General features: G+C 65.4%; 52 protein-coding genes, 2 pseudogenes and 1 riboswitch (2 of these 55 cut by a window edge). Of the genes and pseudogenes, 40 read left to right on the top strand and 14 right to left on the bottom strand.

Annotated features, from left to right (window positions below; translation table 11 throughout):
- Together cgtA and proB are read left to right on the top strand one after the other, a co-directional pair.
- On the top strand, positions 1-690 hold the 3' portion of the coding sequence (cgtA, locus tag KKQ75_RS01105; protein ID WP_213359064.1) for an Obg family GTPase CgtA. It extends 480 nt beyond the left edge of the window; the window shows 690 of its 1,170 coding nt (coding positions 481-1,170); its start codon lies off the left edge, out of view; it ends in the stop codon at positions 688-690.
- Between the two features lie 55 nt (positions 691-745).
- Positions 746-1,894 carry a glutamate 5-kinase gene (gene proB / locus KKQ75_RS01110; protein ID WP_250130959.1) on the top strand — a complete coding sequence of 383 codons (1,149 nt, stop codon included), beginning with the start codon at positions 746-748 and terminating at the stop codon, positions 1,892-1,894.
- Between the two features lie 76 nt (positions 1,895-1,970).
- On the opposite strand, the gene KKQ75_RS01115 is transcribed toward proB, so the two are convergent.
- Both KKQ75_RS01115 and KKQ75_RS01120 read right to left on the bottom strand, forming a co-directional pair.
- A complete protein-coding gene (locus tag KKQ75_RS01115) occupies positions 1,971-2,510 on the bottom strand; it encodes a CNP1-like family protein (RefSeq protein ID WP_213359067.1) in 540 nt (179 codons plus the stop codon).
- A complete protein-coding gene (locus KKQ75_RS01120) occupies positions 2,507-3,169 on the bottom strand; it encodes an RNA pyrophosphohydrolase (protein ID WP_213359069.1) in 663 nt (220 codons plus the stop codon). The genes KKQ75_RS01115 and KKQ75_RS01120 overlap by 4 nt, the downstream gene beginning before the upstream one ends.
- A gap of 134 nt (positions 3,170-3,303) precedes the next feature.
- Here KKQ75_RS01120 and KKQ75_RS01125 point away from each other — a divergent pair, with 134 nt between their 5' ends.
- Both KKQ75_RS01125 and KKQ75_RS01130 read left to right on the top strand, forming a co-directional pair.
- Positions 3,304-5,049 (top strand): proline--tRNA ligase, encoded by a 1,746-nt coding sequence (locus tag KKQ75_RS01125; RefSeq protein ID WP_213359071.1) that lies wholly within the window; start codon positions 3,304-3,306, stop codon positions 5,047-5,049.
- Positions 5,050-5,063: 14 nt separating this feature from the next.
- Positions 5,064-5,696 (top strand): lytic transglycosylase domain-containing protein, encoded by a 633-nt coding sequence (locus tag KKQ75_RS01130; protein WP_213359073.1) that lies wholly within the window; start codon positions 5,064-5,066, stop codon positions 5,694-5,696.
- Positions 5,697-5,792: 96 nt separating this feature from the next.
- On the opposite strand, the gene KKQ75_RS01135 is transcribed toward KKQ75_RS01130, so the two are convergent.
- Both KKQ75_RS01135 and argH read right to left on the bottom strand, forming a co-directional pair.
- Positions 5,793-6,065, bottom strand: coding sequence for a hypothetical protein (locus KKQ75_RS01135; RefSeq protein WP_213359082.1), 273 nt, complete (start codon positions 6,063-6,065; stop codon positions 5,793-5,795).
- On the bottom strand, positions 6,062-7,516 hold the full coding sequence (gene argH / locus KKQ75_RS01140) for an argininosuccinate lyase (protein WP_213359084.1): 1,455 nt from the start codon (positions 7,514-7,516) through the stop codon (positions 6,062-6,064). The genes KKQ75_RS01135 and argH overlap by 4 nt, the downstream gene beginning before the upstream one ends.
- Positions 7,517-7,823: 307 nt before the next feature.
- Between argH and hemC the strand changes: the two genes are divergently transcribed.
- From hemC to KKQ75_RS01160, 4 genes are read left to right on the top strand one after another with little or no spacing between them, the layout of a single operon-like run.
- Positions 7,824-8,774, top strand: coding sequence for a hydroxymethylbilane synthase (gene hemC / locus KKQ75_RS01145; protein WP_213359086.1), 951 nt, complete (start codon positions 7,824-7,826; stop codon positions 8,772-8,774).
- Between the two features lie 5 nt (positions 8,775-8,779).
- Entirely contained in the window at positions 8,780-9,616 is an 837-nt protein-coding gene (locus tag KKQ75_RS01150; protein ID WP_213359094.1) for a uroporphyrinogen-III synthase, read from the top strand.
- Positions 9,617-9,648: 32 nt separating this feature from the next.
- Positions 9,649-10,707, top strand: coding sequence for a uroporphyrinogen-III C-methyltransferase (locus KKQ75_RS01155; RefSeq protein ID WP_213359097.1), 1,059 nt, complete (start codon positions 9,649-9,651; stop codon positions 10,705-10,707).
- Positions 10,708-10,711: 4 nt separating this feature from the next.
- On the top strand, positions 10,712-12,025 hold the full coding sequence (locus KKQ75_RS01160) for a heme biosynthesis HemY N-terminal domain-containing protein (protein ID WP_213359100.1): 1,314 nt from the start codon (positions 10,712-10,714) through the stop codon (positions 12,023-12,025).
- A gap of 210 nt (positions 12,026-12,235) precedes the next feature.
- Here KKQ75_RS01160 and KKQ75_RS01165 read toward each other — a convergent pair whose 3' ends face one another.
- Positions 12,236-15,286: an Rne/Rng family ribonuclease gene (locus KKQ75_RS01165; RefSeq protein WP_213359109.1), complete on the bottom strand. Its 3,051-nt coding sequence runs from the start codon at positions 15,284-15,286 to the stop codon at positions 12,236-12,238.
- Between the two features lie 653 nt (positions 15,287-15,939).
- Between KKQ75_RS01165 and KKQ75_RS01170 the strand changes: the two genes are divergently transcribed.
- The 16 genes and pseudogenes from KKQ75_RS01170 to KKQ75_RS01240 all read left to right on the top strand — a co-directional run bounded on the left by KKQ75_RS01170 (position 15,940) and on the right by KKQ75_RS01240 (position 30,638).
- On the top strand, positions 15,940-16,956 hold the full coding sequence (locus KKQ75_RS01170; RefSeq protein ID WP_250130960.1) for an RluA family pseudouridine synthase: 1,017 nt from the start codon (positions 15,940-15,942) through the stop codon (positions 16,954-16,956).
- A gap of 79 nt (positions 16,957-17,035) precedes the next feature.
- The gene (locus KKQ75_RS01175) at positions 17,036-17,710 is read left to right on the top strand and encodes an HAD family hydrolase (protein WP_213359120.1); all 675 of its coding nucleotides are present in this window, start codon (positions 17,036-17,038) and stop codon (positions 17,708-17,710) included.
- An 18-nt stretch (positions 17,711-17,728) separates the two neighbouring features.
- Positions 17,729-18,118, top strand: coding sequence for a Rieske (2Fe-2S) protein (locus KKQ75_RS01180; RefSeq protein WP_213359123.1), 390 nt, complete (start codon positions 17,729-17,731; stop codon positions 18,116-18,118).
- A gap of 89 nt (positions 18,119-18,207) precedes the next feature.
- The gene (locus KKQ75_RS01185) at positions 18,208-19,179 is read left to right on the top strand and encodes a S49 family peptidase (protein WP_213359127.1); all 972 of its coding nucleotides are present in this window, start codon (positions 18,208-18,210) and stop codon (positions 19,177-19,179) included.
- 162 nt (positions 19,180-19,341) lie between these two features.
- Positions 19,342-20,589 carry an OmpA family protein gene (locus tag KKQ75_RS01190; protein WP_213359129.1) on the top strand — a complete coding sequence of 416 codons (1,248 nt, stop codon included), beginning with the start codon at positions 19,342-19,344 and terminating at the stop codon, positions 20,587-20,589.
- Positions 20,590-20,682: 93 nt separating this feature from the next.
- Positions 20,683-21,510: a prolipoprotein diacylglyceryl transferase gene (lgt, locus tag KKQ75_RS01195; protein WP_213359131.1), complete on the top strand. Its 828-nt coding sequence runs from the start codon at positions 20,683-20,685 to the stop codon at positions 21,508-21,510.
- A 31-nt stretch (positions 21,511-21,541) separates the two neighbouring features.
- Positions 21,542-22,339, top strand: coding sequence for an enoyl-CoA hydratase/isomerase family protein (locus tag KKQ75_RS01200; protein ID WP_213359133.1), 798 nt, complete (start codon positions 21,542-21,544; stop codon positions 22,337-22,339).
- A gap of 201 nt (positions 22,340-22,540) precedes the next feature.
- The gene (locus KKQ75_RS01205) at positions 22,541-24,832 is read left to right on the top strand and encodes a heavy metal translocating P-type ATPase (RefSeq protein WP_213359143.1); all 2,292 of its coding nucleotides are present in this window, start codon (positions 22,541-22,543) and stop codon (positions 24,830-24,832) included.
- 24 nt (positions 24,833-24,856) lie between these two features.
- Positions 24,857-24,994 carry a cbb3-type cytochrome oxidase assembly protein CcoS gene (gene ccoS / locus KKQ75_RS01210; protein WP_091816006.1) on the top strand — a complete coding sequence of 46 codons (138 nt, stop codon included), beginning with the start codon at positions 24,857-24,859 and terminating at the stop codon, positions 24,992-24,994.
- 66 nt (positions 24,995-25,060) lie between these two features.
- Positions 25,061-26,500 (top strand): cytochrome-c oxidase, cbb3-type subunit I, encoded by a 1,440-nt coding sequence (ccoN, locus tag KKQ75_RS01215; protein WP_213359145.1) that lies wholly within the window; start codon positions 25,061-25,063, stop codon positions 26,498-26,500.
- Between the two features lie 15 nt (positions 26,501-26,515).
- Positions 26,516-27,142, top strand: a pseudogene (ccoO, locus tag KKQ75_RS13010) (cytochrome-c oxidase, cbb3-type subunit II); the annotation flags it as partial.
- A 153-nt stretch (positions 27,143-27,295) separates the two neighbouring features.
- A complete protein-coding gene (locus tag KKQ75_RS13015; RefSeq protein WP_250131101.1) occupies positions 27,296-27,607 on the top strand; it encodes an OmpA family protein in 312 nt (103 codons plus the stop codon).
- Between the two features lie 30 nt (positions 27,608-27,637).
- The gene (locus tag KKQ75_RS01225; RefSeq protein WP_213359150.1) at positions 27,638-27,814 is read left to right on the top strand and encodes a cbb3-type cytochrome oxidase subunit 3; all 177 of its coding nucleotides are present in this window, start codon (positions 27,638-27,640) and stop codon (positions 27,812-27,814) included.
- Entirely contained in the window at positions 27,811-28,716 is a 906-nt protein-coding gene (gene ccoP / locus KKQ75_RS01230) for a cytochrome-c oxidase, cbb3-type subunit III (protein WP_213359158.1), read from the top strand. Before KKQ75_RS01225 ends, ccoP begins: the two co-directional genes overlap by 4 nt.
- A 147-nt stretch (positions 28,717-28,863) precedes the next feature.
- The gene (ccoG, locus tag KKQ75_RS01235; protein ID WP_434087715.1) at positions 28,864-30,333 is read left to right on the top strand and encodes a cytochrome c oxidase accessory protein CcoG; all 1,470 of its coding nucleotides are present in this window, start codon (positions 28,864-28,866) and stop codon (positions 30,331-30,333) included.
- Between the two features lie 17 nt (positions 30,334-30,350).
- Positions 30,351-30,638 carry a nitrogen fixation protein FixH gene (locus tag KKQ75_RS01240; RefSeq protein WP_213359167.1) on the top strand — a complete coding sequence of 96 codons (288 nt, stop codon included), beginning with the start codon at positions 30,351-30,353 and terminating at the stop codon, positions 30,636-30,638.
- A gap of 99 nt (positions 30,639-30,737) precedes the next feature.
- On the opposite strand, the gene fnr is transcribed toward KKQ75_RS01240, so the two are convergent.
- Positions 30,738-31,466 (bottom strand): fumarate/nitrate reduction transcriptional regulator Fnr, encoded by a 729-nt coding sequence (gene fnr / locus KKQ75_RS01245; protein ID WP_213359170.1) that lies wholly within the window; start codon positions 31,464-31,466, stop codon positions 30,738-30,740.
- Positions 31,467-31,689: 223 nt separating this feature from the next.
- Here fnr and hemN point away from each other — a divergent pair, with 223 nt between their 5' ends.
- Positions 31,690-33,087, top strand: coding sequence for an oxygen-independent coproporphyrinogen III oxidase (gene hemN, locus KKQ75_RS01250; RefSeq protein ID WP_213359180.1), 1,398 nt, complete (start codon positions 31,690-31,692; stop codon positions 33,085-33,087).
- A 93-nt stretch (positions 33,088-33,180) separates the two neighbouring features.
- Complete coding sequence (locus KKQ75_RS01255; RefSeq protein ID WP_213359183.1) at positions 33,181-33,867, top strand: sulfite exporter TauE/SafE family protein; 687 nt, start codon at positions 33,181-33,183, stop codon at positions 33,865-33,867.
- A gap of 3 nt (positions 33,868-33,870) precedes the next feature.
- Here the strand turns inward: KKQ75_RS01255 and KKQ75_RS01260 are convergent, their stop codons facing one another.
- From KKQ75_RS01260 to KKQ75_RS01270, 3 genes are all read right to left on the bottom strand, one after another.
- Positions 33,871-34,695: a sulfite exporter TauE/SafE family protein gene (locus tag KKQ75_RS01260; RefSeq protein ID WP_213359186.1), complete on the bottom strand. Its 825-nt coding sequence runs from the start codon at positions 34,693-34,695 to the stop codon at positions 33,871-33,873.
- Between the two features lie 344 nt (positions 34,696-35,039).
- The gene (locus tag KKQ75_RS01265; protein WP_213359189.1) at positions 35,040-35,372 is read right to left on the bottom strand and encodes a cell division protein ZapA; all 333 of its coding nucleotides are present in this window, start codon (positions 35,370-35,372) and stop codon (positions 35,040-35,042) included.
- Positions 35,369-35,677, bottom strand: a complete 309-nt coding sequence (locus KKQ75_RS01270; RefSeq protein WP_213359199.1) for a DUF904 domain-containing protein — start codon at positions 35,675-35,677, stop codon at positions 35,369-35,371. Before KKQ75_RS01270 ends, KKQ75_RS01265 begins: the two co-directional genes overlap by 4 nt.
- A 130-nt stretch (positions 35,678-35,807) precedes the next feature.
- Positions 35,808-36,047, top strand: a riboswitch (cobalamin riboswitch).
- Positions 36,048-36,222: 175 nt separating this feature from the next.
- On the opposite strand from KKQ75_RS01270, the gene KKQ75_RS01275 reads away from it, so the two are divergent.
- From KKQ75_RS01275 to cobT, 8 genes are all read left to right on the top strand, one after another.
- Positions 36,223-36,813, top strand: a complete 591-nt coding sequence (locus KKQ75_RS01275) for a bifunctional adenosylcobinamide kinase/adenosylcobinamide-phosphate guanylyltransferase (protein WP_213359205.1) — start codon at positions 36,223-36,225, stop codon at positions 36,811-36,813.
- Positions 36,814-36,824: 11 nt separating this feature from the next.
- Positions 36,825-37,394, top strand: coding sequence for a cob(I)yrinic acid a,c-diamide adenosyltransferase (gene cobO, locus KKQ75_RS01280; RefSeq protein ID WP_213359209.1), 570 nt, complete (start codon positions 36,825-36,827; stop codon positions 37,392-37,394).
- A gap of 144 nt (positions 37,395-37,538) precedes the next feature.
- Positions 37,539-38,213, top strand: a complete 675-nt coding sequence (gene bluB / locus KKQ75_RS01285; protein WP_250131102.1) for a 5,6-dimethylbenzimidazole synthase — start codon at positions 37,539-37,541, stop codon at positions 38,211-38,213.
- A gap of 18 nt (positions 38,214-38,231) precedes the next feature.
- Positions 38,232-39,281, top strand: coding sequence for a biotin synthase BioB (gene bioB / locus KKQ75_RS01290; RefSeq protein WP_213359215.1), 1,050 nt, complete (start codon positions 38,232-38,234; stop codon positions 39,279-39,281).
- 58 nt (positions 39,282-39,339) lie between these two features.
- Positions 39,340-40,323: an adenosylcobinamide-phosphate synthase CbiB gene (cbiB, locus tag KKQ75_RS01295; RefSeq protein WP_213359218.1), complete on the top strand. Its 984-nt coding sequence runs from the start codon at positions 39,340-39,342 to the stop codon at positions 40,321-40,323.
- Entirely contained in the window at positions 40,320-41,462 is a 1,143-nt protein-coding gene (locus KKQ75_RS01300) for an aminotransferase class I/II-fold pyridoxal phosphate-dependent enzyme (protein WP_250130961.1), read from the top strand. The genes cbiB and KKQ75_RS01300 overlap by 4 nt, the downstream gene beginning before the upstream one ends.
- Before the next feature lie 110 nt (positions 41,463-41,572).
- Positions 41,573-43,084 carry a cobyric acid synthase gene (locus KKQ75_RS01305; protein WP_213362622.1) on the top strand — a complete coding sequence of 504 codons (1,512 nt, stop codon included), beginning with the start codon at positions 41,573-41,575 and terminating at the stop codon, positions 43,082-43,084.
- 30 nt (positions 43,085-43,114) lie between these two features.
- Positions 43,115-44,155, top strand: coding sequence for a nicotinate-nucleotide--dimethylbenzimidazole phosphoribosyltransferase (gene cobT, locus KKQ75_RS01310; protein ID WP_213359225.1), 1,041 nt, complete (start codon positions 43,115-43,117; stop codon positions 44,153-44,155).
- A 22-nt stretch (positions 44,156-44,177) separates the two neighbouring features.
- Here cobT and KKQ75_RS01315 read toward each other — a convergent pair whose 3' ends face one another.
- The 4 genes from KKQ75_RS01315 to nth form a co-directional block, all read right to left on the bottom strand.
- On the bottom strand, positions 44,178-44,774 hold the full coding sequence (locus KKQ75_RS01315) for a chromate transporter (RefSeq protein WP_213359227.1): 597 nt from the start codon (positions 44,772-44,774) through the stop codon (positions 44,178-44,180).
- Positions 44,771-45,364, bottom strand: a complete 594-nt coding sequence (locus tag KKQ75_RS01320; RefSeq protein ID WP_213359230.1) for a chromate transporter — start codon at positions 45,362-45,364, stop codon at positions 44,771-44,773. The genes KKQ75_RS01315 and KKQ75_RS01320 overlap by 4 nt, the downstream gene beginning before the upstream one ends.
- Positions 45,365-45,470: 106 nt before the next feature.
- Positions 45,471-46,046, bottom strand: a complete 576-nt coding sequence (locus KKQ75_RS01325) for a hypothetical protein (protein ID WP_213359233.1) — start codon at positions 46,044-46,046, stop codon at positions 45,471-45,473.
- A 73-nt stretch (positions 46,047-46,119) separates the two neighbouring features.
- Positions 46,120-46,782, bottom strand: coding sequence for an endonuclease III (gene nth / locus KKQ75_RS01330; protein WP_213359236.1), 663 nt, complete (start codon positions 46,780-46,782; stop codon positions 46,120-46,122).
- A gap of 133 nt (positions 46,783-46,915) precedes the next feature.
- Here nth and KKQ75_RS01335 point away from each other — a divergent pair, with 133 nt between their 5' ends.
- Entirely contained in the window at positions 46,916-48,103 is a 1,188-nt protein-coding gene (locus tag KKQ75_RS01335; RefSeq protein WP_213359239.1) for a PLP-dependent aminotransferase family protein, read from the top strand.
- Positions 48,104-48,158: 55 nt separating this feature from the next.
- Entirely contained in the window at positions 48,159-50,972 is a 2,814-nt protein-coding gene (gene ppc, locus KKQ75_RS01340) for a phosphoenolpyruvate carboxylase (RefSeq protein ID WP_213359249.1), read from the top strand.
- A 21-nt stretch (positions 50,973-50,993) separates the two neighbouring features.
- Here the strand turns inward: ppc and KKQ75_RS01345 are convergent, their stop codons facing one another.
- A complete protein-coding gene (locus KKQ75_RS01345; protein ID WP_213359253.1) occupies positions 50,994-51,554 on the bottom strand; it encodes a redoxin domain-containing protein in 561 nt (186 codons plus the stop codon).
- A 132-nt stretch (positions 51,555-51,686) separates the two neighbouring features.
- On the opposite strand from KKQ75_RS01345, the gene KKQ75_RS01350 reads away from it, so the two are divergent.
- The 4 genes and pseudogenes from KKQ75_RS01350 to KKQ75_RS01365 all read left to right on the top strand — a co-directional run.
- Entirely contained in the window at positions 51,687-53,231 is a 1,545-nt protein-coding gene (locus tag KKQ75_RS01350; RefSeq protein WP_213359256.1) for a type I restriction-modification system subunit M, read from the top strand.
- A complete protein-coding gene (locus KKQ75_RS01355) occupies positions 53,221-54,552 on the top strand; it encodes a restriction endonuclease subunit S (protein ID WP_213359270.1) in 1,332 nt (443 codons plus the stop codon). Before KKQ75_RS01350 ends, KKQ75_RS01355 begins: the two co-directional genes overlap by 11 nt.
- Positions 54,553-54,887: 335 nt before the next feature.
- Positions 54,888-55,961, top strand: a complete 1,074-nt coding sequence (locus KKQ75_RS01360; protein WP_213359273.1) for a Fic family protein — start codon at positions 54,888-54,890, stop codon at positions 55,959-55,961.
- 37 nt (positions 55,962-55,998) lie between these two features.
- Positions 55,999-56,252: pseudogene (locus tag KKQ75_RS01365) on the top strand (type I restriction endonuclease subunit R) (its annotated part continues 1,897 nt past the right edge of the window); the annotation flags it as partial.

Raw genomic sequence — 56,252 nt, forward strand, 5'->3', positions numbered from 1 at the left:
GACGTGGGCCTGCTGGGCATGCCCAACGCGGGCAAGTCCACCTTCATCGCGGCCGTGTCCAATGCGCGGCCCAAGATTGCCGACTATCCCTTCACCACGCTGCACCCCAACCTGGGCGTGGTGCGTGTCGGGCCGGAGCAGAGCTTTGTCGTGGCCGATGTGCCGGGCCTGATCGAGGGCGCCGCCGAAGGCGCCGGCCTGGGCCACCAGTTCCTGCGCCATCTGCAGCGCACGCGTCTGCTGCTGCATGTGGTCGACATGGCTCCGTTCGACGAAGCCGTCGATCCGGTGGAGCAGGCCCGGGCCATCGTGGCCGAGCTGAAGAAATACGATGCCGACCTGTATGCCAAGCCGCGCTGGCTGGTGCTGAACAAGCTCGACATGGTGCCGCAAGACGAGCGCGCGGCGCGCGTGAAGGATTTCGTCAAGCGTTTCAAGTGGAAGGGGCCGGTGTTCGAGATTTCCGCGCTGACACGCGAAGGTTGCGAAACGCTGATCCGCGAGATCTACCAGCACATCCATCGTGCGCAGGTGGCCGAGCAGCCGCCGGCCGAGGTGGATCCGCGCTTTGTCGAGTTGCCGGATGATTTCGATCCGCGTTTCGCCGAGCTGCCGGACGAGGCGGCGGAACAAAAACCCGCCAAGCGACCGGCCGCACGCCGTCCCCGCCGCAAGCCCGAGGCAAAATAATGCCCATGTGGCCGCGCCGGCGGTCGCTCCTGTTCCCATTGCCGTCCTTTTTCCCATGCCCACTGACCAGACCCTGAGCCATCCCGCAGCGATGCTGCAGCACGCCCGCCGCATTGTGGTCAAGGTGGGGTCCAGCCTGGTCACCAACGAAGGACGCGGCCTGGACGAGCAGGCCATCGGCGAGTGGTGCCGGCAACTGGCCGCGCTGCGCGCCGACGGCCGCGAAGTGATCATGGTATCCAGCGGCGCGGTGGCAGAAGGCATGAAGCGGCTGGGCTGGCACACGCGCCCGCGCGAGCTGAACGAACTGCAGGCGGCGGCAGCAGTCGGCCAGATGGGCCTGGCGCAGATGTACGAAACCAAGCTGCGCGAGAATGGCCTGGCCTCCGCGCAGGTGCTGCTCACGCATGCCGACCTGGCCGACCGTGAGCGCTATCTCAATGGCCGCTCCACGCTGGTCACGCTGCTCGAACTGGGTGTGCTGCCGGTGATCAACGAGAATGACACGGTGGTCAACGACGAGATCAAGTTCGGTGACAACGACACGCTGGGCGCTTTGGTGGCCAACCTGGTGGAGGCCGACCTGCTGGTGATCCTGACCGACCAGAAGGGCCTGTTCAGCGCTGATCCGCGCAAGCATCCGGATGCCACGCTGGTGGCGGTGGGGCAGGCCGGCGACCCCGCGCTGGAAGCCATGGCAGGCGGTGCCGGCAGTTCCGTCGGCACTGGCGGCATGCTGACCAAGATCCTCGCGGCCAAGCGTGCGGCCGGTTCGGGCGCCAGTACCGTGATTGCCTGGGGGCGCGAACCCGATGCGCTGCTGCGCCTGGTGCAGGGCGAAGTGGTGGGCACCGTGCTGGTGGCGCCGACGCAGAAGCTGCAGGCGCGCAAGCAGTGGATGAAGGACCACCTCAAGCTGCATGGTTCGGTGATGGTGGATGCCGGCGCCGCTGCCATGCTGCAGCAGGGTGGCAAGAGCCTGCTGCCCATCGGCATGACCGAGGTGCAGGGCGAGTTCCGTCGCGGCGAGGTGATTGCGGTGCGCAATCCCGAAGGCGTGGAAATCGCGCGGGGTCTGGCCAACTATTCCAGCTACGAGGCGCGCCAGCTGTGTCGCAAGCCGTCCAGCCAGTTCGAGGCGCTGCTCGGCTACACCGCCGAACCGGAAATGGTGCACCGCGACAATATGGTGCTGAGCCGCTGAGCCGCTGAGCCGCTGAGCCGCTGAGCCGCTGAGCCGCTGAGCCGCTGAGCCGCTGAGCCGCGGCCCGGCGGTTCGTTTACATGCCGGCCGGGTCCATCCACGCCGCCTTGCCGCGTTTGATCATGCGGCGGGCCTCCTTGGTGGAGATCGGCGGGGCGTAGCTTTCGCAGATGCCGTTGCGCGCCAGATTCTTGGCGTGGCGCGAGCGGGCGTCATGCAGGTCCGACCATTCCGTCTTCACTTCCTGCCAGCCGGGTGGCGTGGCGCCGAAGTCGTAGCGTGCATAGGTCTTGACTTCATAGGTGCGGCAGCGAATGCCCTGATAGTAGGCCGAGCGGGCCCCCTCGCTGCTTTGCAGCAGCATCACGTAGCGCACCACGCCATCCGGCGCCAGTTCCACGCTGTCCAGGTCGACGCCCACCTTGAGCGTCGAATAACCCGGTTGCTCTACCGTCACCAGATTGCGCGTACTCAGCGCGGGTGCCGGCGGCACGGGCGCCTCTTTCCAGGGGCCGACTTCCTCTTCGCCGGCATACTGGGCCAGCGCGCTGCCACCCGCAAGAGCGGCGGACAGGCCCAGCAGCAGGACAGAAACGGGGCGGAACAGGCGGATCATGAGGGATTCTTTCGCGAAGGCGTGCCGGCGGCCGGCACGCAGGGTGGTTGCGGATCGAAACTGGCATCCGGCGGCAGATCGAAACCTGGCGTTGCATCCTGCGGAGCTTGCAGCCGGCCGTCCGGACGCTGCGCCTGACGGTCGCGCTGCTTGTAGCTGGAGCGCAGGTAGCGGTTGCGCTGGTCGTTGCGCGGCAGAAAGCGCGCCAGCTCGGTCAGCGCCATCTCGTAGACGCCGCGCTTGAACTCCACCACCACGTCCAGCGGCACCCAGTAGTCATTCCAGCGCCAGGCGTCGAATTCGGGGTGGTCGGTGGCGCGCAGGTCGAGCTCCCAGTCGCCTGCCATCAGTTGCAGCAGGTACCAGATCTGCTTCTGGCCCTTGTAGTGGCCGCGCGCTTCGCGGCGGATATAGCGGTCGGGCACTTCATAGCGCAACCAGTCTCGGGTGCGGGCAACAATGCGCACGTGGTGCGGGAAGAGTCCGACTTCTTCCCGCAGCTCGCGGAACATGGCCTGTTCGGGCGATTCCCCGCGATCTATGCCGCCTTGGGGGAACTGCCAGCTGTGGGTGCGGATGCGCTTCCCCCAGAACACCTGATTCTTACGGTTGAGCAAGATGATGCCGACGTTGGGACGGAACCCTTCCCGGTCGAGCATGATCAACTCCAATTCTTTAATTGGACTCATTATGCACGGCTGCCCGCCGTTATCAACGAGAATAACACCTATAGCCCCGCCCGCAGCTTCAGCATTGCGGCGTGGCACTGTGTTGTCAGAACCATTGCAATTCCATGAAAGCTTCCCAGTTCCTCATCTCCACCCTCCGCGATGCTCCTGCTGATGCCGAAGTCGTCAGCCACAAGCTCATGATGCGCGCCGGCTTCATCAAGAAGCTGGGTGCAGGCGTCTATACCTACATGCCCATGGGCCTGCGCGTGATCCGCAAGGTGGAGGCCATCGTGCGCGAGGAAATGAACCGCGCCGGCGCCATCGAGTGCACCATGCCGGTGGTGCAGCCGGGCGAGCTGTGGCGCGAAACCGGCCGTTTCGACAAGATGGGCGACGAGCTGCTGCGCTTCAAGGACCGTCACGACAACGACTTCGTGATCCAGCCCACCAGCGAGGAGGTGGTGACCGACATCGCGCGCCAGGATTTCCGCAGCTACAAGCAGTTGCCCAAGAACCTGTACCAGATCCAGACCAAGTTCCGCGACGAACGCCGTCCGCGTTTCGGCCTGATGCGCGGCCGCGAGTTCATCATGAAGGACGCCTACAGCTTCGACAAGGATGCCGAGGGTGCCAAGGCCAGCTACCAGAACATGGCGCAGGCCTACCGCCGCATCTTCGACCGCTTCGGCCTGAACTACCGTGCCGTGGCGGCCGACAGCGGTGCCATCGGCGGCGACCTGAGCGAGGAATTCCAGGTCATCGCCGCGACCGGCGAGGACGCGATCGTCTACTGCCCCGAGAGCGATTACGCGGCCAACATCGAGAAGGCCGAAGCCCTGGCACCCACCCAGGCGCGTCCCGCGGCGAGCCAGGCGATGCAGGTCACGCCCACGCCGGGCAAGAGCACCTGCGCCGATGTGGCCGAGCTGCTGGGTGTGCCGCTGCAGACCACCGTGAAGTCGCTGGTGCTGGCAACCGACGAACTGGACGACGATGGCAACGTGAAGGGCAGCCAGATCTGGCTGCTGCTGGTGCGTGGCGACCATGACATGAACGAAGTCAAGGTCGGCAAGGTGCCGGGCCTGAACCAGGGCTTCCGCTTCGCCACCGAAGACGAGATCGTGGAGCATTTCGGCACCAAGCCGGGCTATCTGGGTCCGATCAACACGCGCAAGCCGGTGAACCTGGTGGTGGACCGCGACGTGGCCGTGATGGCCGACTGGATCTGCGGCGCCAACGAGGTGGATGCCCACATCACCGGCGTGAACTGGGGGCGCGACCTGCCCGAACCGGCCGTGGTGGCCGACATCCGCAACATTGTCGAAGGCGATCTGTCGCCCTGCGGCAAGGGCAGGCTGGCGATCGAGCGCGGCATCGAGATCGGCCATGTGTTCTATCTGGGCACCAAGTACAGCAAAGCCATGAACGCCACCTTCCTCGACGTGAATGGCAAGACGCAGCACTTCGAGATGGGCTGCTACGGCATCGGCGTGACGCGCCTGCCGGCCGCCGCCATCGAACAGAACCACGATGAGCGCGGCATGATCTGGCCAGAGTCGATTGCGCCGTTCACCGTGGTGATCTGCCCCATCGGCATGGACCGCAGCGAAGCCGTGAAGGCCGAGGCGACCAGGCTGTACGACAGCCTGCTGGCCGCCGGTGTCGACGTGATTCTGGATGACCGCGGCGAGCGCCCGGGCGTGATGTTTGCCGACTGGGAGCTGATCGGCGTGCCGCACCGCGTGGTGCTGTCCGACCGCGGTATCCAGGCGGGCGAGTGCGAGTACCAGTTCCGTCGCGATGCCGAAGCGCAGAAGCTGCCGCTGGCGGGGATTGACGCAGGGCTGCTGGAGAAACTGGGGCGCTGAACAGGTTGTTTCCGATGAATGCACGGCGCCGCCAATGGCTGAAGCAGGCCACGCGCTGGAGCCTTGGGGGCCTGGCGCTGGCAGGCGGCGGCCTGCCGCTTGCCGCCCTGGCAGGAGCGCAAAAGGAGGAGCATCTCGCCGACTCGGTGCGCACCGCACTGAGCGCCGCCGTGCAGGCCTCGGCGCCGCCCGCGCCGGTTTTCGGCGATCGCAAGTCCGAGATGGAGTATCAGGCCTGGCTCGCCGCCATGAAGCGTCGGCTGGGCGCGCGCATGATCGACGATTTCACCCGCCACGAGTTCCTGCAGACGGTCTGGTACGAATCCGCCCGCGCCGGGCTGGAGGTGTCGCTGGTGCTGGGCCTGATCCAGGTCGAAAGCAACTTCCGCAAGTTCGCCATCTCGGCCGTCGGAGCACGCGGACTGATGCAGGTGATGCCCTTCTGGGCGCGCGTGATCGGCGATGGCGACGCCAGCAAGCTGTTTCACCAGCAGACCAACCTGCGCTTCGGCTGCGTCATCCTGCGCTACTACCTGCAGCGCGAGAACGGCAACCTCTTCTACGCGCTGGGCCGCTACAACGGTTCGCGCGGGCAGGCAAAGTATCCCAATGCCGTACTTGGGGCGCAGCGCAACTGGCTACTGTAAAGCGCAGGCAGACTGCAACCGGGAGCGGAGCCATGGCGGCGGGCAGCAGCAGGCACCCAGAGCCGCTGGCTCGCCCCTCAAGCCGCGCATCCCGGTTCAGCGGATGCGCCGCACCCAGATGACATTCACGGTGACCAGGCCGGCCAGGACGGCATACAGGCTGGTCATGTTCCCCCATTGATCGCGGCCGAGCATGATCAGCAGCGGTATGGCAATCATGACGACAGTGGTCAGTATCATGCGGCGGCCAATGGCGCGCGCGTATTCCGGCGGGCGCTGTTTCAGCCCCCGGATGCCTTGCAGCATCTGCCAGACGGCCGACACCGTCAGCGCCAGCACCAGGCCCAGCAGGATTTCGGTCTGCGTCATGCCTGATCCGCCTGCAGACGCGCCTGGTGGCGGGTGATTTGCGCCTGCACCTGGGCCGGAGCGGTACCGCCCAGCGTGTTGCGGGCGTTGAGCGAGGCTTCCAGCGTCAGGGCACTGTCGAACACATCCTGCTCCACGTCGCGATTGAAACCCTGCAGCGTTTCCAGCGGCAGTTCGGCCAGATCCACGCCCTGGTCCTGCGCCGTCTTGACGGCATGGGCCACCACTTCGTGCGCGTCGCGGAAGGGCAGGCCCTTCTTCACCAGATAGTCGGCCAGGTCGGTGGCGGTGGCATAGCCCTTGCTCGCAGCCGCGCGCATGGCGGCGGCATTGACGGTGATGCCGCCTTCCTTGGCGCCGGTCTGGGCATTGGTCTGCCCGCCGATCATCTCGGCAAAGATGCGCAGGGTGTCGCGCACGGTATCGACCGTGTCGAACAGCGGCTCCTTGTCTTCCTGGTTGTCCTTGTTGTAGGCCAGCGGCTGGCCCTTCATCAGGGTGATCAGGCCCATCAGGTGGCCGACCACGCGGCCGGTCTTGCCACGCGCCAGTTCCGGCACGTCCGGGTTCTTCTTCTGCGGCATGATGGACGAGCCGGTGGTGAAGCGGTCGGCAATGCGGATGAAGCCGAAGTTCTGGCTCATCCACAGGATCAGCTCCTCGCTCAGGCGCGAGACGTGCACCATGATGAGCGAGGCCGCTGCGGTGAATTCGATGGCGAAGTCGCGGTCGCTCACGGCATCCAGACTGTTATGGCAGACGCCTTCCATGCCCAGCGTCTGCGCCACGCGCTCGCGATCGAGCGGGTAGGTGGTACCGGCCAGCGCGGCGCTGCCCAGCGGCAGGCGGTTCACGCGCTTGCGCACATCGGCCAGACGCTCTTCGTCACGGGCAAACATTTCCACATAGGCCAGCAGGTGATGCGCAAAGCTCACCGGCTGCGCCACCTGCAGGTGGGTGAAGCCGGGCAGGATCACGTCCACGTTCTTCTCGGCTACGGCCAACAGCGCGGATTGCACCTCGCGCAGCAGGCCGCTGATCAGGTCGATCTCGGCGCGCAGCCACAGGCGGATGTCGGTGGCGACCTGGTCATTGCGGCTGCGGCCGGTGTGCAGGCGCTTGCCGGCGTCGCCCACCAGTTGCGTCAGGCGCGCTTCCAGATTCAGGTGCACGTCTTCCAGTTCCAGCTTCCATTCGAAGGTGCCGGCCTCGATCTCGCTGCGGATCTGCGCCATGCCGCGCTGGATGGCGGCGTAGTCCTCGTCCTGGATGATGCCCTGGGCGGCCAGCATCTCGGCATGCGCCAGGCTGCCCTGCATGTCGGCCTGCCACAGGCGCTTGTCGAAGAATACGCTGGCGGTATAGCGTTGCACCAGCTCGCTCATCGGTTCGCTGAACAGGGCGGACCAGGCCTGGGACTTGGTATCGAGTTGGTTGTGGGAGCTGGACATGGTGGAAGCTGGAATGGAAGGCCGGGACAGGATGCGCCATGCACTACAAAAGGCACTTGAAAGCATGGTGCAGCAAGGCGGCGGGCGGCCAGCAAAGCGCGCGCATGATGCGCGCCTGCTTCAGCGTCAATTCGCGCCCCGACAGATAAAACCTTGATTGTAGCGAAGGCCCTTGCCGCACGCAGCATCGGGCCGGGGCTGCAGACGAGGCGGGTGGCGCCCGGGGCGGGGCAACCGTGCTAGCATGTGCGCCATTCTCTGTATGCGCTGTCCTCTGCGGCATTGCGCCGTCCTGCTGCTGTCTGTCATGTCCATCGAGTCCACCCAAGCCCCCCTGCAACTCACCATCGCCACCCGCGAAAGCCGTCTGGCCCTCTGGCAGGCGGAGCACGTCAAGGCCTTGCTGGAGGCGCAGGGGCACAGTGTCACGCTGTTGGGCATGACCACCCAGGGTGACCAGATTCTGGATCGCAGCCTGAGCAAGGTGGGAGGCAAGGGCCTGTTCGTGAAAGAGCTGGAAGTGGCCCTCGAAGAAGGCCGCGCCGACATCGCCGTGCACTCGCTCAAGGACGTGCCCATGGATTTGCCGGCCGGCTTCGAGCTGGTCTGCGTGATGGAGCGCGAGGATCCGCGCGATGCCTTCGTGTCGCCGCGCTACGAGAGCCTGTCCGCGATTCCGCATGGCGGCGTGGTGGGCACCTCCAGCCTGCGCCGCACCGTGCTGCTGCGCGCCGCACGCCCCGACCTGCGCATCGAGCCGCTGCGCGGCAACCTCGACACGCGCCTGCGCAAGCTGGATGAAGGCCAGTACGACGGCATCGTGCTGGCAGCAGCCGGCCTCAAGCGTCTGGAACTGGAACAGCGCATCCGCCATGTGATGGAGCCGCAGCAGATGCTGCCCGCAGCCGGGCAGGGTGCCCTGGGCATCGAGATCCGCTCCGGCCGGCCGGAGCTGGTGGCCGCGTTGCAGCCGCTGGTGCATATGCCGACCTGGCTGCGCGTAAGCGCCGAGCGCGCCGTGAGCCGCGCCATGGGCGGCAGCTGCTCCATGCCGCTGGCCGCCTATGCCACGCTGCAGGGCGATCTGCTGCAGATCGACGCTGCCTGGGGCGATGACCAAGCCGCAGGGGCGGTGTCGCTGGTACGCGCCACGGCCAGTGCCCCGGTGGCCACGCTGGCCGAAGCCACGGCCCTGGGCGAACAGGTGGCCCGCGAGCTGATCGCGCAGGGCGCACGACCGGCGACTGCGGCGCACTGAGAGCCATGTCCGGGGCGCCCATCGTCATCATCACCCGGCCCGAGCCGCAGGCGAGCGAATGGGCGCAGGCCCTGCAGCAGGATCTGGGCCCGCGCGCACAGGTGCTGGTGCTGCCGCTGATCGAGATTGCGGGTGTGGAGCATCCCGCCTACCGCGAACGGCTGCAGGTGGCCTGGGAACAGCTGCCCGAAACCGCCGCCGCCTTCTTCGTGAGTGTGCCTGCGGTCGAGCATTTCTTTGCAGCCGTACCGGATGCGGCCGCACGCTGGAATGCCCTGCAGGTGCGTGCCTGGGCCCCCGGTCGCGGCACCTTGCACGCGCTGCTGGCGGCCGGTGTGAGCCCGGAGCGGATCGACAGTCCGCCCCAGGACGCTGCCCAGTTCGATTCCGAAACCCTCTGGCCCCTGATCCAGCCGCAGCTGGCCGCTGCGCGCGCGGCCGGCCAATGCGTGCTGCGCGTGCGTGGCACCGATGATCCACAGCCCGATGCCATGCATCCCGACTACGGCTCCGGGCGCGACTGGATGGGTGAACAGCTGGTGCAGGCCGGGATCAGGGTGCGTACGGTTGTTGCATATCAGCGACAGGCTCCGCGCTGGACCGACGCGCAACGCGAGGCGGTGCGCCAGCTGGCCGACGCGCGCCATCTGTGGCTCTGGAGCAGTTCCCAGGCGCTGCAGAACCTGCAAAAGCTGCTGCCGCAGCAGGATTGGAGCCGTGCCTGCGCTCTGGCTACCCATCCGCGCATCGCCGGCAAGGCCGCCGCGGCCGGCTATCAAAGTGTTCTCCAGACCCGTCCTACACTGCATGACGTAAGCCAATCGATACAATCGTGGCTATGACTGCTTCCCCCGAGACAACGTCCCCGGCTTCCGTGACTGCGACTCCGGCGGCTCCTGCCGCGCCGAATCCCCCCCGTCAGGCGGGCATGTCGGCGCTGGCGCGCGTGGTGCTGGTGCTGGCCCTGCTGCTTGCATTGGCGGCCGCGGCGGCTGCGGGCGTCGCCTGGCGTCAGGTCTATCTGCTGCAGAAACAGGTAGCGAAGCAGGTGGCCGATGTGGGGCTGCAGTCGCGCGATACTGGCACCCTGGCCCGCCTGGCCAGCGAGCAGAGCCGCGAAGCCAGTGCCAAGGTGGCGCTGCTGGATGCGCGCGTGGTGCAGCTCGATGCCCAGCGCGCCCAGGTGGAAAGCGTGCTGCAGGGCCTGTCGCGCGCCAAGGACGACAACCTGCTGGTGGATGTGGACTCTGTGGTGCAGATGGGGCTGCAGCAGACCCAGCTGACCGGCAGCGTGCAGCCCCTGCTGGCGGCGCTGGTGAGCTCCGAAAAACGCCTGGAGCATGCCACGCAGCCGCGCCTGGTTGCATTGCAGTTGGCCATGGCTCAGGACATTGAGCAACTGCGCAAGACCAGCGTAAGCGACGTCGCCATGTTGGCCACGCGCATCGACAACGTCTTGCGCCAGATCGACAGCCTGCCCCTGCAGAGCGACATGGTGCCGCTGCCCACGGCAAGCGGCAAGGCGCACGTGGCTAAACGCCTGCCCGCGGATGCTCCCTGGTGGCAGCAATGGTGGGGCAGCGTGTCCGACACGGCGCTGGGGCTGGTGCGCGTGCGCTCCATCGCCAGCCGCGATGCCGCGCTGCTGCCTCCCGACCAAGGGTTTCTGGTGCGCGAGAACCTCAAGCTGCGCCTGCTCAATGCCCGCATGGCGCTGATGTCGCGCCAGTCCGATCTGGCGCGGGGGGATGTGGAGCAGGTGCTGCAACAGTTGCAGGGCCAGTTCCAGGCCGATTCGCCATTGGTCGAGTCGGCGCGCAAGCAGTTGCAGGAAGTGCACAGCAACATCCATTCCGCCGAATTGCCGCAGATCCGCGGCACGCTTGAAGCGCTGAGCGCCGCCAACGCCGCTGCCAGCGTCGCAGGAAACTGAGACCATGCGCGCATTACTCTGGCTGCTGGTCCTGTTTGTCCTGGCAACCCTGCTGGCTCTGCTGGCGGGCAACAACCAGGCGGTTCTGACCCTCTACTGGTCGCCCACGCGGGCGATCGACATCTCGCTGAACATGGCAATCCTGCTGCTGCTGGGCCTGTTCCTGCTGGGCCATGCGGTGATGCGCGGCATCTCGAGTCTGATCCAGCTGCCCAAGGATGCACGCCGCTGGCGCATCCAGCAGAAGGAACGTGCGCTGCACGGGCACCTGCTCGATGCCATGTCGCATTACCTGGCGGGACGCTTTTCGCGCGCGCGCCAGGCCGGCGAGCGCGCCTTGCGCCAGGAAGAAAGCCTGAACGGCCAGCAGGCCGATCCGCGCGACAACGTCCCGGCCGCACAGCGCCTGCCCTACAGCACGCAGCTGCGCGCCCTGACGCACTTCATCATGGCCGAAAGCAGCCAGGCCATGCAGGATGGTGCCCAGCGCGACCAGCATTATGCGCAGGCACTGCAGGCCGCCCAGGACACCCGCACCGATATCGGCGTGGAAACGCGCGAAGGCATCCAGTTGCGCGCCACGCGCTGGGCCATCGAGGACCGCCAGCCCGCCGTGGCGCTGGAGCGGCTCGACGCCCTGCCGCAGGGCACCGGACGCCGCGTACTGGCGTTGCGCCATCGCCTGAAGGCGGCACGCCAGCTGGGCAACACCGATCTGGCGCTGGATACGGCGCGCACGCTGGCCCGCCACAAGGCCTTCACGCCCGAAGCTGGCCGGGTGCTGGTGGGCCGTCTGATTGTGGACCAGCTCAGGTCTGCCTTCGACCTGGACCAGTTGCAGCGCATCTGGATGCGTCTGGACCGTGAGGAGCGTGCCTGGCCGGAAGTGGCTCTGGCGGGGGCGCGCCAGCTGGTGAGCAACGGCGGCACGGCGGCGCAGGCACGGGCCTGGCTGTTGCCCGTGTGGGAGCGTGTGGCCGCGGGAGAAGAAACCCTGACGTCTACCCAGCGCAGTGCCATCGTCGCCGCGCTGGAGCCGGGGCTGGAAGACATCGACGGCGACTGGCTGCAGCGCATCGAGGCGGCCTACCAGCGCTACCCCAACCGTGCCGACATGCAGTACCTGATGGGCATGGCCTGCATGAAGCGCCAGCTCTGGGGCAAGGCGCAGCAGTTCCTGAGCCAGGCCACCCACGGTCTGCAGGACGAGCCCGAACTGCGCCGCAATGCCTGGCGCGCGCTGGCCGAACTGGCCGAAGAGCGCAGCGATGCCGCGGCTGCGCAGCAAGCCTGGAAGCAGGCGGCGCTGGTGCGCTGAGAGCGGCACCCGCAGCACGCCGCCTCATAGGGGCATATGCGCGCAAGCTCCCAGGCGCGCGACCTAGTCGCTACTGTCCGTGATGGGGGAGAGGTCTGTGTCTGTCACGATGGCACTCTGCCTCCCGGACCCGAAACGCAAAAAAGCCGCATCAGCGGCTTTTTTTTGCAGCGGTGCGCCAGTTCCTGTGGCCAGGTCCAGGCGCCCTGATCAGGCCTGCGTATCGCTCGCAGTCTGCTGGCTGGCTTCGGCCTCGAACGGCAGCACCATGCCGGCCAGATCGCGGCGCGTTTCCACCAGAATCAGCGGGCCTTCGTCCAGCACCACCAGCGGCGGACGCTCGCGCGGCACGTGGATCGGCTTGGGCTCGGCGGCGATGGCAGCCTGCACAGCGGCTACCTTGTCGGCATCGGAGCCCACCCACTGCAGGCCGGCGTCGGTTGCAATGCGGTGCAGCTCGGCTTCGGGCAGCGTGAATGCCTGCACCTTGGGCATGCCGGTGGCTGCTACAGCCTCCTGCGGAGCCGGTACAGCGACCGCTTCGGCGGCTACTGCCGTGCTCTCGGCAGCCGGTGCACCCGTTTCGGCGGGCGCAGCCGGCGCATCGACCGCAGCAGGAGCGGGGAGGGCGTCCAGCACAGCCGGTGCCGGCAAGGCTGCGGCATCAAGCGCTGGAGCATCAGTAGCCTGGGCGTCTTCTGCAAGGCCTGCGGCCAGACCCGGAACCGGGGCATTGGCATTGGCAGCGAAGTAGCTGCGCGGGCTGGTGTCGGCGGCGGGAGTCTCCGAGTCAGACAGAACACCGTTTTCGGCGCTGGCCAGCTCGTTGTTTTCGCCATTCTGGCCGGAACGATCGCCGCCGCGGCGACGGTCACGGCCATAGCGGTCGCGCGAACGGCGTTCGCGGCGCTCCCTCACTTCGCCTTCACCGGCTGCAGGCGCCTGGGCTCCGTTGGTGTCGTTCACGGAGTCGGCAGCGCTGTCGGCCGCCATGGCAGCGCCGCTCACGGCACTGGCTGCCGCTGCGACCAGTGCCACTTCGCTTGCGCTGCTTTCCTCGCCGCCCAGTTCGGTCGGCAGGGCTGTCTGGCGCGGTGCACGGCGCTCGCCGCTGCGCTCGCCACGCTCACCGCTGCGTTCACGGCGCTGGCGGTTGCCGCGGCCGTCCTGGCGGTTGTCGGTGCCGGCTTCGCTGCTGCCTTCGCGCTGCTCGCTGCGGTTGTCGTTGCGCTGCTCGGTGCTGCGGGATTCGCTGCCGCGGCCTTCGGAAGCAGGGCGACCTTCGCCACGGTTGCGGCGTTGCTCGCCGCTGCGACCATCGCCGGATTTCTCGCCGCGGCTGCCACGCTCGCCCGAGCGCTCGGAGCGTTCCCCACGCTCACCGCCGCTGCGGTTGCCATTGCGGCTGCCGCCACGCGCGCCACGGCTGCCGCCACGGCGGTTGTCATCCCGTGCCGGAGCTGCGGGCTCGGGTGCCGGAGCAACCGGGGCCACGGGCTCGGCAGCCGGCTCTTCGGCAAAGCCGAACCAGCGCTTGATCTTCAGCCACAGGGCGGCCAGGCCGGTCGCGGGCTCGGCCGCCGGCTGGGCCGGTGCCGCGGCCGCAGGGGCTGCAACCGGTTCCACCACTTCGGGCTTGGGCGGTGCCACCGGCGCCGGACCATCGGGCAGCACGCCCTTGAGCACCGGCGTCTGGCGATTCGTCGGCTCCTGCGAGCGGCGCGTGACGGCGGTCGGATCCTCGACTTCCTCGGCCAGCGTGTAGCTGGCGTCCATGTTGTCCAGGCGGGCGTCGTCGTGCTTGAGGCGCTCGAGCTTGTAGTGCGGGGTTTCCAGGCTCTTGTTCGGCACCAGCATCACGTGCACGCGTTGCTTGAGCTCGATCTTGGCAATCTCGGGGCGCTTCTCGTTCAGCAGGAAGGAAGCCACTTCGACTGGCACCTGGGCATGCACGGCGGCCGTGCTGTCCTTCATTGCCTCTTCCTGGATGATGCGCAGGATCTGCAGCGCGCTGGATTCGGTGTCGCGCACGTGGCCGGAGCCGCCGCAGCGCGGGCAGGGGATGGACGCGCCTTCGCTCAGCGCCGGGCGCAGGCGCTGGCGGCTCATTTCCATCAGGCCGAACTTGCTGATGGTGCCGAACTGCACGCGCGCACGGTCCTGGCGCAGCGCTTCGCGCAGGCGGTTTTCCACCTCGCGACGGTTCTTCTGCTCGTCCATGTCGATGAAGTCGATCACGATCAGGCCGCCCAGGTCGCGCAGGCGCATCTGGCGCGCCACTTCGTCGGCGGCTTCCAGGTTGGTGCGGGTGGCGGTTTCCTCGATGTCGCTGCCCTTGATGGCACGCGCCGAGTTGACGTCGATGGAGACCAGTGCTTCGGTGTGGTCGATCACGATGGCGCCGCCGCTGGGCAGCGTCACGATGCGGGCGTAGGCCGATTCGATCTGGTGCTCGATCTGGAATCGGCTGAACAGCGGTGCGTCATCGCGGTAGCGCTTGACCTTGCCGGCATGCTCCGGCATCACGTGGTTCATGAACTGGCTGGCCTGCTCGTAGATGTCGTCGGCATCGATCAGGATGTCGCCGATCTCCGGGCTGAAGTAGTCGCGCAGGGCGCGCACCACCAGATTGGATTCCTGGTAGATCAGGAAGGCGCCCTTGCCGGCCTGGGCGGCGCCGTCGATGGCATCCCACAGCTTGAGCAGGTAGTTCAGGTCCCACTGCAGTTCGGGCGCGGAGCGGCCGATGCCGGCCGTGCGGGCGATGATGCTCATGCCCTTCGGGTAGTCGAGCTGGTCCATCGCCTCCTTCAGCTCGGCGCGGTCCTCGCCCTCGATACGGCGGCTCACGCCACCGCCGCGCGGGTTGTTGGGCATCAGCACCACGTAGCGGCCGGCCAGCGAGATGAAGGTGGTCAGGGCCGCGCCCTTGTTGCCGCGCTCTTCCTTCTCGACCTGGACCAGCAGTTCCTGGCCTTCCTTGATCACGTCGTTGATGCGGGCCTGGCTGACCGGCACGCCTTCGGCGAAGTACTGGCGGGAGATTTCCTTGAACGGCAGGAAGCCGTGGCGCTCTTCGCCGTAGTCGACGAAGCAGGCCTCGAGCGAAGGCTCGACGCGCGTGACGACGGCCTTGTAGATGTTGCCCTTGCGTTGTTCGCGGCCTTCGATCTCGATCTCGTAGTCGAGCAGCTTCTGGCCGTCGACAATCGCCAGGCGGCGTTCTTCGGTCTGGGTACCGTTGATCAGCATCCGTTTCATGATGCGTTTCCTTCCTGAACCCGCACGGGTTCATTGACTCTGTTGACACTGCGGGCCGGCCGCGCACAGGCGCGGACACAGCCCAGGAATGCCTGAGCGGACGCTGAAACGAAGGGAATTGCCGGAAACTGCCGGATCAGACCGCCGGAAGGGCGGACTGGAGGGCAAAGGGCGCGCGGAAGAATGCAGCAAGAGGCCGCCGTCCCGCTGGCGCCGCAACAGCAGGCAGCCAGCCACTATCGGCACGCAGCGCTGCCACATGCAGCGGCCGGGTGCCGGGAACAGGGAGGGAGGGGGAGGTGCGAGCAGGCAGCAGGCTGCCGCGGCCGCGTCGCTGCCCACGGGGCAGCTTGACGGACAGGCCGGCAGTCAGCATCAGCAGAGCCAGAAAGACACCTTGCACTTGCATTCGATCCATCTGCCTGAGTGGCAACAAACAGCGCACCATTCAGGCAGTCATGTATTCCATATTCGGGGTTTCGAGCGTCAGCCTTGACTGGAGCCGTCGGGGGCCACCGGGGGCGCTTGGGGCCGGCCGGTTTGCCTGCGGAACGGGGCCAGTGGCATGGACTTTCTGTGCAGCGGGGCAGCGGACGCCTTGCTTGTGCCTTAAACTTATTCAAATCAAGCAGTTGCAATTAACCAACTACACAGTGAAAAACATTATAGGGTCGAAAGCCGCGCTTTCACAGGGGGGCGCGGCAAAGGCCGTGAAATATCTGGAGGTGGACGAGGAATCCGCCGGCCAGCGCCTGGACAATTTCCTGATCCGCCAGCTCAAGGGGGTGCCCAAGACCTATGTCTACCGCATCATCCGCAGCGGCGAGGTGCGTGTGAACAAGGGGCGTGCCAGCGCCGACAGCCGCGTGCAGCCGGGCGATGTGGTGCGCGTGCCTCCGGTGCGCCTGCCCGAGCGCACGCAGGATGGCCAGGCGCAGGCCGCCACCCCGGCGCGCGAATTCCCGGCCCTGCTCGAGGATGACTGGCTGATCGCCGTCAACAAGCCCGCCGGCGTGGCCGTGCATGGCGGCAGCGGCGTGAGTTTCGGCGTGATCGAGCAGTTGCGCCGTGCCCGGCCACAGGCGCGCTTTCTGGAACTGGTCCACCGGCTGGACCGCGAAACCAGCGGCATTCTGCTGATTGCCAAGAAGCGCTCGGCCTTGACTACGCTGCAGGACCAGTTCCGCCAGCGCGAAACCGGCAAGACCTATCTGGCGCTGGTGCTGGGTGACTGGCCGGCCAACAGGAAGGTAATCGACACGCCGCTGCGCAAATTCCTGCTGCCGGCTGCCGGCAATGCCGAGGGCGAACGCCGCGTGCGCACCACCACCAAGGACGATCCGGAAGGCATGAAGGCCGTCACCCTGGTCAAGGTGGCGCAGCGCGTGCCGCATCCGCTGGGCGACATGACGCTGCTGGAAGTCACCATCAAGACCGGCCGCACGCACCAGATCCGCGTGCACCTGGCATCCAGTGGCCATCCGATTGCCGGTGACGAGAAATATGGCGACTTTGCGCGCAACAAGGCACTGGAAAAGGCCGGCCTCAAGCGCATGTTCCTGCATGCCTGGCGCTTGCGCTTCACCCATCCCTCCACCGGCGAGACGGTGGCGCTGGAGCAGCCGCTGGAGCCGGCGCTGCAGCAGTTCGTCGGCAACCCCGTGGCCTAGCCCGCCAATCGACGACAATGGCGGCAGAAGGTCGGGGCTGTCGCCCTGATCGCCACAGATTTATCCGGAAATTCACGCCATGGCGCACCGATTCGACCTGATTTGCTTTGATTGGGACGGCACCCTGTACGACTCCACCGCCAGCATCACCATGGCCCTGCAACAGGCGGTGGTGGATGTGGGTGGCGAACGCCCCACGCGCGAGCAGGCGCGCTACGTGATCGGGCTCGGCCTGCAGGATGCGCTGGCCAAAGTGGCGCCCGACGTGCCACCCTCGCAGTACCGCGCCCTGAGCGACCGCTACCGCCACCACTACCTGCAGCACATGACTGACATCACCCTGTTCGAAGGCATCGAAGGCGTGCTGGCAGACCTGCGCAGCCGGGGCCATCTGCTGGCCGTGGCCACCGGCAAGAGCAGGCGCGGGCTGGATGATGCGCTCTCCGTCGTGGCGCTGTCCGACATGTTCGATGCCACGCGCACGGCCGACCAGACGGCAGGCAAGCCCCATCCGCTCATGCTGTACGAGCTGATGGACGAGCTGGAAGTGAAGCCCGAGCACACGCTGATGATCGGCGACACCTCGCACGATCTGGAACTGGCGCACAATGCCGGCTGCGCCTGCGTGGCCGTGAGCTACGGGGCGCACAGCGTGGCCGGCCTGCAGCAGTGGTCGCCGCTGTACATGGCGCATTCGGTGCGGGACCTGGGGCGCTGGCTGCAGAACGAGGTCCACGCCCCTCCGCGTGCCTGACGCACGGGGGCTTCGCTTATGTCCCGGTCTGTCAACGCCATTGCCCTGTGTCCGTCCGCTGCACTGGTGGATGGCGCGCTGGCCGTACCGTTCGACGTGCTGCACCGCGGAGCGCCGTGTCGCGCCTTTGCCGTGCGCCACGAGGGGCAGGTGGCCGCCTTTCTCAACCGGTGCACCCACGTCGCCATGGAGCTCGACTGGATGCCCAACCGTGTGTTCGATGCCTCCGGCGAATGGCTGATCTGCGCCAGCCACGGTGCCATTTTCCATCCGCAATCGGGCGAATGCCTGGGCGGCCCGTGCAATGGCGGCCTGGTGCGCATTGCCCTGCTGGAACAGGAGGGGCAGGTCTGGTGGTTGCCCGATGCACACACTGTTGCACCTGAAGCCCCTGATGGAGAAGGCTGATCCGCAGGAGCCGGCCCCGGCAGCTTCTACAATCAGGGCTTTCCTGGCGAGCCGCTGCCCTGCGGCAGCGAACCTACTGACCCTGCATCATGCCCGATACCTCTGACGACCTCATCCCCGCAACCCCGCGCAAGCCGGACTGGGAGCGTGCCATGCTGGAAAAGGTGGCCATGGCCTCCATCCGCGAGCAGCAGGCGAACCGGCGCTGGAAGACCTTTGTGCGTATGGCCTGGCTGCTGTTCTTTGCCGTGCTGGCCTGGATGTTCTTCCAGCGTGGCGCGCCGGATGCCGCCAAAATGACCTCGCCGCATACCGCCGTGATCGAGATCCGCGGCGACATTGCCGACGGAGCGGACAGCAGCGCCGCCAACATCGTGCCTGCCGTCAAGCGTGCCTTCGAGGATGCGGGCTCCCGGGCCGTGGTGCTGTCCATCAACTCTGGCGGCGGCAGTCCGGTGCAGGCCGGCATCATCAATGACGAACTGATCCGCATGAAGGCGCACTACAAGAAGCCGCTGTATGCGGTGGTGGGCGACAGCTGTGCCTCCGGTGCCTACTACATCGCCGTGGCGGCCGACCAGATCTTCGTGGACAAGGCCAGCCTGATCGGCAGCGTGGGCGTGCTGATGGACGGCTTCGGCTTTACCGGCACCATGGAAAAGCTCGGCGTGGAGCGCCGCCTGATCGCAGCCGGCAGCAACAAGGGCTTCATGGACCCCTTCAGCCCCATGAGCGAAACCCAGCGCGCGCACGCGCAGACCATGCTCGACCAGATCCACCAGCAGTTCATCCAGGTGGTGCGCAATGGTCGCGGCACGCGCCTGAAGGAAACGCCCGAAATGTTCAGCGGCCTGGTGTGGACGGGCCAGCAGGCGATCCAGATGGGCCTGGCCGACAAGCTCGGCGGTACCGACTACGTGGCGCGTGAAATCGTCAAGCAGGAGCGCCTGGTGGATTACACACAGCGCGAAAACGTGGCCGAGAAGCTGGCCAAGCGCTTTGGCGCGGCCGTGGGCGAAGGCGCCATGCGCTCCATGCAGGCGGCGCCGCTGCTGCGATAAGTGGCCAACTGCCGTTAACTATTTATCTTTTTCATACAAATTTGTGTCAATAACTGTCATGGTGCATGGTTAAACTGGCCCGAGCCGCATTCCTGCAGGGGTGGGGCTCGCACCGTTCCGCCCGGCGGACCGGCCTGAAAACCAACCCTCGAGGGAGGCACCATGTCTATTGATCTGTCGGCGCTGCTGCAGGAGCAGGTGGGTGGCGCGTTAAGCAATTTCGCAAGCAGCCAGCTGGGCGAGTCGCCCAGCATGGCTTCCAAGGCGGTGGCACTGATCCTGCCGGCACTGCTGGGCAAGCTGTCCGGCCAGACGGGCGATGCCAGCCGCATGACCCAGCTGTTCAATCTGGTCACGGGTCCGCAAGTCGATTCGAGTCTGACCCAGGTCGAGCCGTCGCTGATCGACAAGGGTCGCCAGTGGCTCTCCCTGCTGTTCGGCGACAGTGCGGGCCTGACCAATCTGCTGGCGGGCCGCACCGGCATGTCCACGGACAATACCGGCACCCTGATGGCCGCGGCGCTGCCGATGCTGCTCGGCGTGCTGCGCTCGCAGGTGCAATCGAGCAAGCTCACTCAGCCGCAGTTCGTCAGCCTGCTGTCCGGCCAGCGCAGCCTGCTGGATCGCGTGCTGGGTTCCGAACTGGCCACCGCGCTCGGCCTGGGTGCTGTTGCCACGGCTCCGGCGGCGGTCGAGGCGCGCCCCGCTGCCGCCCCGGTCACCCCTCCGCCTGCCCGTGCCGTCACGCCGGCCCCCGCCAGCGGTGGCTGGATGAAGTGGCTGTGGCTGGCTCTTGCGGCCCTGGCTGCGCTGCTGCTGCTCAAGTTCTGCGGCCAGAAGCCGGCCGAAACCGCGGTTCCGGCCAGTGGTGCCAGCGCCGAGTCGGTAGTGGTGGTCCCGGTCGAACCGGCCTCGGTGCCGGCCTCCGAACCGGCCGTGGTGGTGCCGATGGCTTCCGAGCCAGCCATGCCGGCAGCGTCCGGTACCGCGATGGCCCCTGCGCCTGACATGACTGCTTCCGCTGCTGCGACTGCCGCTGCTGCCGCCAGCGCCGTGGCCAGCGATCTGGCCGCCGATGCCAGTGCCGTGAAGTACGAGAACGAGGTGCTCTCGTTCTACTTCGCCACCGGCAAGACCGACGTGGACAAGATGGCGGCCGATGCCGTATCTGCCGACATCGTCGCCTTGGGCAAGGAAGGCAAGACCCTGGTGGTGAGCGGCTACAACGACCCGCGCGGCAACAAGGCGAAGAACGAGGAACTGTCCAAGAACCGCGCCAAGGCCGTCAAGGCCTACCTGATGGAGCAGGGCGTGCCCGAGGGCAAGATCGAGCTGCGCAAGCCGGTGCAGACCGATGGCCAGAGCGGCAGCCTGGCCGAGGATCGCCGAGTGGACGTGAAGGCGGAATAAGCCTCGCGCCCGCTAACCGGTACCCCGCTGCGGCGGGGTTTCCTTTTGTATGCGCCCGGCGAAACGCCATAGGCAACTGCTACCATACACGCCATGCTCATGTACCCCCATATTGATCCCGTCGCCGTGCAGATCGGGCCTTTCGCCGTGCACTGGTACGGGCTGACCTACCTGGCCGCCTTCGGCCTGTTCCTGCTGCTGGGCATGCGCCGCCTGCGCCACCAGCCCTTTGCCAGCGTGCAGGGCGCCGGCGCCTGGAGCCGCAAGGACGTCGAAGACATCCTGTTCCTCGGCGTGATGGGCGTCATCATCGGTGGGCGCCTGGGCTACTGCCTGTTCTACAAGCCCGAGTACTACCTGGCCAACCCGCTGGAGATCTTCAAGGTCTGGCAGGGCGGCATGAGTTTCCATGGCGGCCTGCTGGGCGTGATTGCCTCCATGACCTGGTTCGCCCGCTCGCGCCAAAAGCCCTGGCTGCAGGTGGCGGATTTCGTGGCGCCCTGCGTGCCTACCGGCCTGGCCGCGGGCCGCGTCGGCAACTTCATCAATGGCGAGCTCTGGGGCCGCCTGGCCGATCCCACGCTGCCTTGGGCCATGGTGTTCCCCCACAGTGGCACCATGCTGCCGCGCCATCCCTCGCAGATCTACCAGTTCCTCCTGGAAGGCCTGCTGCTGTTCGTGCTGCTCTGGTTCTACGCACGCAAGGAGCGCAAGCCGGGGCAGGTGGCTGCCATGTTCCTGCTGGGCTATGGCGTGTTCCGCTTCATCGCCGAGTACTTCCGTGAGCCGGACGATTTCCTCGGCCTGCTGGGCCTGGGCCTGAGCATGGGGCAGTGGCTGTGCATTCCGATGATTCTGGGCGGCATCGCGTTGTGGGCCTGGTCGCAACAGCGCTACAGCCGGGCGCCCGCCACCCGTTGAGATTCAAGAACAATAAAGCAAGAGTAAAGCCATGGCCGAGGTTCTGTGCCTGATTGACGAAACCCCGGGCGCCCGTCACGCCTCCGTCACCCTGCGCCATGCGGGCAAGTTCAACGCCATGTCGCGTGGCATGTGGGAGCAGTTGCAGCAGGTCTTCATCCAGTTGCAGCGCGAGGCTCATGCCGCCGATCCGCTGCGCTGTGTGGTGGTGCAGGGCGCCGAAGGGCACTTCTGCTCCGGCGGTGATATTTCCGAATACAGCGATTTCCGTTTCGAGACGGACAGCCTGCGCCACTTCCATGAGGAGCAGGTCTGGGGCGGTCTGTCGGCCGTGCTGGCCTGCGATGCCCCGGTGATTGCCGCCATCGAGGGCAACTGCATGGGGGCCGGCGTCGAGATTGCCAGTTGCTGCGACATCCGCGTGGCCACGCGCCAGAGCCGCTACGGCGCGCCTATCGCCAAGCTGGGCTTTCCGATGGCGCCGCGCGAGGCCGCGCTGGTAGCCGGCGTGCTCGGCCCCACGCTGGCCCGCTCCATGCTGCTGGAGGCGGCGGTCTATCAGGCACCCGACATGGTCACGCACGGCTATCTCACGCGTGTGGTGGAAAATCCGGCCGAATTGCGCCAGGACGTCCAGCAGACCGTCGCCCGCATCCTGCAGCTGTCCCCTTCGGCGGCGCGCCTGCACAAGCAGATGATGCGCGAATGGCTGCAGGCGCAGGAGGACATGCTGCTGCGCCAGTGCAGCACCGCCTACGACTATGCCGACAGCGAGGAACACCGCGAGGGCATCGGCGCCTTCCTGGAAAAGCGTCCCGCCCGATTCTGAGAGGGCGCCGGCATCGGTAGCCGGCCTTGCCTGGGCCAGGGCACCGTGCACCGGAAAGCACACACTTGAATGCGCGACCGGGGTAATGTGTAAATCTGCACACGAGGCTGGCACAGCTTCGTACAATGGCGCTGCATTTGAAAGTTGTACACCATCCCTGGTTCCGGCGGCATTGCAGCAGGGCAGGGGTGGCAGAGGATTATGTCTACCGTTGCACTGCCTGCTTCAGCCTCACAGATCGAGCTGCTCGACGACCCCGATGAGTGGGGCGTGTTCAGCCGCCGCTGTGCCAATCAGGCCGACGCATGGGAATCCAGCGTCGCCATCGAAGGCATGCACTGCGCCGCCTGCGCGCTCACGGTAGAAGACGCGCTCAAGGCCGTGCCTGGCGTGAAAGACGTGCAGGTCAGCCCCGGCAGCCACCGTGCCCGCGTCACCTGGCTGCCCGAACAGGTCAAGCCCTCGCAGTGGATGCAGGCGCTGCAGGGTACCGGCTACCGCGCCGTGCCCGCCAACGATGCCTTCGCCAGCCAGCGCCGCCGCCAGGAGGCACGCCAGACCGTCTGGCAGTGGGGCGTTGCCGGCGTGGTGATGATGCAGGTCATGATGTATGCATGGCCGGAATACGTCAGCAACGACATCGCGCCCGAGGCGCGCCATCTGCTGCGCTGGGGTTCCTGGATCCTGTCCGTGCTGGTGGTGCTGTTCTCCTGCCGGCCATTCTTCCGCAATGCCCTGAACGACATCCGCCACCGCCGCATCAGCATGGACATGCCGGTGGCCCTGGGCATGCTGATCACCTTCATCGTCAGCACCCTGGGCACCTTCGAGCCCGACGGCATGTTCGGCAACGAAGTCTATTTCGACTCGCTCACCATGTTCGTGTTCTTCCTGCTGACCGGACGCTGGCTGGAATGGCGCATGCGCGACCGCACCGCCGGTGCGCTCGAGGCGCTGATGAACCGCCTGCCCGACAGCGTGGAGCGCCGCAACAAGAAGGGCGTGTTCGAGCGCGTCACGCTGCGCCGCCTCAAGGTGGGTGACCTGGTGCGCGTGCTGCCCGGTGAATCCTTTCCAGGCGATGGCACGGTGGTCGATGGCCGCACCATGGTGGACGAGGCCCTGCTGACGGGCGAGTCGCGCCCGCTGGCACGCGAAACCGGTGCCCAGGTGATTGCCGGCAGCCACAACATCCAGTCGCCGGTCGAGATGCGCATCGACAAGCTGGGCGCCAACACGCGCTATGCCCAGATCGTCGAGATGATGGAGAACGCCTCGGTCGACAAGCCGCGTCTGGCCCAGTTCGCCGACCGTTTCGCCAAGCCTTTCCTGATCATCGTGCTGCTCGCCGCCGGCCTGGCGGCTGCCTGGTGGTGGCGCGAGGATCCTGCCCATGCGGTGATGATTGCCGTGGCGGTGCTGATCGTGACCTGCCCGTGCGCGCTGTCGCTGGCCACGCCCGCAGCAATGCTGGCGGCTGCCGGCGGGCTGGCGCGCCGCGGCGTGCTGGTGCGCCGGCTGCAGGCGCTGGAAATGCTCTCGCAGATCGATACCGTGGTATTCGACAAGACCGGCACCCTGACGGCAGACACCATTGCGCTCGAGCGCGTGCTGGTACGTGAAGGTGCCGATGCGCAGCTGGTGTTGCTGCAGGCCGCCTCGCTGGCGCGCCATTCCCTGCATCCGGTCTCGCGCGCGCTGGTCGAGGCCGCCGGCCTGGAGGGGGAAGCGTTGCTGCAGCAGGAATGGATCGCCACCCATGTGAGCGAACTCCCCGGCAAGGGCATGGAAGGGCAGGTGGCTGCTTCCGGCGCCGATCCGGCCGCAGGGCAGACCATGCGCCTGGGCTCCGACCTGTTCTGTGGCGTTGCCGCACACACCCTGGCGGAGCTGCCGCCCGATACCCTGCACGCCAACCTCAGCGACGGGCAGGGCTGGCTGGCCACCTTCGTGCTGCGCGAAGATTTGCGTGCCGATGCGCAGGAGGCCATCGATGCCCTGCGCGGCGCCGGCCTGCGCCTGCAGGTGCTCTCGGGCGACCGCCCGCACGCCGTGCAGCGCATCGCCGACCAGCTGGGGCTGGAGCAGGCGCAGGGCGGCTGCACCGCCTCCGACAAGCTCTCCTTCCTGCGCGCCGAGCAGCAGCGCGGCCATCACGTCGCCATGGTGGGCGACGGCATCAACGATGGCCCGGTGCTGGCTGGCGCCCACGTCTCGTTCGCGCTCGGCAAGGCCGTGCCGCTGGCGCAGGCGCAATCCGACTTCGTGATTCTGGGCAGCAGCCTGCGTGCCGTTGCCGACAGCTTCAGCCTGGCCCGCAGCACCATGCGCGTGGTGCGCGAGAACCTGCTCTGGGCCGCGCTCTACAACGTGATCGGCATTCCGCTGGCCGTGATGGGCTTGGTGCCGGCCTGGCTGGCCGGTCTGGGAATGGCCACCAGCTCGCTGCTGGTGGTGCTCAATGCCCTGCGCCTGGTGCGCAAGCTGGATTGACGAGGAGAAAAGGAGGCAAGGCCTATGGACATTCTCTATCTCTTGATACCGCTGTCGGTGGGACTGGTGTTCTTCATTCTGGCGGGACTGTGGTGGGCGATCCACAGCGGCCAGTTCGAGGACATCGAGGCCGAAGGGCAGCGCATCTTCAAGCAGGATTGATGTGTGTCAAGTTGTGTTTTACGGATAAGATTACGCTTGGCAGGGTTTTTTTAGAAAGAGGTGAAAATGAATTTCTCCAATATGCAGGCGACTACGTACAACGACAAGGTTGTACGCCAGTTCGCCATAATGACCGTCGTCTGGGGCGTGGTCGGCATGCTGGTTGGCGTGATCGTCGCCGCACAGCTGACCTGGCCTGAGCTCAACTTTGGCATTCCGTGGCTGTCCTATGGCCGCCTGCGTCCGCTGCACACCAATGCGGTGATCTTCGCATTCGGTGGTTCGGGCCTTTTTGCCACTTCCTACTATGTCGTCCAGCGTACCTGCCAGGTGCGCCTGTTCGGCGACAAGCTCGCTGCCTTCACCTTCTGGGGCTGGCAGCTCGTCATTCTGGCTGCCGCCATTTCCCTGCCGCTGGGTTACACCACCAGCAAGGAATACGCTGAACTCGAATGGCCCATCGACATCCTGATCACGCTGGTCTGGGTGGCCTACGCCGTCGTGTTCTTCGGCACCATCGGCACCCGCAAGGTGCGTCACATCTACGTGGCCAACTGGTTCTACGGCGCCTTCATCCTGACGATCGCGGTGCTGCACCTGGTCAACAGCGCAGAACTGCCTGCCGGCCTGATGAAGTCCTACTCCGCCTACGCCGGCGTGCAGGATGCCATGGTCCAGTGGTGGTACGGCCACAACGCCGTGGGCTTCTTCCTGACTGCAGGCTTCCTGGGCATGATGTACTACTTCGTGCCGAAGCAGGCTGGCCGTCCGGTGTACTCCTACCGCCTGTCCATCGTGCACTTCTGGGCACTGATCTTCACCTACATGTGGGCCGGCCCGCATCACCTGCACTACACGGCGCTGCCCGACTGGACCCAGTCCGTCGGCATGACGTTCTCCCTGATCCTGCTGGCTCCCAGCTGGGGCGGCATGATCAACGGCATCATGACCCTGTCCGGCGCATGGCACAAACTGCGTGACGACCCCATCCTGCGCTTCCTGATCGTGTCCCTGTCGTTCTACGGCATGTCCACCTTCGAAGGCCCGATGATGTCCATCAAGACCGTCAACGCGCTGAGCCACTACACCGACTGGACCGTGGGCCACGTGCACTCCGGCGCCCTGGGCTGGGTGGGTCTGGTGACCATGGGTTCCCTGTACTACCTGATTCCGAAGCTGTTCGGCAAGAAGGAAATGTATAGCGTCAAGGCGATCGAGGTCCACTTCTGGACCGCCACCATCGGTATCGTGCTGTACATCGCCGCGATGTGGATTGCCGGCGTGATGCAGGGCCTGATGTGGCGTGCCATCAATGCCGACGGCACCCTGACCTACACCTTCGTCGAGAGCGTCAAGGCCACCTTCCCGTTCTATGCCATCCGTCTGCTGGGCGGTGTGCTGTACCTGGGCGGCATGTGCATCATGCTGTGGAACACCCTGATGACCGCCAGCAAAGGCCGTTCCGTCACGACCCAGATCCCGGCGCTCAATCCCGCACACGCCTAAGGAGCAAGAATAAAAATGGCTAACGCTAATCATCCCGTTTCCGGTGGCCTGAGCCACGAGAAGGTGGAAACCAGCAACTTCTGGATGATCGTGCTCATCCTGATCGTGATCGCCTTCGGCGGCATGGTCGAGATCGTGCCGCTGTTCTTCCAGAAGTCCACCACGCAGCCGGTGCCGGGCCTCAAGCCCTACACCGCCCTGCAGCTGGCCGGCCGTGACATCTACCAGCGCGAAGGCTGCTACAACTGCCACTCGCAGATGGTGCGCCCGTTCCGCGCGGAAACCCTGCGCTACGGCCAGTACTCCGTGGCTGGCGAGTCCGTGTGGGATCACCCCTTCCAGTGGGGCTCCAAGCGTACCGGTCCCGACCTGGCCCGCGTGGGTGGCCGCTATTCCGACGAATGGCACCACCAGCACCTGTTCAACCCGCGTGACGTGGTGCCCGAGTCCAACATGCCGGCCTACCCCTGGCTGGAAAAGAACCTGGTGAATGACCAGACCATCGGTACCCACATGGCCACCCTCCGCAAGCTGGGCGTGCCCTACACCGATGCCGACATCGCCGGCGCCGGCGCTGCCGTCAAGGGCAAGACCGAAATGGAAGCCGTGATTGCCTACCTGCAGTCGCTCGGCCATGCCATGACGGCTGCCGTGCCCACGGCTGCCGCAGCACCCGCTCCGGCCGCTGCCCCGGCTTCGGCTGCAGCACCGGCCCCGGCTGCTGCGCCTGCCGCTGAAGCCAGCGCTGCTGCACCTGCTGCCGTAACCGCTCCGGCCGAAGACCAGGCCGCGGTGATGGTCGAGAACGGCGTCGTGCAGTTCTTCTTTGCAACCGGCAAGACCGAAGTGGCTGCCGGCGGCAAGGACGCGCTGGTTGACGTGATCGCCGGCGTCAAGGCCGGCAAGAAGGCCGTCATCAGCGGTTATACCGACGCAACTGGCGATCCCGCCAAGAATGCCGAACTGGCCAAACAGCGTGCCTTTGCCGTGCGTGACCTGCTGAAGGCCAACGGCGTGGCCGAAGACCAGATCGACCTGCAAAAGCCTGCGGATAACAACGCCGGCCAGGGTGGCCAGGCACGTCGCGTCGACGTTGCCCTGCAGTAAACAGAACAAGGGACGAGGAGTTTCTTCCACATGGACATCAACGACCTGAGAAGCCTGACGACGGTGCTGAGTTTTGCCGCATTCATCGGCATCGGCTGGTGGGCCTATTCCCGCCGCAACACGCACCGCTTCGACGAGGCTGCCCAGTTGCCGTTCGGTCCGGAAGAGGCTCCGAGCCCCCAAAAACATACTGAGGATACAAAATGAGTGACTTTATCAGTTCCTTCTGGTCACTGTGGGTGATGGCGATCGTCGCTTTCGGCATCATCTTCTGTGTGGCTGTGCTGCTGTTCGGCGCACAGGCGCGCGCTGCAACCGCCGAAGACAAGACCACCGGCCACGTGTGGGACGGCGACCTGCGCGAGATCAACAACCCGCTGCCGCGCTGGTGGGTGGGCATGTTCTGGCTGACCATCTTCTTTGCCATCGCCTACTTCTTCATGTATCCGGGCTTCGGCAACATGAAGGGTTCGCTGGGCTGGACCTCCAAGGGCCAGTACGAGGCAGAGATGGCCAAGGGTGATGCCCAGGTGGCACCGCTGTTCGCCAAGTACGCCGCCATGCCGATCGAGGAGATCGCCAAGGACAAGGACGCCAACGGCATGGGCCAGCGCCTGTTCCTGAACAACTGCGCGCAGTGCCATGGCTCCAGCGCCAAGGGTGGCAACGGCTTCCCCGACCTGAGCGACAACGACTGGCTGTGGGGCGGCAAGCCCGAGCAGATCATGGAAACCATCACCAAGGGTCGCAACGGCAACATGCCGCCCCAGATCCAGGCCATCGGTGGCACGCCCGCCGATGCCAAGGCGGTGGCCCACTACGTGATGAGCCTGTCCGGCCTGCCGCACGACTCGGCTGAAGCCTCTGTCGGCAAGGGCAAATTCATGGCCTGTGCGGCCTGCCACGGCGCAGATGGCAAGGGCAACACGGCGCTGGGCGCGCCCAACCTGACCGACTCGGTCTGGCTGATGGGCGTTCCGAGCGAAGCCAACATCGTGAACCAGATCACGAATGGCAAGATCAACGTGATGCCCGAGTGGCACACCAAGCTCAAGCCCGAGCAGATCCGCCTGGTGTCGGCCTATGTGTGGAGCCTTTCCAACAAGTAACCGACAATGTGCACAGGAAAACCTGTGCACGGGATAATGCACCGCCATGACTTCGATCAAAGGTCATGGCGGTTTTTTCATATGGCGACGCCCGATCGTCTTATCATATTCGGGTTCATGTAAGTAAGGCAGTCTGGAACACACACTATGTCCAACGAAGTCCCCGAGAAAAAGCAAACGCCTGAACCGGCACCGGAAAAAAAGGTCATCCCGATCGAGAAGGACACCTTGATGTCGGCCGCTACCGGCGGTTCGCTTTTTGCGGCATCCAAGGCGATCCATCCGCGTTCGATTTCCGGTCGTTTCACCAACTGGCGCTGGATTTTCGTCTGGCTCACACAGATCGTGTTCTATGGTCTGCCCTGGCTGAACTGGGGCGAGCGCCAGGCCGTGCTGTTCGACCTGGGTGCGCGCAAGTTCTATATCTTCGGCCTGGTGCTGTACCCGCAGGACTTCATCTACCTGACGGGCATTCTGGTCATCTCCGCACTGTCGCTGTTCCTGTTCACGGCGGTGGCAGGGCGCCTGTGGTGCGGCTACACCTGCCCGCAGACGGTTTACACCGAGATCTTCCTCTGGGTCGAGGCCAAAATGGAAGGCGACCGCAGTGCCCGCATGCGCCTGGACAAGAGCGGCTGGACGGGCGAGAAGATCCTCAAGCGTGGCGGCAAGCACCTGATCTGGCTGGCGATTGCGGTCTGGACGGGCCTGACCTTCGTCGGCTATTTCTCGCCCATCCGCGAACTGATCGGCAACTTCGCGCACTGGAACCTGGGCAACTGGGAAACCTTCTGGATCTTCTTCTACGGTTTCGCTACCTACGGCAACGCCGGCTTCATGCGCGAGCAGGTCTGCAAGTACATGTGCCCGTACGCTCGCTTCCAGAGCGCCATGTTCGACCCCGACACGCTGATCGTGACCTATGACGAGAACCGTGGCGAGCCGCGCGGTCCGCGCTCCAAGAAGGTCGATCGCAGCACGATTGCGCTCGGCGACTGTATCGACTGTTCCATGTGCGTGCAGGTCTGCCCGACCGGCATCGACATCCGCAAGGGTTTGCAGTACGAATGCATCGGCTGCGGCGCCTGTGTGGATGCCTGCGACGAGGTGATGGACAAGGTCGGCTACCCGCGTGGCCTGATCAAGTACTCCACCGAGAACGCGATGAAGAACAACTGGGGCAAGAGCGAGATCTGGAACCGGATCAAGCGTCCCCGTATCCTGGTCTACACGGGCATCCTGGTGCTGATTGCGGCTGCGCTGGTGACCAGCCTGAGCATGCGCAAGCCGATGCGGGTGGACATCATCCGCGACCGTGGCGTGATGTCGCGCATCGTCGACGGCGGCAAGATCGAGAACGTGTACCTGGTGCGCGTGATGAACACCACCGAGAGCGAGCAGAACTACGAGATCCGCGTGAACGGACTGCCCGGCGCCACCATTGCCGAAGGGGCAGACATGACCATCGGCCCGGCCCAGGTCGAGCAGCACGTGGTCGCCGTGCGCATTCCCGTGGGTTCCATGGAGCCGGGTTCGCACCCGATCTACCTGGATATCCGTGAAACCGGCAGCGATGCCATGGTGACCGAAAAGGCCGCCTTCCTGGTACCGAAATGATGAGCCAGGAGTCACGCATGCAAACCAGCAACCCGGATGCTTCGTCCCGTGGTCAGGTCCCTCACCCCGAAGAGGGCCGGTCGTGGTGGAAGTATCCGATCGTATGGATGGTGGTGGGCGGCCCGGTGGCCGTCATCATCGCCAGCCTGATCACCTGGTACTTCATCGCGCATTCGCCCAATGAGGTGCTGATCGAGAGCCGGGAGGTGGAAACGCCCGGCCTGTCCGACCAGGGGGCGCAATTCACCCCTGCCAACCGGGCGCGCAATCATGCCGCCACGGGAGGCGTTCCGGCGTCGCGCTGATCGACGCTTCCGTGAAGAATGCCGGCTGCGTGCCGGCATTCCTGTTTTGATGGGGGCGGCACCACCGCCGCTGGTGCTTGCTCGTGCAGTGCTGCCGGGCTATTCGGGGTGGTGCTGGCTGACCAGCTGCTGCAGCGCTGCCGTATCCAGAATGCGCACGTGGCGTTGGCGCACCTCCACGATGCCCTGTTCGGCAAACCTGGAGAAGGTGCGGCTCACCGTTTCCAGCTTGAGGCCAAGGTAGCTGCCGATTTCCTCGCGCGTCATGCGCAGCACCAGTTCCGATTGCGAAAAGCCGCGCGCATGCAGGCGCTGCACCAGATTGAGCAGGAAGGCGGCCAGGCGTTCCTCGGCGCGCATGCTGCCGAGCAGCAGCATCATGCTCTGGTCGCGCACGATCTCGCGGCTCATGATCTTGTGCACGTGGTTCTGCAGCACCGTCACTTCGCGGGAAAGCGCCTCGAGTTCGTCATAGGGCATGACGCAGACTTCGGAGTCTTCCAGCGCGATCGCATCGCAGGTGTGGCGGTCGTGCACGATGCCGTCCAGCCCGACGATCTCGCCGGCCATCTGGAAGCCGGTGACCTGGTCGCGGCCGTCCTGCGCAGTGACCGTGGTCTTGAAAAAGCCGGTGCGGATGGCGTAGAGTGCCTTGAACGGGTCACCGTGCGTGAACAGCGGTTCGCCACGCGGAATCCTGCGCCGGGCACCGACCATGTTGTCGATATAGCGCAGTTCTGCCTCGCTCAGACCCATGGGCATGCACAGCTCGCGCAGATTGCAGTTCGAGCAGGCCACTTTGTAAGACTTGGGGAGCGAAGGAGACATGCAGCTATCCGGGGCGCGCGCCATTGCGCACTTGATCCTTGTCATGGAAAGTGCCGATTATCGCATGGCGGAAAAGAGGGGTTGATACATATCAATGGCTGCAGGGGCATTTCGCTGGCAAAGTAGATACCCGCAATGACAGCATGGCAGCGCCCGCAACCGTTCAGGCTTTTGTGCAGCAAGGGGTTATGCTGGCGCTTGCTCACTTAGAATGCCCGAGACCATGAGCAGTACCGAACAGATCATCCTCACCCCAGAATTGCTGGCCCGCTACGACATTGCTGGCCCGCGCTACACCTCCTATCCCACGGCTGACCGTTTTGTCGAGGCCTTTGGCGAGAGCGACTACATCGCTGCGCTGGAGCAGCGGCACAATTCCCGGCCGGGCCATGTGCTGCCGCTGTCGATCTATGTGCACGTGCCGTTCTGCCAGTCGCTGTGCTACTACTGCGCCTGCAACAAGATCATCACCAAGCACCGCGAGCGCGGCACCGAGTACCTGCGTTATCTGCAGCGCGAGATTGACCTGCATGTCGCGCATCTGGGGCGCGGGCAGGTGGTGTCGCAGCTGCACTTCGGTGGCGGCACGCCCACCTTCCTGGACGATGCGGAACTGAGTCAGCTGATGGGCATGATCCGGGGGGCCTTTGAACTGGCAGAGGGCGGCGAATACTCGGTGGAAGTGGACCCGCGCACGGTGGATGAAAAACGCCTGCAGAACCTGTTCGACCTGGGCTTCAACCGCCTGAGCTTCGGCGTGCAGGACTTCGACCCGGACGTGCAGAAGGCGGTGCACCGCATCCAGCCGGCCGAGCAGGTGTTTGCGCTGGTGGAGGCATCGCGCCGCATCGGCTTCAAGTCGGTCAACGTCGACCTGATCTACGGCCTGCCGCAGCAGACCGCGGCCTCGTTTGCACGCACGCTGAAGCAGGTGAACGAGTTGCGGCCGGACCGTATTGCGCTGTATGCCTACGCGCATCTGCCCGAGCGGTTCAAGGCACAACGCCGCATCGATGCCTACACGCTGCCCAGCGGTGGCGAAAAGATCGAGATGCTGTCGCAATCGCTCAAGGCCTTTGGCGATGCCGGCTACGTGTACGTGGGCATGGACCACTTTGCGCTGCCCGATGATGCACTGGCCATTGCCAAGCGCCAAGGCCGCCTGCACCGCAACTTCCAGGGCTACAGCACGCAGCCGGACTGCGACCTGATCGGCCTGGGCGTTTCGGCCATCGGCCGCATCGGCGCCACCTACAGCCAGAACGCCAAGACGCTGGAAGACTACTACGACGCGGTCGAGCGCGGCCATTTCCCGGTGGTGCGTGGCCTGGCGCTGACGCGAGACGACTTGATCCGCCGCGCCGTCATCATGGCCATCATGTGCCAGGGCGAGATCGACTACGAGTCGATCAACCTGGCCTGGCTGATCGACTTCAAGGATTACTTCGCGCGCGAGCTGGAGATGCTCGGGCAGAAGGAAGAGGAAGGCATGGTGCGCATCACCGAGAACGGCATCACCGTCACCGAGCAGGGCTGGTATTTCGTGCGTGGCGTGGCCATGGTGTTCGACAAGTACCTGCAGGCGGACCGCACCCGCGTGAAATTCTCTAAAATCATCTGATCGGTGGCAGACACCCGGCAGGGTGAGAGGGACTGCCATGGCAAGGCCGGCACCGGTGCATACCGTGCCGGCCGTTTTGCATGAAAGAGAAGTATGGAAGCATCATTGATCGTCACGGCCCTGCTGATGGGCCTGGCGGGCGGCCCGCACTGCATTGCCATGTGCGGCGCGGCATGCGCGGGGATCGGCGTCACGGCCGGTGAACGGCCGGCGCAGCAGAATACGGCCATGGGGCTGTTCCAGGTGGGGCGGGTGCTGGGCTATGCCGGCCTGGGCGCGCTGGCCGCGGCCACCATGCAGGGCCTGGGCTGGCTGACGGTGCAGAGTGCCGCGCTGCGGCCGGTGTGGAGCACGATCCACGTCGCCGCGCTGGTGCTCGGGGTGTTGCTGATGTTCCAGGGGCGGCAGCCGGCCTGGCTGGATCGCTCGGCGCGCAAGGTGTGGGAGCGCATCAAGCGCCTGCAGCAGCGCGGCGGTTCTTTCGGGCCGGTGCTGGTGGGCATGCTGTGGGCCTTCCTGCCCTGTGGCCTGCTGTATTCGGCACTGATGGTGGCGGCCCTGACCGGCGTGGTATGGCAGGGGGCAGCCGTGATGGCCTTGTTCGTGCTGGGCACCAGCGTGTCGCTGATGGCGGGCCCGTGGCTGCTGCTGCGCATGCGCAAGCTGGGCGATGGCGAATGGGGCATTCGCCTGGCTGGCCTGGCGCTGGCCATCAGCGCCGGCGTGGCGCTGTGGATGGGCCTGATGCATGATCAGGCGCCGTGGTGCACCACGCCCTGAGGTTTACGCGCCCAGCAGGCGGATACCCTTGATCAGCATGCTGACCGCCAGCAGCATCAGGATGCCGGCGAAGATGCGCTTGAGGGTCTTGACCGGCAGGGCGTGCGCGGTGCGTGCGCCCAGCGGGGCCATCAGCACGCTGCAGCTGGCGATCACGGCCAGGGCTGGCAGCCAGACGTAGCCAACCGACCATTCCGGCCGGCCCGCCACGCTCCAGCCGCCCAGCACGTAGCCGATCACGTTGAACACCGCGATCGGAAAGCCCAGGGCGGCGCTGGTGGCCACGGCGTTGTGGATGGCGACGTTGCACCAGGTCATGAAGGGAACGCTCAGGAAGCCGCCGCCGGCGCCGAGCAGGCCGGACAGGAAGCCGATCACGCTGCCGGCCGCCATCTGGCCGCCACGGCCGGGCATCTGGCGCGTGGGCTTGGGCTTGCGATCCAGGAACATCTGCAGCGCCGCCAGGATCACCAGCACGCCGAACACCACGGACAGCCAGGCACCCTTGAGCAGGGCGAACACGCCGATGCTGACGACCAGTGCGCCGATCATGATGCCCGGGGCGATACCCTTGACCAGATCCCAGCGCACCATGCCGCGCTTGTGGTGGGCGCGCACGCTGGAGATGGAGGTGAAGATGATGGTGGCCATGGAAGTGGCAATCGCCATCTTCACGGCCAGTTCGTTGTCGACGCCGCGGCTGGCCAGGATCCAGGTGATGAAGGGCACCAGCACCATGCCGCCCCCCACGCCCAGCAGGCCGGCCATGAAGCCGCCGGTGAGGCCGAGCGCGGCCAGTTCGACAATGGTGATGGGTTCGAGGATCATGGCGGGAAATCTGCTGAGGCGTTCGGAGCTCCGAACGCGAAAAGCCGCCCTGGTGGGCGGCTTGGGGTCTGTCGCGAGGGGCGCCAGACGGCTGAGAGGTGTCTGCAGCAGAGCCAGACCGTCATCCTGAACGGAGGGGTTCAGGTGGGCGAGGGCAGCAAGGCCTTGGGTTCATCTAACGCGAGATGATCACGCTGGCCGAGCGATCTACCAAGCCCGGGCTCAGAGAGCATTGGTTCAAGGAAATATAAAGCCAAGCTCGCTGCAGACGCCTTCATTTTAGGATGAAATTCGCCCGCGTGGGAAATTTGCAGATGTAAAAGCCCGCGCGTTGTGTACGGCTGTCAGATCAGGCGGCCGTCCTCGGCCAGCGCCTCGTCCATGCGCTGCAGCAGGGCCTGCATGCGGGGGTGCACCAACTCGGCCGGCTGTACCTCGCCTTCGGCGGCGGGGGCGGGCATGGCGGCAATCTGCTGCTCCTTCTCGATCAGGTCGAAGGCCATGTTGAGGGCGGCGAGCACGGCGATGCGGTCGCGTGCGCGGATCTTGCCGGCATCACGGATCTTGCACATGGCGGTGTCGACGCGCTGCACTGCCTCGGTCATGCGGTCTTCGGAACCTTCCGGGCAGGCCAGCACATAGGCCTGGCCCATGATCGGAACTTCGATTTGCTTCATTGCGGATCATCCTTGGCAGAAGAAGGCTGTGCGGCAGGGGGCTGCTGGCCCCAGACGCTGGCCATGGCGGGCGCCGGGGCGGCCGGCGCTGCCACCGGCTCGGCCGGCAGGCGGGCGAGCAGGGCGTCGACGCGCGCGCGGGCGGCCGACAGGCGCGACTTGAGCGAATCCCGCTCCTGGATAACTTCCTGCAGCTGGCCCTGGAGCAGGGCGGCGGTTTTCTGCAGCTCCTGGTAGCGCAGCAGCATGTGCTCCATGCGGTCTGCGACCTGGTCGAGCGAGAGCGGGGTGAGGGGAGTGGTCATGGCACGGGAACGACAGGCAACAAGATAGCTGGCGTGGCCTGCAGCTGCAGGCCTGGCCCTTTGTTGCACATTGTAGATGATGGCGCCGGGACGCCATGGGGGCTTTCCTCAGGGACGGGGCGAATCGTCCTACAATATCCGGATTGCTGGTGCCTGGCAGGTCGTTGTGGCCGCCGGGTAAACGGGAAGCAGGAGTCCTGCCGGGATGGCTGGCAGGGCACAGGCCTGCGCTGCCCCCGCAACGGTGATACGGCGCAGCCCGGGTTGTGAAGCGGCTGCCGCAGTGTTCTCGCACGCCACTGGCCAGGTGCCGGGAAGGCAGCGCTGCCATGCCGTCAGCCCGGATACCGGCCAGCAAGCTTGATTTGGGGCGCCTGCCTGCGGGCCGGCGCCGGAACGGAATGCAGCGGCGGGGCGCCAGCGGTTTTCCGGGCTTTTCTCATGGTGGCATTGGTGCCGGTGCTGGCGGACATTTTCTCTCTTGGTCTTTCTCTCCTGAACGGGTTGCGCCCTGGCGTGCGCCGTGCGCAGCCGTGGAGGGCGGCATGAGGCATCACGAACTGATCCTGGGCGGCCAGAAATCCGGCAAGACGGTGCGCGCCGAGCAGTTGGTGGCGCGCTGGCTGGAGCAGGATGCGGGGCGCCGTGCCCTGTATCTGGCAACGGCACTGCCCTGGGACGAGGAAATGCAGCAGCGCATCGCGCGCCACCAGCAGGATCGCGCCCGGCGCGTGCCGCGCATGCAGACCCTGCAGGCTGCGGAGTGGGGCGGCGCACTGGACGTGCCCGGCCTGTTGCGCCAGCATGGTGCGCCGGAGGTGGCACTGGTGCTGGACTGCCTCACGCTCTGGCTGACGCAGCAGTTGATGCCGCTGGAGCAGGAGGATGTGCAGCCGGTCGCCGATGCTGCGCGGCTGGAGGCCGCGGTTGCCGATCTGCTGGAGGCCATCCGGGCCTGGCCGGGCCCCTTGTATATCGTGAGCAATGAAATCGGTCTGGGCGTGATTCCGCTCGGCCGCGAGACGCGTGCCTTTGTCGACGCGCTCGGCGAACTCAACCAGCGCGTGGCGGCAGTGTGCAGCCACGTCACCCTGATGGCGGCAGGCTTGCCGCTGACATTGAAATCTTCCGACTGAAAGGACCTGCCATGAAAATCGAGGAACCGCCCAAGGAAAAGCCGTACGAGAAGTCGGATGGCGAACGCCGCGGCATCCTGATCGTCAACACCGGCGATGGCAAGGGCAAGAGCACGGCGGCCTTCGGCCTGGCGCTGCGTGCCACCGGCCGCGGCAAGAAGGTGAAGATCTACCAGTTCATGAAGGTGCCGAGCGCCCGCTTTGGCGAGCACCGCATGTTCGAGCAGATCGGCGTGCCCGTGGAAGGGCTGGGCGACGGCTTCAGCTGGAAGAGCCAGGATCTGGAAAAGTCCGCGCAGCTGGCGCGCGACGGCTGGGAAAAGGCCAAGGCCGCCATCCTGAGCGGCGAGTATTTCCTGGTGGTGTGCGACGAGATCACCTATCCGCTGGTGTACGGCTGGCTGCCGCTGGAAGATGTGGTGGAGACGCTGAAGAACCGTCCGCGCGATGTGCATGTGTGCCTGACCGGCCGCCGCTGCCCGCAGGAGATCGTCGACATCGCCGATACCGTGACCGAGATGCGCCCGGTCAAGCATGCGTTCGATGCCGGCATTCCGGCACAGCGCGGGATCGAGGACTGAGCGGATTTGGTGAGCAAGACCATGACGAGCCTGCCTTTCGCCCCGGACGCATCATCGGGTGAGGCTGCAGCCTTGCCGACTGCCGTGCCGCAGGATGCATCGCATGCCTATCCGGCGGCGGATCGGGATGCGATCTACCGCGTGATGGCGCAGCGGCGCGACATGCGTCATTTCACGCCGGGCGCGCAGGTGGCACCCGAGGTGCTGGAGCGCCTGCTGCTGGCGGCGCATGCGGGGCCGAGCGTGGGTTTCATGCAGCCCTGGCGCTTTCTGCGCATCAGCGATGCGGGGCTGCGCGAGCGCATCCATGGCTGCGTGGAGCGCGAACGCGTGGCCACGGCCCGTGCGCTGGGCGAGCGCGAGGAGGATTTTCTCAAGCTCAAGGTCGAAGGGATCCGCGAGGCGGCCGAGCTGATCGCGGTATGCCTGGCGGACGGGCGCGAGCGCCATGTGTTCGGCCGGCGCACCATGCCCTATATGGATATCGCTTCGGTCGGCTGCGCGCTGCAGAACCTGTGGCTGGCGGCGCGTGCGGAGGGGCTGGGCGTGGGCTGGGTGTCGATTTTCGATCCCGACGAGCTGGGTGCCTTGCTGCAGCTGCCCGAAGGGGCCAGCCCGCTGGCGCTGCTGTGCATCGGCCCGGTGCCCGAGTTTTATGATGCGCCCATGCTGCAGCAGCAGCGCTGGGCCAGCCGCATGCCGCTGGCGGATGTGGTTTTTGACAATAGCTGGGGCCACAGTGCCCCGTTCCTGCAGGGGCTTTGTCAGCCTGGGCAAAGCCCGGTAGCGGACAATGCGTGCTGCGATTCTTCCGATTGATGTAGAGAAAGCCCGAAGATGGACACTCCTGTCACCCATTCCCCCGCCACCTGCCATACCGGCGGCGAGCAGACCGTGCATTTCTGCGCCCCGCGCAACAACCAGCCGGTGCCGCAGAGCACCAACCGCTGGGCGGTGGAGGATATCGAGGCGCTGTTTGCGCTGCCGTTCCCCGAGCTGATGTTCAAGGCACAGCAGGTGCACCGCGAGCACTTCAATCCGGCCGAAGTGGAATTTGCGACGCTGCTTTCGATCAAGACCGGCGGCTGCCCGGAGGATTGCGGCTACTGCCCGCAGTCGGTGCACTATGACACCGGCGTCGATGCCACCAAGCTGATGGAAGCCGACAAGGTGCGCGAGGCCGCCGAGCTGGCCAAGGCCGCGGGTGCCACGCGTTTCTGCATGGGTGCGGCCTGGCGCGCGCCCAAGGACCGCGACATCGAGAACGTGGTCACGCTGATCAAGACGGTGAAGGACGTGGGCCTGGAAGCCTGCTGCACGCTGGGCATGCTGACCAAGGACCATGCCGAGCAGCTCAAGGAAGCCGGTCTGGATTACTACAACCACAACCTGGACACCGCGCCCGAGAACTACGGCAACATCATCAGCACGCGCGATTACCAGGACCGTCTGGACACGCTGGAGAACGTGCGCAACGTGGGCGTGAATGTCTGCAGCGGCGGCATCATCGGCATGGGCGAAAGCCGTCGCCAGCGTGCCGAGCTGATCGGCCAGCTGGCCAATCTGCATCCGCATTATCCGGACAGCGTGCCGATCAACAATCTGGTGAAGGTCGAGGGCACGCCGCTGGCCGAAACCGAAGACATCGATCCGCTGGAGTTCGTGCGCATGATCGCCGTGGCCCGCATCACCATGCCCAAGGCGCGCGTGCGCCTGTCGGCTGGCCGCAGTGCCATGGCCGATACCATGCAGGCGCTGTGCTTCATGGCTGGTGCCAACTCCATTTTCTACGGTGAAAAGCTGCTCACCACCGGCAACCCCGATGTGGAAGCCGACCTGAAGCTGATCGAGCGTCTGGGCATGACGGCGGGAAAGTCGGGACACTGATCCGCGGCGGCACCCTTGCGGGTGCCGTGCATGCTACCGACCCGGCAGGAGTGTTGCCATGACAGGACCACACGGACTCTGGATCGGATTTGCAGCCGTGCTGCTTGCCCTGATGATCGACCAGTGGATCGGGGAGCCGCCACCGCGCTGGCACCCGGTTGTCTGGATGGGCAACTACCTGGGCCGTGCCGGGCGCTGGCTGCAGGCGCGGGTGCGCCCGCACGAGGCTGACTGGCCGAGCTTCTGGCGCGGAGCACTGGCCTGGTGGGGCGGTGCGTTGCTTGTGCTGGTAGTGGCAGGAGCGCTGCAATGGCTATTGTTGCAGTTGCCGTGGGGCTGGGCCGCCCTGCTGCTGGGCATTGCGCTGAAGCCGTTGCTGGCCTGGCGCATGCTGACCGACGAGGTGGCGGCGGTGGAGGTGGCGCTGGGGCGTTCCCTGCAGGAAGGGCAGCAGCAACTGGCGCGCATCGTCAGCCGTGATGTGACGCAGCTGGGCGAAGAGCAGGTGCGCGAGAGCGCCATCGAGAGCCTCGCCGAGAACCTGAATGATTCCGTGATTGCGCCGCTGTTCTGGTTTGCGTTGCTGGGTCTGCCCGGTGCGGCGCTGTTCCGTTATGCCGATACGGCCGATTCCATGTGGGGCTACCGCGGCGACTACCGCGGCCAGGTCTGGGAATGGGCGGGCAAATGGGCGGCGCGTGTCGATGACGTGCTGGCCTGGCTGCCCGCACGCATCACCGGACTGGCGCTGCTGCTGTCCGGCATGCGGCCGACGCGCTGTTCACTGCAGCGCCTGCAGCAGGAGGCAGGGCGGACGCCCTCACCCAACAGTGGCTGGCCCATGGCCGCCATGGCGATGGTCCTGGATGTGCGCTTGCGCAAGCCGGGCGTATACACCCTGCATGCGGCGGGACAGGCGGCGCAGGCCAGCCATGTGCCGCGCGCCGTGCAGATGACGCGAGTGGCCGTGCTGGGCCTGCTCGGAATCACAATCTTGTTCGCAGCGCTGGCCTTTCATGGCTGGCAGGGGAGGGCTGCATGACAGACACCATGATGGTTGCGGCGCACGGCGGCACCGATGCCATGGGGGCCGCGCCGTGGGATTTTTCGACCAACAGCAATGCGGCCGGGCCGTGCCCGTACACGATGGAGGCGCTGAATGCGGCCGATGCCACGCGCTATCCCGATCCCACCTATCGGCGCCTGCGCGAGCAGCTGGCCGAGTTCCATGACGTGGAAGTGCAGCGCATCGTGATCGGTGCCAGTGCCAGCGAATTGATTGCACGGCTGGCGGCCTGGACGGCCCTGCGCCATCCGCATGGCGCAAGCTGGATGCCGCAGTTCCATTACGGCGACTACGCCGTGGCATCCAGCAAGGTCGGGCTGAAGCGCACGGAGATGATTGCCGAGGCGGACCTGGTCTGGCTCTGTGCACCGTCCAGCCCGCTGGGCCAGGCGCTGACCCTGCCGGAAGACTGGGATTTGCGCAAGCCCGGAGCGATCGTGGTGCTGGATTGTGCCTACGCGCCGCTGCAGTTGTCGTTCAAGCCGCTGGCTCCCGAACTGGACCGGGATGCGGTCTGGCAGCTCTGGACGCCCAACAAGGCGCTGGGTGTGTGCGGCATCCGTGGCGCCTATGCCATTGCGCCGCTGCATGCGGAGCGTGGCGCAATTGCGGAGTTTGCGCAGCTGGGGCCGTCGTGGCCGACGGGCGCGCACGGCGTGGCGCTGCTGGAAAGCTGGTGCTCGCCCATGACGCAGCGCTGGATGAACGAGGCACGGTATATCCTGCGCAGCTGGAAACTGCAGCAGATGGCGCGCTTGCAGATGCTGGGCTGGGAAGCGATTCCAAGCGAGACAAATTTTGGCGTGATGCGCCTGCCCTGGCCGCTGCTGCTGTTCGATCAGCCGGACGTGCCGGGCGGGCGGGGCGAGCCGGCGCAACCGCGTTGCGATGCGAGCGGCGGGTGGGACGGCATGCAGGCGGATGCCTCGGCATTGCGCGTGCTGAGTCCCTACTGGCACAGCCTGACGCAGGCGCTGCGTGCGCGCGGAGTCAAGCTGCGTGATTGCTGCAGTTTTGGCCTGCCGGGCCATGTGCGCCTGTGCGTGCACACGCCGCAGGCGCAGCAGGCGCTGGTGCATGCCTGGACGGAAGTGATGCAGGAGTTGAAGGCATGAACGGAATACAGCAGGGTGCAGGCCGGAGCGAGGGGGCGCCGGGACACGCCATGCCGGCCAGGGCGACTCAGGCGGCGGACACATCCGGCCGCCGGCTGGCGCCGTGCGTGATGGTGCTGGGCTGCACCAGCGGTGCGGGCAAGAGCTGGCTGACGACGGCGCTGTGCCGCTGGTATGCGCGACAGGGATTGCGTGTGGCGCCGTTCAAGGCGCAGAACATGAGCAACAACGCGCGCGTGGTGGGCGGCACGGCGGCCTGTCCGGATGGCGGCGAAATCGGCAGCGCGCAGTATTTCCAGGCCCTGGCTGCGCGCGCCGAGCCGGAAGTGCGCATGAATCCGCTGCTGCTCAAGCCCGAGGCGGATACGCGCAGCCAGGTGGTGGTGCTGGGACAGGTGGATGCGGAGCTGACAGCCATGCCCTGGCGCGGCCGCAGCGAGAAGGTCTGGCCGCAGATTGCCGCAGCGCTCGACGCGCTGCGTGCCGAGAATGACGTGGTGGTGATCGAAGGGGCGGGTTCGCCTGCCGAGATCAACCTCATGGGCAGCGATGTGGTCAATCTGCGGGTGGCGCGCCATACCGGGGCGGCCTGCCTGCTGGTGGCCGATATCGATCGCGGGGGCGCCTTTGCCCACCTGTACGGTACCTGGGCACTGATGCCCGAAGCGGATCGCGCATTGCTGCGCGGCTTCGTGCTGAACAAGTTCCGCGGTGATGCCAGCCTGCTGGCGCCGGCACCGGACATGCTGCAGGCGATGACCGGCGTGCCGGTGCTGGCAACCTTGCCCATGTGGCGCGGCCATGGCCTGCCGGAAGAGGACGGCGTGTTCGACGACGCGCCCACCGGTGGCGAGGAAGCCACGGTGACGGTAGCCATCGTGGCCTATCCGCGCATCAGCAACCTGGATGAGTTCGAGCCGCTGCGGCAGCTGCCCGGCGTGCGCGTGCGCTGGGTACGCCAGGCGCAGCAGCTGGCTGCGCTGGGGGCGCAGGACTGGATCATCCTGCCCGGCAGCAAGAGCACTTCGGCCGATCTGCAGTGGCTGCGCAGTCGGGGGCTGGATGCCGCCATTCGCCAGCATGCGGTGCGCGGCGGCAAGGTGCTGGGCGTGTGCGGCGGCCTGCAGATGCTGGGCGAAGCCGTGATCGATCTCGAAGGGGTGGAGGCACGGGGTGCGGGCGGCAACGGGCCGGGCATCGGCCTGCTGCCGCTGGTGACGCTGTTCGAATCGCGCAAGACGGTGTGCCGCACGCAGGCGCGCTTCGCCCCCCTGGAAGGCGCCTGGGCGCCGCTGGCGGGCATGGCGGTGGCGGGCTACGAAATCCACATGGGCCAGACCGCGCCCCATGCGGCCATGGTGCGCACCGGCCATGTGGCACACGAAGCGCTGCAGGATGCCGATGGCAAGGTCATCGGCTGGACCAATGGCGCTGCGACCTCGGATATTCCCCACGCGGGGAATGTGCTGGGCCTGTATCTGCACGGACTGCTGGAGCAGCCGGCCGTGCTGCAGGCCCTGTTCGGCAGTGCGCCCGTAGCGCTGGATACGGTGTTCGAGCGCGCTGCCGATTTTGTGGAAGAGCATTTTGGCGCGCCCGTGCTGCGCCAACTGCTTGTTTGATTGCTTGTACTGACTGGGAGAAATATCACCATGCGTCTGGAACTGGATCCTGTGCTGGACCTCGAGAATGCCGAACTGCGCGCCGAACTGCAGCGCGCCATCGACCAGAAGACCAAACCGCTCGGCTCGCTGGGCGCGCTGGAGCATCTGGCGCTGGAGATCGGCATGATCCGCAAGAGCACACGCCCCGTTCTGGAGCAGCCCCAGATGGTGGTGTTTGCCGGGGACCATGGCCTGGTGAAGCGCGGCGTGTCGGCGTTTCCGCAGGACGTGACCTGGCAGATGGTGGAGAACTTCCTGGCCGGGGGCGCCGCCGTGAGTGTGCTGGCCAGGCAGCACGGCATTGCCCTGACCGTGGTGGATTGCGGGGTGGCGCATGATTTTGCGCCGCGTCCGGCCCTGCGCGTCTGCAAGGTGGCGCCAGGCACCGCCGATTGCAGCCAGGGCCCGGCCATGACGATGGAGCAATGCCTGCAGGCGATCCGCAACGGCCAGGAGCTGGTGCGCAGCCTGCCGGGCAATGCCCTGATGCTGGGCGAGATGGGCATTGGCAACACCTCGTCGGCCTCGCTGCTGCTGGCGCGCCTGCATGGGGTGGATCTGGTGGACTGCACCGGCGCCGGCACCGGCTTGAACTCCGAAGGGGTGCGGCACAAGATTGCGGTGCTGCGCGAAGCGCTGGCAGCAAACCCGGATACCGGGGATGCGCTGGATGCACTGGCAGCCCTCGGCGGTTTCGAGATCGCCACCATGGTGGGTGCGATGCTGCAGGCGGCGGCGCAAGACCGCCTGCTGCTGATCGATGGCGTGATCGTCACTTCGGCCCTGCTGGTGGCCGCGAAGATCGAGCCCAGGGTGCTGCAGCGCTGCATTTTCTCGCACCGTTCCGGCGAGCCAGGCCACCAGTACATGCTCGAGGTGCTGCACGCCAGACCGCTGCTGGACTGGGGCATGCGTCTGGGCGAAGGCTCGGGCGCGGCGATTGCCTGGCCGCTGCTCGAATCCGCCTGCACCATGCTGCGCGACATGGCGAGTTTTGCCAGCGCCGGGGTGGATGGGCAATCCGCCTGATTTGCAGGGGTGAACCGGGCGGCTAGACCCAGCCCAGTCCGCCCAGCAGGGCACCCGCTGCGATCAGCCACAGCAGGTGCACCTGCGTGCGCCAGACGATCAGGGTGGCGGCCAGCGTCAGCAGCCAGAGTCGCCAGTCCTGTCTGGCATGGTCGTGTGCGGCGGCCAGCAGCCAGCCGGTGGCGATCATCAGCGCGACCACCAGCGGAGCCATGCCGGACTTGAAGGCACGCACCGCACGGCGCTGTCGGTTGCGTTGCGCCCAGCGGCTGGCATGGTAGGCCAGCACGAGTGCCGGCAGCATGCAACCCGTCATGGCCAGCAGCAGGCCGAACAGCGCCAGCACCAGGGCGTGCGGTCCGGCAGCGAGGCCGCCAGCGGCATTCAGGCCGAGATTCCAGCCCAGCAGCCCGACGAATAGCACATTGGGGCCGGGCGCGGCCTGGGCCAGCGCGATGGAAGAGTTGAACTGCGCTTCGCTCAGCCAGTGGTGCTGGCTCACCAGGTAGCGGTGCATGTCGGGCGCGGTGCTCATCGGCCCGCCAACTGCCAGCAGCGACAGCGAGAGAAACTGCAGGAAGATATCCAGCCACTGGGCGCTGGTGAGTGTGATGGTCATGGCTGCTGTCGCGTGGCGGCCCGGTGGCCGAGGCGGAGGTAGGAAAGCACGCAGCTCAAGCTGCCCAGGCCCAGCAGCACCCAGATCAGCGGCCAGCGCAGCAGGGCGACGGCGACGAAGGCGAGCACGGCGATGGCAGCCGCCAGGGGCAGGCCGAGAGGATGGGTCTTGAGGGCACTGGCCAGGCGCAGGCCGGTGGCGGTGACCAGTCCGGCAGCGACGGCGCCCATTCCGCGCAAGGCACCCTGGGCCACGGGATGACCGGCCAGGTCCGCATGGAGCAAGGCGACCAGCAAGACGATGACCATCGGCGCCGCCAGCATGCCGGCCATGGCCGCGAGTGCGCCGGACAGCCCGAAATGCCGGGCACCGAAGGCAATGCACAAATTGATGACATTCGGCCCGGGCAGCGTTTGCGCTACGGCCCATTCTTCCACGAACTGCTCGCGCGTGAGCCAGCGCTTGCGATCGACCAGTTCGCGCTGGGTGATGGCCATTACGCCGCCAAAGCCCTGGAGCGCCAGCCAGGTAAAGGACCAGAACAGGTCGGCGCGGGACCGGGGCTGGCAGGGTGGCAGGGTGTTGGGCATGGCCCAATTATGAGGGCATGCGCCCCATCGGGGGATACACGGGAGGGCCCAGCGGCGTTGCTGGTGCAGTGGCCGCTGCACCGGTGCAGGAGGGCTGGAGCGTGGATCACCCCAGCGGCGCACGATGGGTGCCGTGGGCAGGCACCAGTGCCAGATTGCAGGGGTCGTGCAGAAACTCCGCCAGCAGCGCGCGATAGTGCGGCAGTTGCTGCAGGTGCCGGGCACGGTCGTGCACGCTGCCGTCACCGTGGAGGAAGGCAGCATCGAAATAGTGTGCAATCAGGTCGGCCTGCTGCTCCATGTTGAGTTCGCAGAAGCGCTCCGCATGGGGCAACAGATGCTGGTAGCGGTAGGCAAGCTGCTGCCGGTAGCCGCCGCGCAGGGCCAGCCGAACCCCATGGCGCCACAGGCGAAAGCCACGCTGCCACTGCCAGGCGTGCACCAGCTCGTGCACGAACCACAGCTTGGTGGCGTCATCGGCCAGGGCAAAGTCGTGGTGCACCAGACGCGGTGGAAACACCAGCGTGTTGCCATGCGCCAGTGCCGCGCGGGTCAGGTGCGGCAGTCCCAGCCAGCCGCCGCTCTGGATGCGGATCAGCGCATAGTCCAACCCGTCGCGGAACAACGGGCGCACCAGCGCGATTTCGCTGTCGGTCAGGGTGCGGCGGGGGGCGAAACGCATGGCGGGTGCACGGGGCTGAACGGGCTTGGGCGGGCTGTCGGTGCGGAAGTTTCCGTGCCGGATCAGCAGGGCCTCATGCCGCCGCTTTTTGGCGTGTGCCCTTGGCAGGGGTCTTGGGCTGGAAGTCACAGCTGTCGGCCACGGCACAGTGCCAGCATTCGGGCGTGCGTGCCTTGCAGATGTAGCGGCCGTGCAGGATCAGCCAGTGGTGAGCATGCACCAGAAATTCCCTGGGCACGCGCTTGAGCAACTGCTTTTCCACGGCCAGCGGCGTCTTGCCGGGCGCCAGGCCGGTGCGGTTGCTGACGCGGAAGATGTGCGTATCCACCGCCATGGTCGGTTCGCCAAAGGCGACGTTGAGCACTACGTTGGCGGTCTTGCGACCGACTCCAGGCAGCTTTTCCAGCGCCTCGCGGCTGTGCGGCACTTCGCCGCCGAACTCGTCCAGCAGCAGGCGGCAGGTGGCCATGATGTGTTTGGCCTTGCTGCGGTACAGGCCGATGGTCTTGATGTAGCTCTCCAGCCCTTCCAGGCCCAGGTCGAGGATGGCCTGCGGCGTGTTGGCCACCGGATAGAGCAGACGCGTGGCCTTGTTCACGCCCACATCGGTGGCCTGCGCGCTGAGCAGCACGGCGATCAGCAGTTCGAACGGAGTGCTGTATGCGAGCTCGGTTTCGGGGTGCGGATTGGCGGCCTGCAGCACGCTGAAGAAGCGGACGATCTGGTCTTTTTTCATGGGGAACAAAAAACTTCAAGCCCGCCACGCAAGGCGGGAGCCGCTATAGTCTGTCTGTTGTTGTCGATTGCGCGATTGTGGCACGCCCCGCAGGGGGAGTGCCTGTCGTGCGTTTTATCCAGGATCCCGCTCCATGCAATTTGCCTCTCGCCTGCAAAACTGCGAAACCTCCGCCATCCGCGAACTGTTCAAGCTGCTCGGCAAGCCCGGCATCATCAGCTTTGCCGGCGGTTTTCCGGATCCTGCCTTGTTCGACGTGGAGGGCTTTCGCGCGGCCAGCACCGATGCGCTGCAGCAGTGGCCCGGCGCGGCACTGCAGTACGGCGCTACCGAAGGCTTCGGTCCGCTCAAGGAGCAGATTGCCGTGCTCTCCGGCAACAAGAGTGCACCGCTGTCCGAGGACGACTTCATCGTCACCACCGGCAGCCAGCAGGCCCTGGACCTGATCGGCAAGTGCATGATTTCGCCCGGCGACAAGGTGATTGTGGAACGTCCGACCTTTCTGGCCACCATCCAGTGCTTCCGCCTGTATGGCGCCGAGGTGATCAGCGCGCCCATCGATGGCGATGGTGTGCAGGTCGACCAGCTGGAGGCGCTGATCGCCGAGCACAAGCCCAAACTGGTGTACCTGATTCCCACCTTCGGCAACCCGAGCGGCGCCATGCTCACGCTGGAGCGCCGCAAGCGCGTGCTGGAACTGGCCGCGCAGTACCAGACCCTGGTGGTGGAGGATGATCCCTACGGCGACCTGTTCTTCGATGCCCCGCCGCCGCCCAGCCTGCTGGCGCTGAGCAGTGAGGTGCCCGGCAGCCGTGAGTGGCTAGTCCACTGCGGCAGTCTGAGCAAGATCCTGTCACCGGGACTGCGCCTGGGCTGGCTGGTGGCTCCCAAGGCGTTGCTGGCCAATGCCGTAATGTGCAAGCAATTCAGCGATGCCAATACCAGCACCTATGCCCAGGCCACCGCAGCTGCCTATCTGCAGAGCAACCGCCTGCCGCAGGCGGTAAACCAGGTGCGCCGTGTCTATGCCGAGCGCGCCCGCTGCATGGCCGAAAGCCTGCGCCGCGAACTGGGCGATGCCGTCAGCTTCCACGAGCCGAGCGGTGGCATGTTCTTCTGGCTGCGCCTGACCGGCGCCAACGGGCGCGAGGCCGATGCCGGTGCATTTGCCAAGCGCGCCGTCGACAAGCTGGTCGCTTTTGTGCCCGGCGCTCCCTTCTTTGCCCAGCAGCCCGATCAGGCCTGCTTCCGCATGAGCTTTGCCACCTCGGATCTGGAGAAGATCGAGGAGGGCGTGCGGAGAATGGGCCAGGCGCTGTGATGCGCTGCCATTTCGCCAAGAGGCCCGCTGACTCTTTTCTTTTGCGAGACCTTCCATGCCCCAGTCTGCTTCCCTGCACAAAGAGCAACCCCTGATCGACGATATCCGCCTGCTGGGCAAGCTGCTGGGCGATGTGATCCGGGAGCAGGAGGGCGAGCCTGTGTATCAGTTGGTCGAGCGCATCCGCCAGCTGTCGGTCGCCTATCGCATCCGCGACGACAAGGGAGCCGGCCAGACGCTGGCCGAGCTGCTGAAAAACCTGTCGCTGGAACAGACCGTGCAGGTGGCGCGGGCCTTCAGCTATTTCTCGCATCTGGCCAATATCGCCGAAGACCACCACCACATTCGCCGCCGCCAGTTTCACGAGCGCCGCGGCGAGGCGCAGCGTGGTTCGCTGGCGGCGGGCCTGGCGCGGCTGCAGGAAGAGGGCGTTTCGGCCGAGCGCATCGCCGGACTGCTGGAGCAGGCGTATGTGTCGCCGGTGCTGACCGCTCATCCGACCGAGGTGCAGCGCACCATCATCCTGACCGCCGAGCGTGCCATTGCGCAGCTGGTAGCCGAGCGCGAGCAGGCCGTAACCACCCGCGAGCGCGAGCGCAACACGCTGCTGCTCAAGGCGCGCATCACCCAGCTGTGGCAGACGCGCATGCTGCGCGACGAGAAACTCAGCGTGGCCGACGAAATCCGCAACGCGCTGGCCTACTACCACAGCACCTTTCTGCGCGAGGTGCCGCACCTGTATGCCGAACTGGAAGAGGCATTGCCCGGCCAGCCGATCGCGCCGTTCTTCCGCATGGGCAACTGGATTGGCGGCGACCGCGACGGCAACCCTTTCGTCACCGCCGAGAGCCTGGCGCTGGCGTTCCGCCTGCAGTGCGAAACCGCGCTGACGCACTACCTGCATGAGCTCAACGCGCTGGGGCTGGAGCTGTCCATGTCCACCATCCTGGTCGATGTGGAGCCGGAACTGCAGGCGCTGGCTGATACCGTGGGGGATACCAACATCCATCGCAAGGACGAACCCTACCGCCGCGTGGTGATCGGCATCTATGCCCGGGTGGCGGCGACGCTGAAGCAGCGCACCGGCATCGACGCACCGTATGCGCCGGCCGTGAGGGGAGAACCCTATGCCAGCGCCGACGAACTGCTGGCCCATTTGCGCCTGCTAGAGTGCTCACTGCGTGAGCATCACGGCACGCCGCTGCTGGCACTGCGCCTGTCCGAACTGCTGCGCGCCGTGGAGGTGTTCGGCTTCCACCTGGCCACGGTGGACCTGCGCCAGAACTCGGAAGAACACGAAGCCGTGGTGGCCGAACTGCTGCGCGTGGCGCAGCTGCAGGACGACTACAGCGCGCTCAACGAAGCCGGCAAACGCGCCTGCCTGCAGCAGGTGCTGGCCGATGTGCGTCCGCTGCAGGTGCCGCATGCCGACTACAGCGAGAAGGTCCATGGCGAACTGGGGGTGTTCCGTGCCGCATTGCAGCATCTGGAACAGTACGGCCGCCATGCGCTGCGCCACTACATCATCTCGCACACCGAGGATGTGAGCGATCTGCTGGAAGTGATGGTGCTGATGAAGGAAACCGGCCTGCTGCGCGGCTTCGGCACGGCGCAGGGGCGCAGCCGGTTGATCGTTTCGCCGCTGTTCGAGACCATTGCCGACCTGCAGGCCGCCACGCGCATCATGCGCGAGTGGTATGCGCTGCCGGGCGTGCTGGACATGGTGCTGGCCAGCGGCGCCGAGCAGGACATCATGCTGGGCTACAGCGACAGCAACAAGGATGGCGGCATGTTCACCAGCAACTGGAACCTGTATCAGACCGAGCAGGAACTGCTGACGCTGTTCGATCCGCTGCGCGAACAGCACGGCGTGAAGCTGCGCCTCTTCCACGGCCGTGGCGGTACCGTGGGGCGTGGTGGCGGCCCAAGCTACCAGGCCATCCTGGCGCAGCCGCCCGGTACCGTGAACGGCCAGATCCGCCTGACGGAGCAGGGCGAAGTGATTGCCTCCAAATACGCCAATCCGGAAATTGGCCGCCGCAACCTGGAAACCCTGGTGGCGGCCACGCTGGAGGCCAGTCTGCTGGCGCCGTCCGAGCCGGTTCCCGAGGCGTATTTGCACGCGGCGCAACAGATCAGCGATGCGTGTTTCTCGGCCTACCGCGCGCTGGTGTACGACACGCCCGGCTTTACCGACTATTTCTTTGCCGCCACGCCGCTGCGCGAGATTTCCGAGCTGAACATCGGCTCACGCCCGGCCAGCCGCAAGGCCTTGCGCAGTATCGAGGATCTGCGGGCGATCCCCTGGGGCTTCAGCTGGGGCCAGTCGCGCGTGGCGCTGCCGGGCTGGGCCGGCTTTGGCAGTGGCGTGCGGCAGTGGCTCATGGCGGGTGGTGATGCGCCGGACGCGCAGCGCCTGCAGACGCTGCAGGCCATGTACCGCGAGTGGCCGTTCTTTGCCACCGTGCTGTCCAACCTGGACATGGTGCTGTCCAAGACCGACATGCCGATTGCCGAACGCTATGTCGAACTGGTGCCGGACCAGGCGCTGGGACGCCGGATTTTCGGGGCCATCCGTGCCGAGTGGGACGCCACGCAGGACATGCTGGCGCTGATCACCGGCGAAAGCGACCGTCTGGCGCACAACCCGGCGCTGGCGCGCTCGATTGCGCACCGCTTCCCGTACATCGATCCGCTCAACCACCTGCAGGTGGAACTGATGCGGCGTTACCGGGCCAGCAAGGAGAGCGCGGCGCCGGATGGCGCCGAACTGGCGCTGCCGACGTGGCAGCAGCAGCCGGCGCGGCTCAAGCGCGGGATCCATATCTCGGTGAACGGGATTGCTGCGGGGCTGCGCAATACCGGCTAAGGCTGTGCCGGCACCACGGTCTCAGCCAGCGATACGCGCCCACAGTAGCCGCAATTGCAGGCCCCAGTTGCTGGTCAGCCCCACCGTCCGGCTGGAGATGCTGCCATCCGGCGCCAGAATGATGAAGCTGGGGGTGGAGTTCACGCCAAAGGTGCGCGCGATGTCACCTTGCGGGTCCATGGCACTGTTCCAGCGCAGGCCGCTTTTCTGCTCATAGGCCGCCACCGTCGAGGCAGGGCCGGACTGCATGGCGATGGGCAGCACAGGGTACTTCTGCACCAGCGCGTCCACCGAACCCTGTTCCAGCTTGCAGATCGGGCACCAGGTGGCCCAGAAGTACAGCAACACAGGCTCTCCGGCGTGCTGCTGGCGCCATTGCGTCAGCGTATGCGTGGCGCCGACACTGGCCGCGCGCTCGAACTGCACCTCGGGTGCCTGTCCGGACGCCATGTTGCGTGTCTGCCAAAGGTGAGCGGCCATGAAAGCGGCCAGCAGGACGGCCAGATTGACCGCCCAGGAGCGGGCGCGGCGGCGCCAGGGCGAGGGCCCGGACGGTTTGGGGGTTGGCTCGGAAGATTGCATGGGGCAAGCATAGCGGGTTGAAACTATCCTCTTCGCCGCGGCCCCGAAATTCCAGAGTGCGAAAGGCGGCTGAGCGAGGCTAAAAGCAGGGCAGGAGTTGGTACCATCGACCGCTTACACACCGTTCCCGCCATGCTCGATTCCACCAAGAAAACCCTCTGGGCCACCGCCGACAAGCTGCGCGCCAACATGGATGCAGCCGAATACAAGCACCTGGTGCTTGGTCTGATCTTTCTCAAGTACGTTTCCGACACCTTCACGGCTCGCCAGACCGAAATCAAGGCACGCCTGCGCGACCCCGAGGACGAGTACTACTACGGCGATGCTGCCGACGAAGACATTGCCGCAGAGCTGGAAGACCGCGATTACTACACCAGCGCCAACGTCTTCTGGGTGCCCGAAAACGCACGCTGGGAAACCCTGCGCGCCGGTGCCCGCAGCCCCGAAATCGGCAAGCAGATTGACAACGCTCTGACCCTGATCGAGGGCGAGAACCCGCGCCTCAAAGGGATTCTGGACAAGCGCTACGCCCGTGCCCAGTTGCCCGATGGCAAGCTCGGTGAGCTGGTGGACTTGGTCTCCACCATCGGCTTTGGTGAAGATGCCTCGGTCGCGCGTGATGTGCTGGGACAGGTGTACGAGTATTTTCTGGGCCTGTTCGCCAGTGCCGAGGGCAAGCGCGGCGGGCAGTTCTACACGCCGGCCGCCATCGTCAAGACGCTGGTGGCCGTGCTGGCCCCGCACCACGGCCAGGTGTACGACCCGTGCTGCGGCTCGGGCGGCATGTTCGTGCAGAGCGAAAAGTTCATCGAGGCGCACGGCGGCAAGCGGGGCGACGTGTCCATCTACGGGCAGGAATCCAATCCCACCACCTGGCGCCTGGCGGCCATGAACCTGGCCATTCGCGGCATCGACTTCGACCTGGGACGCGAGCCGGCTGACACTTTCGTGCGTGACCAGCATCCGGACCTGCGCGCCGACTACTGCCTGGCCAACCCGCCCTTCAACATCAGCGACTGGTGGCACCCCAGCCTGGACGGCGACGCCCGCTGGGTCTACGGCACACCGCCCGCCGGCAACGCCAACTACGCCTGGCTGCAACACATCCTGCACCACCTCAAGCCCACGGGCCGAGCCGGCATTGTGCTGGCCAACGGCAGCATGAGCTCCAGCCAAAACAGCGAAGGCCAGATTCGCGCAGCCATGGTGGACGCCGATGTGGTGGAAGTCATGGTGGCCCTGCCGGGCCAGCTGTTCTTCAACACGCAAATCCCAGCGTGCTTGTGGTTCTTGGCCAAGCAAAAAAGCCGCAAGGGTGAAGTGCTGTTCATCGACGCCCGCAAACAAGGCCGCATGATCAGCCGCGTACAAAGCGAGCTGAGCGACGAGGTCATCGAGCGCATCGGCCAGACCGTGGCCGACTGGCGTGCAGGCAGCGACGCCTACCAGGACGTGCCCGGCTTCTGCCGCAGCGTGCCCCTGGCCGAGATCGCCCAGCAGGGCCATGTGCTCACCCCCGGCCGCTACGTGGGTGCCGAAGAGGTGGACGACGACGACGAGGCCTTTGCCGAAAAGATGCAGAAGCTCACCGCTAAGCTGGGCGAACAAATGGCCAAAGGCGCAGAGCTGGATGCGCTGATTCGGCAGAAGCTGGGGGGGCTGGGGTATGAGTTCTGAGTGGCGACTCACAACCCTAGGTGAGATTTGTGCCGAGCAAGGTGGCGCAATTCAAACAGGTCCCTTTGGCAGCCAGCTGCATACCTCCGACTACAAAGAGGTGGGCATTCCAGTTGTCATGCCAACAAATATTGGCGATGGTGGAATCGTTGAGGATGGCATTGCACGAATAGATCAATCAGATGTTGATCGCCTGTCACAGCACAAACTGATGTTGAATGACATTGTGTTTAGCCGTCGTGGCGACGTGACGAAAAATGCTTTGATTCGCGAGCATGAGGTCGGATGGTTTTGTGGCACCGGTTGCTTGAAGGTGCGCTTGGGTGCAGAGCGCATTGCAAACGCGAAATTCATTTCGCACTGCTTGCGCTTGCCAGATACCAAGGACTGGTTGGTGCGGCACGCTGTGGGCGCAACGATGCCCAATCTAAATACGGGAATTCTTTCAGCGGTTCCGATCAATTTGCCGCCCATATCTGTTCAGCGTGAAATCGCTGGAATGTTGGGTAGCTTGGATGACCGCATCACCCTCCTGCGCGAAACCAACGCCACCCTCGAAGCCATCGCCCAAACTCTGTTCAAGTCATGGTTCGTCGACTTCGATCCCGTCCGCGCCAAGATGGAAGGCCGTGCACCCGAAGGCATGGACGAGACTACGGCGGGCCTATTCCCAGATGCGCTATCCACAAGTGAGTTGGGGATGATCCCGTATGGCTGGCAGGTTCGTACCATTGGAGATCTTGTAGAAACGGTCGGAGGAGCTACGCCCTCAACCAAGGATGAGGCGTACTGGGCGCCGGCGACCTATCATTGGACATCTCCTAAGGACTTATCCGGCTTGGTGAGTCCGGTGCTGCTGGAGACGGAGCGCAAGATCAGCGCAACCGGCCTGGAGAAAATCAGCTCGGGCCTGCTGCCGGGGGGAACCCTTTTGATGTCTTCTCGGGCACCCATAGGCTATCTTGCTGTGGCGCAGATGCCAGTTGCCATTAATCAGGGCTATATCGCGATGCTTCCTGGAAGCACTCTACCTCCACTCTTCATGTTGTTCTGGTGCAAGCACAATATGCAGAGCATCAAAGGGCATGCCAACGGCTCTACCTTCATGGAGATCAGCAAGAAGGTGTTTCGCTCTATTCCCATCGTCGAGCCGCCCAAGGCGATCGTGGAAGCCTTTGTTGACGTGGTCGGAGACCTTTTCGCCAGATTGGCGGAAAACGAAAGGCAGGCTCGGACGCTCGTTACACTCCGCGATACCTTGCTTCCCCGTTTAGTATCCGGCCAGCTGCGCCTGCCACAAACTGAATCGGAGACCGAATGAAGGTGCCAACGTACGAAGACATTGAGGCCTTGCTTGCGCAGTTGGCTACCTGCATTGCCGATGACCTGGAAAACGGACTTCCTGTGCAGGAACACAGGGGAGGGAAAGCCCTTTTACACGTTGCGTCTGGGCGGGCCGAGCGTTTAGCAAACAATTAACAATGGTTGCTGAATCTTGTAAAAATTAAATAAAATCAATGAGTTAGTGGATTAATTGCCAAGCGAAGACGCATAAGCACCTTGACATGTATACAAATCGCGTTTTTCTATACACGTCGATGCTAACATGTATAGAAATTCCGTTTTTCTATACACGTCCAAGGCTGCGAACCCCTCATGGCAACCCTTTTCCCTCTGGAGACGCTGGATCCGGCACGCTTCGATGCGCCGCGCATCCTGAAAAAACTGGCCAGCAGCAGCCGTCGCCTGGCCGAACTCAAGGGTGTGGCTGCCTCCATTCCCAACCAGAGCATCCTGATCAACACCCTGGGCCTGCAGGAGGCCAAGGACAGTTCAGCCATCGAGAATATCGTCACCACGCATGATGAGTTGTTCAAGGACGACGTGGACCCGGAGGCATTCGCAAACCCTGCCGCCAAGGAAGTGCTGCGCTACCGCCAGGCCTTGCGCGTGGGGTTCGAGCAGGTGCGCAGCACCGGGCTGCTGACCAGCAACCACATCATCGAAATCCAGCGCGAGCTGGAGCGCAACAACGCAGGTTTTCGCAAACTACCCGGCACCGCACTCAAGGACGGGGCTGGTCGCACGGTCTATACGCCGCCGCAGGAGCCGGAAGAAATCGTTGCCCTCATGCGCGATCTGGAGCGTTTCATGAACGATCCTGCAGTGTTCGACGTGGATCCGCTTATCAAGATGGCGCTGATGCATCACCAGTTCGAGAGCATCCATCCCTTCTATGATGGCAACGGACGTACCGGGCGTATCCTGAATGTGCTGTATCTGGTGAAAGAGGGCTTGCTTGACATCCCGGTGCTATACCTGAGCCAGCACATTGTGCAGAACAAGGGCGACTACTACCGCCTGTTGCAGACGGTACGGGATGAGGACACCTGGGAGGAGTGGGTGCTGTACATGCTGGAGGCGGTAGAAGTTACCGCACAGCAGACTATCCAGACGGTGCAGGCCATTCATGGAGCATTGATGGACTACAAGCACCGTATCCGTGACGAGCACAAGTTCTACAGCCAGGATCTGATCAACAACCTTTTCACGCACCCGTATACCAAGATTGATTTTGTGCAGCGGGATTTGAATGTTTCCAGATTGACTGCCACCCGTTATCTGGATGCATTGGCGGCGTCCGGGTTTGTGGAAAAGCAGAAAATCGGGCGCAGTAACTACTACGTCAATCTTGCGCTGACCCGGATTCTGCTGAGTCAGGGGGAGTAATCGCTGTGCACGCAAACATCAGGCAGGAGCCATCGCCATGACCGAAGACCAACTCGAACAGGAAGCCCTGGCCTGGCTGACCGAGGTAGGCTATACGGTGCGCTATGGTCTGGACATCGCTCCCGATGGCATCGACCCCGAGCGCAGCGACTTCCGTCAGGCCATCTTGCCCCAGCGCCTGCTCGCCGCCATCCAGCGGCTGAACCCCGGCATGCCGGCCTCGGCTTGCGACGATGCACTGCAGCAGGTGCTGCATCTGGGCATTCCTGCGCAACTGTCGGCCAACCGGGC

Origin of the sequence: Brachymonas denitrificans, from assembly GCF_907163135.1 — a bacterium.
Taxonomy (GTDB): domain Bacteria; phylum Pseudomonadota; class Gammaproteobacteria; order Burkholderiales; family Burkholderiaceae_C; genus Brachymonas; species Brachymonas denitrificans_A.

Bases quoted from the DNA above. Each gene is read 5' to 3' on its own strand.
- KKQ75_RS01305 (WP_213362622.1), top strand. From the start codon at position 41,573: ATGGTGCTGGGCTGCACCAGCGGTGCGGGCAAGAGCTGGCTGACGACG.
- bioB (WP_213359215.1), top strand. From the start codon at position 38,232: ATGGACACTCCTGTCACCCATTCCCCCGCCACCTGCCATACCGGCGGC.
- KKQ75_RS01275 (WP_213359205.1), top strand. From the start codon at position 36,223: ATGAGGCATCACGAACTGATCCTGGGCGGCCAGAAATCCGGCAAGACG.
- KKQ75_RS01355 (WP_213359270.1), top strand. From the start codon at position 53,221: ATGAGTTCTGAGTGGCGACTCACAACCCTAGGTGAGATTTGTGCCGAG.
- KKQ75_RS01120 (WP_213359069.1), bottom strand. From the start codon at position 3,169: ATGCTCGACCGGGAAGGGTTCCGTCCCAACGTCGGCATCATCTTGCTC.
- KKQ75_RS01350 (WP_213359256.1), top strand. From the start codon at position 51,687: ATGCTCGATTCCACCAAGAAAACCCTCTGGGCCACCGCCGACAAGCTG.
- hemC (WP_213359086.1), top strand. From the start codon at position 7,824: ATGTCCATCGAGTCCACCCAAGCCCCCCTGCAACTCACCATCGCCACC.
- nth (WP_213359236.1), bottom strand. From the start codon at position 46,782: ATGAAAAAAGACCAGATCGTCCGCTTCTTCAGCGTGCTGCAGGCCGCC.
- cobO (WP_213359209.1), top strand. From the start codon at position 36,825: ATGAAAATCGAGGAACCGCCCAAGGAAAAGCCGTACGAGAAGTCGGAT.
- KKQ75_RS01190 (WP_213359129.1), top strand. From the start codon at position 19,342: ATGTCTATTGATCTGTCGGCGCTGCTGCAGGAGCAGGTGGGTGGCGCG.
- ppc (WP_213359249.1), top strand. From the start codon at position 48,159: ATGCCCCAGTCTGCTTCCCTGCACAAAGAGCAACCCCTGATCGACGAT.
- KKQ75_RS01260 (WP_213359186.1), bottom strand. From the start codon at position 34,695: ATGATCCTCGAACCCATCACCATTGTCGAACTGGCCGCGCTCGGCCTC.
- hemN (WP_213359180.1), top strand. From the start codon at position 31,690: ATGAGCAGTACCGAACAGATCATCCTCACCCCAGAATTGCTGGCCCGC.
- KKQ75_RS01300 (WP_250130961.1), top strand. From the start codon at position 40,320: ATGACAGACACCATGATGGTTGCGGCGCACGGCGGCACCGATGCCATG.
- KKQ75_RS01150 (WP_213359094.1), top strand. From the start codon at position 8,780: ATGTCCGGGGCGCCCATCGTCATCATCACCCGGCCCGAGCCGCAGGCG.
- ccoS (WP_091816006.1), top strand. From the start codon at position 24,857: ATGGACATTCTCTATCTCTTGATACCGCTGTCGGTGGGACTGGTGTTC.
- KKQ75_RS01160 (WP_213359100.1), top strand. From the start codon at position 10,712: ATGCGCGCATTACTCTGGCTGCTGGTCCTGTTTGTCCTGGCAACCCTG.
- lgt (WP_213359131.1), top strand. From the start codon at position 20,683: ATGCTCATGTACCCCCATATTGATCCCGTCGCCGTGCAGATCGGGCCT.
- argH (WP_213359084.1), bottom strand. From the start codon at position 7,516: ATGTCCAGCTCCCACAACCAACTCGATACCAAGTCCCAGGCCTGGTCC.
- KKQ75_RS01345 (WP_213359253.1), bottom strand. From the start codon at position 51,554: ATGCAATCTTCCGAGCCAACCCCCAAACCGTCCGGGCCCTCGCCCTGG.
- KKQ75_RS01225 (WP_213359150.1), top strand. From the start codon at position 27,638: ATGGACATCAACGACCTGAGAAGCCTGACGACGGTGCTGAGTTTTGCC.
- KKQ75_RS01240 (WP_213359167.1), top strand. From the start codon at position 30,351: ATGCAAACCAGCAACCCGGATGCTTCGTCCCGTGGTCAGGTCCCTCAC.
- bluB (WP_250131102.1), top strand. From the start codon at position 37,539: ATGGCGCAGCGGCGCGACATGCGTCATTTCACGCCGGGCGCGCAGGTG.
- cobT (WP_213359225.1), top strand. From the start codon at position 43,115: ATGCGTCTGGAACTGGATCCTGTGCTGGACCTCGAGAATGCCGAACTG.
- KKQ75_RS01335 (WP_213359239.1), top strand. From the start codon at position 46,916: ATGCAATTTGCCTCTCGCCTGCAAAACTGCGAAACCTCCGCCATCCGC.
- KKQ75_RS01265 (WP_213359189.1), bottom strand. From the start codon at position 35,372: ATGAAGCAAATCGAAGTTCCGATCATGGGCCAGGCCTATGTGCTGGCC.
- KKQ75_RS01360 (WP_213359273.1), top strand. From the start codon at position 54,888: ATGGCAACCCTTTTCCCTCTGGAGACGCTGGATCCGGCACGCTTCGAT.
- KKQ75_RS01175 (WP_213359120.1), top strand. From the start codon at position 17,036: ATGGCGCACCGATTCGACCTGATTTGCTTTGATTGGGACGGCACCCTG.
- KKQ75_RS01255 (WP_213359183.1), top strand. From the start codon at position 33,181: ATGGAAGCATCATTGATCGTCACGGCCCTGCTGATGGGCCTGGCGGGC.
- KKQ75_RS01270 (WP_213359199.1), bottom strand. From the start codon at position 35,677: ATGACCACTCCCCTCACCCCGCTCTCGCTCGACCAGGTCGCAGACCGC.
- KKQ75_RS01200 (WP_213359133.1), top strand. From the start codon at position 21,542: ATGGCCGAGGTTCTGTGCCTGATTGACGAAACCCCGGGCGCCCGTCAC.
- KKQ75_RS01125 (WP_213359071.1), top strand. From the start codon at position 3,304: ATGAAAGCTTCCCAGTTCCTCATCTCCACCCTCCGCGATGCTCCTGCT.
- KKQ75_RS01135 (WP_213359082.1), bottom strand. From the start codon at position 6,065: ATGACGCAGACCGAAATCCTGCTGGGCCTGGTGCTGGCGCTGACGGTG.
- proB (WP_250130959.1), top strand. From the start codon at position 746: ATGCCCACTGACCAGACCCTGAGCCATCCCGCAGCGATGCTGCAGCAC.
- KKQ75_RS01325 (WP_213359233.1), bottom strand. From the start codon at position 46,046: ATGCGTTTCGCCCCCCGCCGCACCCTGACCGACAGCGAAATCGCGCTG.
- KKQ75_RS01320 (WP_213359230.1), bottom strand. From the start codon at position 45,364: ATGCCCAACACCCTGCCACCCTGCCAGCCCCGGTCCCGCGCCGACCTG.
- KKQ75_RS01130 (WP_213359073.1), top strand. From the start codon at position 5,064: ATGAATGCACGGCGCCGCCAATGGCTGAAGCAGGCCACGCGCTGGAGC.
- cbiB (WP_213359218.1), top strand. From the start codon at position 39,340: ATGACAGGACCACACGGACTCTGGATCGGATTTGCAGCCGTGCTGCTT.
- KKQ75_RS01165 (WP_213359109.1), bottom strand. From the start codon at position 15,286: ATGAAACGGATGCTGATCAACGGTACCCAGACCGAAGAACGCCGCCTG.
- ccoP (WP_213359158.1), top strand. From the start codon at position 27,811: ATGAGTGACTTTATCAGTTCCTTCTGGTCACTGTGGGTGATGGCGATC.
- fnr (WP_213359170.1), bottom strand. From the start codon at position 31,466: ATGTCTCCTTCGCTCCCCAAGTCTTACAAAGTGGCCTGCTCGAACTGC.
- KKQ75_RS01315 (WP_213359227.1), bottom strand. From the start codon at position 44,774: ATGACCATCACACTCACCAGCGCCCAGTGGCTGGATATCTTCCTGCAG.
- ccoG (WP_434087715.1), top strand. From the start codon at position 28,864: ATGTCCAACGAAGTCCCCGAGAAAAAGCAAACGCCTGAACCGGCACCG.
- KKQ75_RS01205 (WP_213359143.1), top strand. From the start codon at position 22,541: ATGTCTACCGTTGCACTGCCTGCTTCAGCCTCACAGATCGAGCTGCTC.
- KKQ75_RS01115 (WP_213359067.1), bottom strand. From the start codon at position 2,510: ATGATCCGCCTGTTCCGCCCCGTTTCTGTCCTGCTGCTGGGCCTGTCC.
- KKQ75_RS01185 (WP_213359127.1), top strand. From the start codon at position 18,208: ATGCCCGATACCTCTGACGACCTCATCCCCGCAACCCCGCGCAAGCCG.
- ccoN (WP_213359145.1), top strand. From the start codon at position 25,061: ATGAATTTCTCCAATATGCAGGCGACTACGTACAACGACAAGGTTGTA.
- KKQ75_RS13015 (WP_250131101.1), top strand. From the start codon at position 27,296: ATGGTCGAGAACGGCGTCGTGCAGTTCTTCTTTGCAACCGGCAAGACC.
- KKQ75_RS01180 (WP_213359123.1), top strand. From the start codon at position 17,729: ATGTCCCGGTCTGTCAACGCCATTGCCCTGTGTCCGTCCGCTGCACTG.